49 protein-coding genes (1 of these 49 running past the window's edge) are annotated in these 57,671 nt (G+C 37.6%); 29 read left to right on the plus strand and 20 right to left on the minus strand.

Annotation, left to right across the window (positions count from 1 at the left end; translation table 11 throughout):
- The 8 genes from H4J67_RS12010 to trxC form a co-directional block, all read left to right on the plus strand.
- The coding region (locus H4J67_RS12010; protein WP_182203877.1) for a tandem-95 repeat protein at positions 1–1,700 on the plus strand (1,700 nt) is incomplete at its 5' end.
- Between the two features lie 110 nt (positions 1,701–1,810).
- Positions 1,811–3,985 carry a type I secretion system permease/ATPase gene (locus tag H4J67_RS12015; protein ID WP_182173564.1) on the plus strand — a complete coding sequence of 725 codons (2,175 nt, stop codon included), beginning with the start codon at positions 1,811–1,813 and terminating at the stop codon, positions 3,983–3,985.
- Positions 3,982–5,355: an HlyD family type I secretion periplasmic adaptor subunit gene (locus tag H4J67_RS12020; RefSeq protein ID WP_182173561.1), complete on the plus strand. Its 1,374-nt coding sequence runs from the start codon at positions 3,982–3,984 to the stop codon at positions 5,353–5,355. Before H4J67_RS12015 ends, H4J67_RS12020 begins: the two co-directional genes overlap by 4 nt.
- Before the next feature lie 53 nt (positions 5,356–5,408).
- Positions 5,409–6,803 carry a TolC family outer membrane protein gene (locus tag H4J67_RS12025; RefSeq protein ID WP_182173558.1) on the plus strand — a complete coding sequence of 465 codons (1,395 nt, stop codon included), beginning with the start codon at positions 5,409–5,411 and terminating at the stop codon, positions 6,801–6,803.
- Complete coding sequence (locus H4J67_RS12030; protein WP_182173555.1) at positions 6,796–7,434, plus strand: OmpA family protein; 639 nt, start codon at positions 6,796–6,798, stop codon at positions 7,432–7,434. Before H4J67_RS12025 ends, H4J67_RS12030 begins: the two co-directional genes overlap by 8 nt.
- Positions 7,435–7,497: 63 nt before the next feature.
- The gene (locus H4J67_RS12035) at positions 7,498–8,157 is read left to right on the plus strand and encodes a transglutaminase-like cysteine peptidase (RefSeq protein WP_259368588.1); all 660 of its coding nucleotides are present in this window, start codon (positions 7,498–7,500) and stop codon (positions 8,155–8,157) included.
- A gap of 4 nt (positions 8,158–8,161) precedes the next feature.
- Positions 8,162–10,093 carry an EAL domain-containing protein gene (locus H4J67_RS12040; RefSeq protein WP_182203879.1) on the plus strand — a complete coding sequence of 644 codons (1,932 nt, stop codon included), beginning with the start codon at positions 8,162–8,164 and terminating at the stop codon, positions 10,091–10,093.
- A gap of 308 nt (positions 10,094–10,401) precedes the next feature.
- Positions 10,402–10,857, plus strand: coding sequence for a thioredoxin TrxC (gene trxC / locus H4J67_RS12045; protein WP_182173549.1), 456 nt, complete (start codon positions 10,402–10,404; stop codon positions 10,855–10,857).
- A gap of 97 nt (positions 10,858–10,954) precedes the next feature.
- Here the strand turns inward: trxC and H4J67_RS12050 are convergent, their stop codons facing one another.
- From H4J67_RS12050 to H4J67_RS12130, 17 genes are all read right to left on the minus strand, one after another.
- Positions 10,955–13,069 carry a S9 family peptidase gene (locus H4J67_RS12050; protein WP_182173546.1) on the minus strand — a complete coding sequence of 705 codons (2,115 nt, stop codon included), beginning with the start codon at positions 13,067–13,069 and terminating at the stop codon, positions 10,955–10,957.
- 117 nt (positions 13,070–13,186) lie between these two features.
- Positions 13,187–14,176, minus strand: a complete 990-nt coding sequence (locus tag H4J67_RS12055; RefSeq protein WP_182203881.1) for an ATP-grasp domain-containing protein — start codon at positions 14,174–14,176, stop codon at positions 13,187–13,189.
- Between the two features lie 420 nt (positions 14,177–14,596).
- A complete protein-coding gene (locus H4J67_RS12060; RefSeq protein WP_182173540.1) occupies positions 14,597–14,845 on the minus strand; it encodes a DUF3297 family protein in 249 nt (82 codons plus the stop codon).
- Between the two features lie 218 nt (positions 14,846–15,063).
- Positions 15,064–15,594: a hypothetical protein gene (locus H4J67_RS12065; protein ID WP_182203882.1), complete on the minus strand. Its 531-nt coding sequence runs from the start codon at positions 15,592–15,594 to the stop codon at positions 15,064–15,066.
- Positions 15,595–15,605: 11 nt separating this feature from the next.
- Complete coding sequence (locus H4J67_RS20685; protein WP_259368589.1) at positions 15,606–18,872, minus strand: LruC domain-containing protein; 3,267 nt, start codon at positions 18,870–18,872, stop codon at positions 15,606–15,608.
- A 280-nt stretch (positions 18,873–19,152) separates the two neighbouring features.
- Positions 19,153–20,097, minus strand: a complete 945-nt coding sequence (locus tag H4J67_RS12080) for a glycosyltransferase family A protein (protein ID WP_182173531.1) — start codon at positions 20,095–20,097, stop codon at positions 19,153–19,155.
- Positions 20,057–21,199, minus strand: a complete 1,143-nt coding sequence (locus H4J67_RS12085; RefSeq protein WP_182173529.1) for a polysaccharide pyruvyl transferase family protein — start codon at positions 21,197–21,199, stop codon at positions 20,057–20,059. The genes H4J67_RS12080 and H4J67_RS12085 overlap by 41 nt, the downstream gene beginning before the upstream one ends.
- Positions 21,192–22,460: an O-antigen ligase family protein gene (locus H4J67_RS12090; RefSeq protein WP_182173526.1), complete on the minus strand. Its 1,269-nt coding sequence runs from the start codon at positions 22,458–22,460 to the stop codon at positions 21,192–21,194. Before H4J67_RS12090 ends, H4J67_RS12085 begins: the two co-directional genes overlap by 8 nt.
- Positions 22,461–22,846: 386 nt before the next feature.
- A complete protein-coding gene (locus H4J67_RS12095; protein WP_182173523.1) occupies positions 22,847–24,238 on the minus strand; it encodes a hypothetical protein in 1,392 nt (463 codons plus the stop codon).
- Positions 24,239–24,245: 7 nt separating this feature from the next.
- Positions 24,246–25,523, minus strand: coding sequence for a polysaccharide biosynthesis/export family protein (locus H4J67_RS12100; RefSeq protein ID WP_182173520.1), 1,278 nt, complete (start codon positions 25,521–25,523; stop codon positions 24,246–24,248).
- A gap of 303 nt (positions 25,524–25,826) precedes the next feature.
- Positions 25,827–26,507 carry a sugar transferase gene (locus H4J67_RS12105; RefSeq protein ID WP_182173517.1) on the minus strand — a complete coding sequence of 227 codons (681 nt, stop codon included), beginning with the start codon at positions 26,505–26,507 and terminating at the stop codon, positions 25,827–25,829.
- On the minus strand, positions 26,507–27,802 hold the full coding sequence (locus tag H4J67_RS12110; RefSeq protein WP_182203884.1) for a WecB/TagA/CpsF family glycosyltransferase: 1,296 nt from the start codon (positions 27,800–27,802) through the stop codon (positions 26,507–26,509). Before H4J67_RS12110 ends, H4J67_RS12105 begins: the two co-directional genes overlap by 1 nt.
- 183 nt (positions 27,803–27,985) lie before the next feature.
- Positions 27,986–28,717, minus strand: a complete 732-nt coding sequence (locus H4J67_RS12115; RefSeq protein WP_182203885.1) for a glycosyltransferase — start codon at positions 28,715–28,717, stop codon at positions 27,986–27,988.
- Positions 28,718–29,010: 293 nt separating this feature from the next.
- Complete coding sequence (locus H4J67_RS12120) at positions 29,011–29,961, minus strand: sensor histidine kinase (protein ID WP_182203887.1); 951 nt, start codon at positions 29,959–29,961, stop codon at positions 29,011–29,013.
- A gap of 1 nt (position 29,962) precedes the next feature.
- On the minus strand, positions 29,963–30,118 hold the full coding sequence (locus H4J67_RS21240; RefSeq protein WP_220471645.1) for a V4R domain-containing protein: 156 nt from the start codon (positions 30,116–30,118) through the stop codon (positions 29,963–29,965).
- Positions 30,119–30,120: 2 nt separating this feature from the next.
- Positions 30,121–30,507 carry a heme NO-binding domain-containing protein gene (locus H4J67_RS12125; protein WP_220471646.1) on the minus strand — a complete coding sequence of 129 codons (387 nt, stop codon included), beginning with the start codon at positions 30,505–30,507 and terminating at the stop codon, positions 30,121–30,123.
- A gap of 15 nt (positions 30,508–30,522) precedes the next feature.
- Complete coding sequence (locus H4J67_RS12130) at positions 30,523–31,809, minus strand: response regulator (RefSeq protein WP_182203889.1); 1,287 nt, start codon at positions 31,807–31,809, stop codon at positions 30,523–30,525.
- 306 nt (positions 31,810–32,115) lie between these two features.
- Between H4J67_RS12130 and H4J67_RS12135 the strand changes: the two genes are divergently transcribed.
- The 4 genes from H4J67_RS12135 to H4J67_RS12150 all read left to right on the plus strand — a co-directional run bounded on the left by H4J67_RS12135 (position 32,116) and on the right by H4J67_RS12150 (position 36,541).
- Positions 32,116–33,582, plus strand: a complete 1,467-nt coding sequence (locus H4J67_RS12135) for a sigma-54 dependent transcriptional regulator (RefSeq protein WP_182203890.1) — start codon at positions 32,116–32,118, stop codon at positions 33,580–33,582.
- Between the two features lie 191 nt (positions 33,583–33,773).
- A complete protein-coding gene (locus H4J67_RS12140) occupies positions 33,774–35,054 on the plus strand; it encodes an oligosaccharide flippase family protein (protein ID WP_259368595.1) in 1,281 nt (426 codons plus the stop codon).
- Positions 35,044–36,057: a glycosyltransferase family 2 protein gene (locus H4J67_RS12145; protein WP_182203892.1), complete on the plus strand. Its 1,014-nt coding sequence runs from the start codon at positions 35,044–35,046 to the stop codon at positions 36,055–36,057. The genes H4J67_RS12140 and H4J67_RS12145 overlap by 11 nt, the downstream gene beginning before the upstream one ends.
- Before the next feature lie 73 nt (positions 36,058–36,130).
- Positions 36,131–36,541: a hypothetical protein gene (locus H4J67_RS12150; protein ID WP_182173493.1), complete on the plus strand. Its 411-nt coding sequence runs from the start codon at positions 36,131–36,133 to the stop codon at positions 36,539–36,541.
- 121 nt (positions 36,542–36,662) lie between these two features.
- Here the strand turns inward: H4J67_RS12150 and H4J67_RS12155 are convergent, their stop codons facing one another.
- From H4J67_RS12155 to H4J67_RS12165, 3 genes are all read right to left on the minus strand, one after another.
- Positions 36,663–36,902 (minus strand): thioredoxin family protein, encoded by a 240-nt coding sequence (locus H4J67_RS12155; RefSeq protein WP_310740604.1) that lies wholly within the window; start codon positions 36,900–36,902, stop codon positions 36,663–36,665.
- A gap of 20 nt (positions 36,903–36,922) precedes the next feature.
- A complete protein-coding gene (locus H4J67_RS12160) occupies positions 36,923–37,912 on the minus strand; it encodes a permease (RefSeq protein ID WP_182173491.1) in 990 nt (329 codons plus the stop codon).
- A gap of 305 nt (positions 37,913–38,217) precedes the next feature.
- Positions 38,218–39,117 carry a LysR family transcriptional regulator gene (locus tag H4J67_RS12165; RefSeq protein ID WP_182173488.1) on the minus strand — a complete coding sequence of 300 codons (900 nt, stop codon included), beginning with the start codon at positions 39,115–39,117 and terminating at the stop codon, positions 38,218–38,220.
- A gap of 313 nt (positions 39,118–39,430) precedes the next feature.
- Here H4J67_RS12165 and H4J67_RS12170 point away from each other — a divergent pair, with 313 nt between their 5' ends.
- The 17 genes from H4J67_RS12170 to H4J67_RS12250 form a co-directional block, all read left to right on the plus strand.
- Positions 39,431–40,156 (plus strand): histidine phosphatase family protein, encoded by a 726-nt coding sequence (locus tag H4J67_RS12170; RefSeq protein WP_182173487.1) that lies wholly within the window; start codon positions 39,431–39,433, stop codon positions 40,154–40,156.
- A 36-nt stretch (positions 40,157–40,192) separates the two neighbouring features.
- Positions 40,193–40,963 (plus strand): SDR family oxidoreductase, encoded by a 771-nt coding sequence (locus tag H4J67_RS12175; RefSeq protein ID WP_182173486.1) that lies wholly within the window; start codon positions 40,193–40,195, stop codon positions 40,961–40,963.
- Between the two features lie 88 nt (positions 40,964–41,051).
- A complete protein-coding gene (locus H4J67_RS12180; protein WP_182173481.1) occupies positions 41,052–42,167 on the plus strand; it encodes an NADH:flavin oxidoreductase in 1,116 nt (371 codons plus the stop codon).
- A gap of 126 nt (positions 42,168–42,293) precedes the next feature.
- Entirely contained in the window at positions 42,294–43,502 is a 1,209-nt protein-coding gene (locus H4J67_RS12185) for an acyl-CoA dehydrogenase family protein (protein ID WP_182173479.1), read from the plus strand.
- 52 nt (positions 43,503–43,554) lie between these two features.
- Positions 43,555–44,598 (plus strand): phosphotransferase family protein, encoded by a 1,044-nt coding sequence (locus H4J67_RS12190; protein ID WP_182173476.1) that lies wholly within the window; start codon positions 43,555–43,557, stop codon positions 44,596–44,598.
- A gap of 65 nt (positions 44,599–44,663) precedes the next feature.
- Positions 44,664–45,425 (plus strand): SDR family NAD(P)-dependent oxidoreductase, encoded by a 762-nt coding sequence (locus H4J67_RS12195; RefSeq protein ID WP_182173473.1) that lies wholly within the window; start codon positions 44,664–44,666, stop codon positions 45,423–45,425.
- 49 nt (positions 45,426–45,474) lie between these two features.
- Positions 45,475–47,280, plus strand: coding sequence for an acyl-CoA dehydrogenase (locus H4J67_RS12200; RefSeq protein WP_182173470.1), 1,806 nt, complete (start codon positions 45,475–45,477; stop codon positions 47,278–47,280).
- A gap of 40 nt (positions 47,281–47,320) precedes the next feature.
- Positions 47,321–47,782 (plus strand): MaoC family dehydratase, encoded by a 462-nt coding sequence (locus tag H4J67_RS12205; protein WP_182173467.1) that lies wholly within the window; start codon positions 47,321–47,323, stop codon positions 47,780–47,782.
- Between the two features lie 41 nt (positions 47,783–47,823).
- Positions 47,824–48,747 (plus strand): SDR family NAD(P)-dependent oxidoreductase, encoded by a 924-nt coding sequence (locus H4J67_RS12210; RefSeq protein WP_070376881.1) that lies wholly within the window; start codon positions 47,824–47,826, stop codon positions 48,745–48,747.
- Between the two features lie 46 nt (positions 48,748–48,793).
- On the plus strand, positions 48,794–49,975 hold the full coding sequence (locus tag H4J67_RS12215; protein ID WP_182173464.1) for an acetyl-CoA C-acyltransferase: 1,182 nt from the start codon (positions 48,794–48,796) through the stop codon (positions 49,973–49,975).
- A gap of 82 nt (positions 49,976–50,057) precedes the next feature.
- Complete coding sequence (locus H4J67_RS12220; protein WP_182173461.1) at positions 50,058–51,725, plus strand: AMP-binding protein; 1,668 nt, start codon at positions 50,058–50,060, stop codon at positions 51,723–51,725.
- A gap of 135 nt (positions 51,726–51,860) precedes the next feature.
- Positions 51,861–52,286, plus strand: coding sequence for a DoxX family protein (locus H4J67_RS12225; protein ID WP_182173458.1), 426 nt, complete (start codon positions 51,861–51,863; stop codon positions 52,284–52,286).
- A gap of 105 nt (positions 52,287–52,391) precedes the next feature.
- Positions 52,392–53,516: a zinc-binding dehydrogenase gene (locus H4J67_RS12230; protein ID WP_182173455.1), complete on the plus strand. Its 1,125-nt coding sequence runs from the start codon at positions 52,392–52,394 to the stop codon at positions 53,514–53,516.
- 219 nt (positions 53,517–53,735) lie between these two features.
- Positions 53,736–54,794 (plus strand): patatin-like phospholipase family protein, encoded by a 1,059-nt coding sequence (locus H4J67_RS12235; RefSeq protein ID WP_182173576.1) that lies wholly within the window; start codon positions 53,736–53,738, stop codon positions 54,792–54,794.
- 54 nt (positions 54,795–54,848) lie between these two features.
- Positions 54,849–55,847 carry an NADP-dependent oxidoreductase gene (locus H4J67_RS12240; RefSeq protein ID WP_070377274.1) on the plus strand — a complete coding sequence of 333 codons (999 nt, stop codon included), beginning with the start codon at positions 54,849–54,851 and terminating at the stop codon, positions 55,845–55,847.
- 90 nt (positions 55,848–55,937) lie between these two features.
- Positions 55,938–56,615: a hypothetical protein gene (locus tag H4J67_RS12245; RefSeq protein ID WP_259368590.1), complete on the plus strand. Its 678-nt coding sequence runs from the start codon at positions 55,938–55,940 to the stop codon at positions 56,613–56,615.
- Positions 56,616–56,702: 87 nt separating this feature from the next.
- Positions 56,703–57,671: the 5' portion of a molybdopterin-dependent oxidoreductase gene (locus H4J67_RS12250; RefSeq protein WP_182203894.1), read on the plus strand. 1,134 nt of this gene lie beyond the right edge of the window; 969 of the gene's 2,103 nt are visible here — the first part of the coding sequence; it begins with the start codon at positions 56,703–56,705; its stop codon lies beyond the right edge, outside the window.

The following is a 57,671-nucleotide window of genomic DNA, read 5'->3' on the forward strand; positions in this document are numbered from 1 at the left end:
TGGTTGGTGGGAATACGTATAATGCAGGTGATACGGTTACCCTTGCTGAAGGTGAACTCATCTTAAATGCAGACGGTAGCTATACCTTCACACCAAATGATAATTTCAATGGTGCTGTGCCTGTAGTCAGCTACATCGTAACTGATGGTGCAGGTGATACCGATGTGTCGACCTTAACGATTGCGGTTACGCCGGTGAACGATCCACCAGTTGCGGCTGATGATAATTTTAGTGTTAACGAAGGCGAAATCGTCAGTGGCAATGTGATCAGCCATGATGACGGCGATGGCGTGATGGATAACGATGGTGGCGATGGTGCTAGTCTGAGCGTGACTCAAGTCAATGGCGTTGATTTAGTCTTTGATCCATTAACGGGTGAAGCCCGTGTAGATATCAAAGATGGTTTTATCTTAATCAAGGCTGATGGCAGTTTCACTTACACCCACAATGGAAACGATCTGGTAGGTGCACCACCAAGCTTTAATTATACTTTAAGTGATGGTACGGATGTTGACACTGGTAATGTGATAATCGCAGTAACACCATTGAACAATCCACCGTTTGCAGAAGATGATGGCTTTAATATTGATGAAGGGGAAAGCGTTTCAGGCAATATTATACTTCATCACGATGGTGATGGTGTTATCGATACTGATGGTGGCGACGGTTCAACATTAGTGATAACTCATATTAATGGCGTCGAACTAAGCTTTGGAACAGATGGCTTTGCTATTATTAATGTCGAAGGGGGTATTTTAAGTATTAATGCTAGTGGCGACTTTACTTATCAAAATAGTGATGGCTATATTTTAGGTGCTACTCCACCAAGTTTTGAATACACTTTAACTGATGGTATTGATAGCGATACAGCCAATGTAATTATTACTGTTAATGACTCTGCTCCAGTTGCTGTCGATGACAATAATTACATTACATATAAAGATGATAATGGCTTAAGTATTAGTAGGGGAGTTCGAGGTAGTATTATTACTCGTGGTAGCTCAGGCGATAGAATTGACAGTTCAGAAGATGGTGTAATTATATTGACTCAAGTTGAGTATGATGGCCAAGTTTATGTATTTGATATTAGTCATACCTCGCATACCATAGTAACTGATTTTGGTGTACTGGTTATTAGTAATAACGGGCGATATACATTTCAATTGGCTGCAGGAATTGATGTTAATTCCATTCCATCGTCATTACAATTTACTTACACGATCCAAGATGGCGATGAAGTGAACCCTGAAACTGATGAAGCTACTTTAACCATTAACTTAACTCACGATAATCAAAATATTAGCCCAATGAGTACTTCTTTGTCTGAAGGTGAACTTATCGACTTAGCTTATAGCGAACCAAATACTAAGCTGAACTTAAATGATGAAAGTTTAAGCCCAGCAATAATATTTGAACTAAATGATCTACTAGTGGAAAGTAATCTTGATAATATCAATGAAAGCTTCATTTTTAATGAGTTATCAGAAAGTAACTTAAATACAGATCAAGAAAGTGAAGTTACAGTTATCTATGCAGAAGAAAACTTGACCTTAGAAAATATTGATCAGGTCGACGCGCTTTCAAATACTGAAACAATAATCACCAATAATTTCTTAAATAAAGGTGTAACATTGAACAGTGATGCGTCATCAGAAATTGTGCCATTGCCCATTGAACTCGACACTTCAGACCAGATATGATTAAGTCGAGTAAATTAAGTAGCAAAACATAACAAGTACAATGAGCTAATGATGAGATGTTCTTTCCAACATCATTAGCTTATTGGCTTTTTTAAGGGATAACATACTAGGTGCAATCAACAGTGCAACAGTCAACTCAATGGACAATTAACGCTTCACAAAAGTTAAGTTCAGACCCTCTGTTAGACAGTTTAGTTCTTATAACAGAGCATTATGGTAACCCGTGTTCTCCTGAAGCGCTCGCGGCTGGTTTACCACTTACTGGTGCTAATCTTACACCAGAGCTGTTACCTCAAGCAGCATCTCGCGCAGGGTTAAGTGCAAAATTAGTGCGTAAAGGCTTGAATGAATTACCCTCAATGTTGTTACCTTGTATTTTGATGCTAAAAGATAAAAAAGCCTTAGTATTACAAGAACTCGATATTGAAAAAAATATAGCAACAGTTTCTTTACCTGAAACTGGCGGTGAAGAACAGTTAACAATAGAGGGATTAGAATCGAGTTTTGTTGGCTATTTATTTTTAATAAAGCAGCAATATCGCGGTGATAGAAATTTTGATGTTCATCTTAATAGTTCAAAAGAACATTGGTTATGGCAGAAAATTAAGAATACTTCATCGATATATCGAGATGTGATTATTGCATCAGTAATGATCAATGTTTTTGCTCTGGTATCACCACTTTTTGTGATGAATATTTATGACAAAGTGATACCTAATCTCGCTTTCGAATCACTTTGGGTACTAGCCATTGGTGCCGGTGTCGCTTATATCTTTGATTTTATTTTAAAACAACTTCGTGGTTATCTAATTGATGTTGCGGGCAAGAAAATTGACATTGAAGTTTCTTCAAAACTATTTGCTAAAGTAATTGGTATACCGCTTGAAAAACGCTCCCCAAGTGTCGGTGGAATGGCAAAGCAGCTGAGTGAATTTGACAGTGTTAGAGAGTTTTTGTCTTCTGCGACAATAAGTGCCTTAGTTGACTTACCTTTTGCTGTGCTTTTTATGTTTTGTATTTGGCTTGTTGCAGGAGACTTAGTGATGTTTCCAATTATTGCCTCAATACTTATCATTGGCTACACCTTGTTAAATCAATCTAAACTGCGTAAAGCGATAGAAGAAAGTAATAAGTTTTCGGGTTTGCGCCATGGACATCTGATCGAGTGTTTAAGCGCGTTAGAATCTATTAAAGCTAATGGCGCCGAAGGTGTTGTGCAAAGAGCTTGGCAGCAAATGGTTGGTCATACCTCGACTTGGTTACTTAAATCTAAAATGATCACTAATTCGGTCTTAAATTTTGCGAGTTTTATTGTACAAATATCAGTAGTCGCCGTTGTAGTGTTAGGTGTCTATCGAGTATCCGAAAATTTAATCTCTATGGGGGGAATTATAGCGGCTGTTATGTTAACCGGTCGTGCTATATCTCCTATTGCTAAGCTTGCTGGCCTAATGACGCGCTCTAATCAAACCTTAAGTGCTCTGAAACAACTCGATACTTTAATGGAGCAAGAAGGCGAATTTGAAGACAAAGCTCATTTGGTAAGTCGGACAAAACTCAGTGGCAACATAAATGCTGAAAATATCAGTTTTAAGTACCCTAATGCAGAAAGCGACTCTTTGCAGCCAATGTCAGTAAAAATTAATCAAGGAGAAAGAATTGCCATTGTTGGTCATAATGGTTCGGGTAAAACAACGCTGGCTAAATTACTATTAGGTCTTTATCAGCCAAGCAAGGGTAGCATTCAATTTGATGGTTTAAATCACCGGCAAATTCACCCTAGCGATTTGCGAAAAAACATTGGCTATTTACCACAAGATATTGTCTTATTTCATGGTACCATCCGCGATAACATCCTCTTCGGTACTCGTCAAGTTACTGAATATCAACTTATTAGAGCGGTTCAACTGTCTGGTGTCAGTGCTTTTACCGATCATAATAGTCAAGGCCTTGACCAACAAGTGGGGGAAAGTGGTAATGCATTATCACGTGGCCAGAGACAGTCAATTGTTTTAGCCAGAGCGATATTAAATTCACCTCAAATATTACTGTTAGATGAGCCAACCGCGAGTCTTGATGCTCGTGCTGAAAAAAAGTTTATTGAAGCAATCAATGCAACGGCAAAAGATCGCACTATGTTATTAATTACCCATAAAATGGATTTATTAAAATTGGTTGACCGCATTCTTGTTTTAGATAAAGGTAAATTGATTATTGACGGTCCAAAAGATAAAGTATTAGCGCAACTCAAAGGCGAAAATTTAAATCAAGAGACGAACTTATGAAGGTTAGCCAACAAGACCTAGAAATGGCTGACGATGTATATGGTGCAATGCTAACGGAAGTGCCAAGTTTACATCGGTTAACTATATGGGCAATGGCCGGATTACTTTTTTGTTTTCTTATTTGGTCATATTTTTCTGAACTTCAACAAGTTACTTCAGGAATGGGCAAGGTCATACCATCAACTCAAGTACAAATTATACAAAGTTTAGATGGTGGTGTATTACAAAAACTCTTTGTTCAAGAAGGTATGCAAGTAATTAAAGGGCAACCGATTGCAAGTATTGATGATACTCGCTTTAGATCTGACTTTGCAGAACAAAAACAGGAAGTGAGTAGCCTTAGAGCGAATGTCATTCGCCTTAGAGCTGAGCTTTCCAGTATATTGATTGGTGTTAGCGAAAGTTGGCAACGACAAATAGAAATAAATATAAAAGTACCCGTTTACCCAGACGATTTGCAACAAAACGCTAAGTTTATGGTTGAAAGACAACAAGAAGAGTATTCTGGAAGAATAGATAATTTAATCAATCAATTAGCAATTCAAGCCCAGCAGATACAACAAAGGGAACAAGAAGTTGCTGAATTAGTTTCGAAAATTAATACCTTAAAAATAAGTTATGAGATAGCCAGTAAAGAACTCGACTTAACACGACCGCTTGCAGAAAAAAACATTGTTTCAAAAATCGAACTCTATAAGTTAGAACGTAGCGTGAATGAGCTTAAAGGTGAATTAAGTGCGGTTCGTTTGTTAGCACCAAAATTAAAGTCTGCCATACAAGAGTCAATTTTAAATCGTAGAGAAACAGCACTTGCTTATAGAACAGAAGCGAGATCAGAGCTTAATGAATTAGAGAATAAACTATCTCGAATTAATGAATCACAGGTTGGTGCTCAAGATAAAGTAACGAAAGCATTAATTTTATCGCCGGTTATTGGTACTATTAAAACCATACACATTAATACCTTAGGTGGAGTAGTTAAGCCGGGTGAAACCATTGCTGAAATTGTGCCCACCGAAGATAAATTGATGGTTGAAGCAAAAATTAAGCCTAGAGATATTGCGTTTATTTATCCTGGGTTGCCAGCTGTTGTTAAGATAACCGCCTATGACTTTACAAGATATGGCGGGTTAACGGGTAAAGTAGAGCACATAAGTGCTGATACAACACAGGATGAAGAGGGAAACAGTTTTTATCTTATTAGAGTGCGCACTGATGCTTCAAGCATTAAGAATAAAAATGGCAAAGAAATGCCAATTATTCCAGGTATGCTAACAGATGTTGATGTTATTACGGGTAAACGAACAATTTTAGAATATATTTTAAACCCCATATTACGGGCGAATGAGGCTGCACTAAGAGAACGGTAGGCTTGTCTAATAGTAATTAATAATAAAAATATGGAGTATTTATAAATAACATTATGTTTAAATTAAATAAAATAACTATGGTTTGGTGTTTAGGCTTATCGGGATTATATTCCGCTAATAGCTATGCCCAAAGTTTAGAGGCAACCGTTGCGACTGCACTTGATACACACCCTGATATTCGTCAGACATTTGCACGATTTAAATCTAAAGAAGAAGATGTTAATCGTGCCTCAGCAGGCTATTTTCCAACTATTGATTTAACTGCTGGTTATGGTTATGAATATACTGATACTCCCGGAAACAGACGAAATGCTACCATCGGCGATAACGGTGAAACTGAATTAGCCCGAGGTGAATTTGGTGTTAGTATTAAACAAATTCTTTTTGATGGCATGTACACGAGTAATGAAATAGATAGAACTAAATTCGAAGCGAGCGCTGAGCAATGGACATTAATTGCCAATGCAGAAGATCTTGCGTTACAAGTGGCTAAAGCCTATTTAAATTTTATAAAAACAGATGAGCTTGTTAAATTATCAGCAATAAACATTGCCTCACACCAAGTCATTTATGATCAAATAAAAGAACGTACTGATTCAGGACTGGGTAATATCGCCGACTTGTCTCAAGTTACAGGGCGGCTAGCTCGCGCGCAAGCTAACATGATTTCGGCGCGTAATAATAACCTTGACGCTAGGTCACAATTTATTCGTTTAACGAATACACAACCGAGTAATCTTGTGCTACCAGTACCTGATGCCGATATGTTACCTAAAAATAAAGCAACGGGTTTAACTCTAGCAATAAAGCGTCATCCGGTAATTAAAGCTGCTCAGCAAGATATTAATGCGGCTCGTTCATTTAAAAACTCAATAAACGCTAGATATTACCCAACCTTATCTTTAGAACTCGGCGTGAATTCTGATAATGATATTGGTGGTGAAAGTGGTATTAATCGATTTGGCGCTGACGTAGGTGGTCATCGAAACGATGCAACAGCAATGCTGCGCTTGCGCTACAACTTTTACTCGGGTGGAAAAGACATAGCTACCGAACGAAGTGCCGCCTATAAAATTTCAGAAGCGCAGGAAATTAATTATAACGCTCACCGTCAAGTTACTGAAAGCTTTGGTCTGTCGTGGAATGCTTTTGAAATGTTATCTTTACAAAAAAAATATCTAAAGCAACATGTTATTACATCTAAAGATACGCAGGCAGCCTACAAACAGCAGTTCGATATTGGGCAGCGAAATCTTCTCGATCTGCTTGATACCGAAAATGAATTATTTCAAGCTCGTAAGGATTACCTTGATGCAGACTTTAATGAATTAAGCGCTCAGTATCGTTTGTTAAATGCAACAGGCCTGCTACTTGATTCATTGAGAGTAACAAGATCATCAAAATGGAAAGGTGAACACGAATACGAACAAGGAGCTTACGATGAATAAGTTATCAATTAAGCCAATAGAAGTTACTGCAAAATATTTAGTGGTCGCTTTTGCAGTATTATTTATTAGTGCATGTGCTGATACTCCTGTAGTTACATTAGAAGACTCGGTACAGCAGTTTCATGATTTAACTGATTATGACAGTGATGGTGTAGTAAAAGCGCGTGAGCAATGTGACGGGACTTCCATTGGTGCTGCGATTGACAATTATGGTTGTGGCACTCGAACGTCTAAAATAATGCCTTTTAAAATTGATGTTAAGTTTGTTAACAATTCTTATCAACTGTCAGACCAAGCAAACGAAGACATCAGTAGGTTAGCAGAACTTCTTAAAATGTATCCGCAAATCAATGTAGTGATTGAAGGGCATAGCAGTAAAGTTGGCGTGGCAAAATTAAATCAAGTGCTGTCAAATAATCGCGCTAAAGCGGTTGCTTTGGTACTAATCAATGATTTTAAAATTAATGAAGAGCGTATCTCTTCAATCGGTTATGGCTTTGAACGCTTAGAAAACTTAGCCGATACTGAACAAGCGCATGCTGAAAATCGTCGTATAATGGCCGAGATATCTCATGTAGAAAAAGTTGATGATCTCAAATGGACCATTTATACAGTGAATCAAGCTAATTAATTATTAATGAGTAGCATTAGAAGAAGTTCTTTTTTTAAATGGATGGTTATCAAGCCCATCCAAATGCTTCTCATCACCATAATATGTTTAGCGGCTATATTTGCTCAATCTACACAGCCCCTCAATGAAAAAGAAATTGTATCATCATTAGAAAAAAGTTATGGAGAAAGAGCAGGTAAAAGAGGCAAAGCCTGGTTTAAATTAATGCAACCAAAAGTTCAACATTCACCCTTAGAAACATTACAAGAAGTTAATCAATTCTTTAATATGTTTAGGTTTATTGATGATAGTAAACTTTGGGGGGTTAGCAATTATTGGGCGACACCTATCGAATTTATCGGTGTTAATGGTGGCGATTGCGAAGACTATTCAATTGCTAAATATTTTACCTTATTAGAGATGGGTATTGCGGATGAAAAAATGAGGATCACTATGGTAAAAGCTGTCAAACTTAATCAATACCATATGGTACTCGCTTACTACGAAACGCCTAGTGCCGTACCATTAATTTTAGATAATCTAGACGGTGTTATAAAACCCGCAAATCAGCGCAACGATCTGATCCCTATATATAGTTTTAATGCCAGTCAATTATGGTTGAACAAAGTAAAGGGGCAAGGAATTCTTAGTGGAAAATCATCAAAGCTTAAACTTTGGCGAGACTTAAGACAGCGTATAACTACTTCAAAACTTAAACAACCCAAAATTAAAATGGAGTTTTAAGACCATGACCCTATTTAGAGAAATAAACTCATTACTGTTCGCACTTTTTTTACTAGTTATGACCAGTTTAGTTTATTTTCAATTTACACAAACCCGCGACTTTATGAATCAGCAGATGGATTCTGATTTAAACAACACTATAACTTCGTTAGGTTTAATGCTGAGGCCTCATCTTGAAACCGGAGATGTAGCCACAGCAGAAACCTTGGTTAATGTCATTTTTGAAGGCGGCTTCTATCGCAAGGTGACCCTTAAATGGCTAGTTGATGGCAAAGAACAAATTTGGGAAAATCCAATTGTTATTGAAGGGGTTCCACAATGGTTTATAAATCTAGATTTATTTGCCATACAAAAAAAAGAAAGTTTAATTACCTCAGGTTGGTTGCAACTAGCAACAATTGAAATTGAAGGTCATCCTGCGTTGGGTTATCAAGAATTATGGCGTGTGATGAATGACACTTTGATGATTTTATCTTTGCTTTTTATTCTTTCTATTATTGTTTTAAGGTTCAAATTGAACCGAATTTTAAAACCGTTACATAATGTAGCTATACACGCGAAAAACATTTCACAACGTAAGTTTGGTCAAGACCTTGAGTTACCGAAAACTATAGAGTTACAAGATGTCGTTGGCGCGATTAATTCGATGTCAGGACAGTTAAAACAAATATTTTCGACCTTGGATGAAGAGGTTAATGAATTAAAAGAAGATAAATTTATCGATCAGGTTTCTCAATTGCCTAATCGACAATATTTGTCTGCACAAATCAATAATTGGTTAAATGAGCCTGGATTTGGCGGACTTATTTTAGCTAAGTTTGATTGGCTTGAAGATGTTCATAGTAAGTATGGCTATCAAGGCCGAGATGAAATTATTAAGGTTGTGTCAAAACGAATGCAAGCCGAGTTGCCAGAAATCAGCGAATGTATTATTGCACGAATTGCCAACACCGAATTTGCATTTTTGATCACTAAAGCAGAAAAAAGCGTCATAAAAGTCTACTTGCAGTCATTAATTAGGATCATTAATCAAGAGATAGCAAAAGCAGGTTGCACACCTAATACTCGCTTTGCCTTAGGTGTTAGTCAACGCATTGATAACATGAACTCGGCTGATTTATTATCTCAATCTGATAATGCACTACAACAAGCACAACGCGAGCATAAAATAAGTCATTGGATAGATGCGGATCAACCACAAAAATATAGCCGTGAACAATGGCGCAGTAAATTGGTTGATTCTATTAATAACAACCATTTTAGTTTTCAATGGCAGCCAATTTTAGCTATGACGACTCAACATGTAATTCAGCGTGAAATATATTGTCGTTTATACATAGACAAACAAATTGTCACCGCATCTGAGTTTATGCCATTTATAGAGTTGTTATCGTTAGGTGCTCAGCTAGACAGATGTTTATTGCAGTCAATCGAACAGCAGAATATTTTGGCCCTTGCAGATGAGGGCATCGCGATTAATTTAACGCATGATAGTTTAAAAGATCCACAATTTATTCAATGGTTAGCGCAATATCTTAAGCAGTCCGTCTATGCCGAACGTATTTCTTTTGAAATACCCGAATCAGCAGCCATAACCTCGTTTGATCAATGTTATCAGCTAGCAGAAATTGTTAGAGCAGCGGGTGCAAAGATAGGTATTGACCAGTGTGGTCGCCAAATTGGCTCTTTAGAATATTTACAAAAACTTCTACCAAATTATATTAAATTAGACTTATCTTTCGCTTATTATGAGAAGTTAAATCAAAATAAAGAACTTTGCCGTGCGCTAGTCAATGTGGCGAAGGGACTAAATATCTCGGTTATTATTACTGGAATTGAAGACCAAGCCCAATTAGCAGATTTTAATTCATTAAAAGCAGAGGGTTATCAAGGTTATATTTGTCCGGTTGAAGACGTTAATATTAATCCCAGTTAAACCTATGGGTGTTAAAGTTTGAATGCCTTAATGATTTAGCCTAACTCGAGCTAATGAAACAGTGAAAAAAGTAAATATCAAAGCATGGGTTAATAGATGATCAGGTAATGTGAAAAACAGATAAGGGTAAAGTTTAATTGATGCGGCTTTTCATTATAAATAGATATATTTCAATAAGTAACTAGTTATATTAGTCTGTAACTAACGGTCTTAATTTAGTTGTTTGAATTAAAGCCCGTTCAGAACCATTTTTATATTTTACTTTTTATATTAAACGAATTTTAAAATACTTTTTAGTGAGATTTACTATGACTGATTCACCTATTCAAATAGTTTGCGCAAGTTGCGGTACGAAAAATCGTCTAGCTAAGGCCAAGCTCAATGACCAGCCTCTATGCGGTAAGTGTGGTAAAGCTGTGCTTTCTATTAACCCTGTTATTGGTAGCGATAAAAACTTTAGCCGTTATATTACCGACAATGGTTTACCTGTTGTTGTCGACTTTTGGGCACCGTGGTGCGGGCCTTGTAAACAATTTGCACCCACTTTTGAACAGGTTGCTGCAGATATGTTTACACAGGCTTGTTTTGTGAAGTTAGACACTGAAAGTAATCAAAATACCGCAGGAGGGCATAGTATCCGTTCTATTCCTACTTTAATGATATTTCATCATGGTAAAGAAATTGCTCGAATGTCCGGAGCCTTACCCAAAGCACAGTTTAAACAATGGCTAACTGAAAATTTGCCAATGACAGACACATTATAAGTATCTTAAAGAACATTCTTTATAGGTGCTGCGGTTACTCACAAGGGACAAAGATTATCTTTGTGAGTAACAAGTTAAACGATTTTATCAGTTAACGTTATTCGTTTAATAGCGAGATGAAAAAGCTCATTTCTAAAGCTTTTTCTTTTAAACTTTTAAATCGTCCTGATGCTCCGCCATGGCCAGCGTCCATATCTGTCTTAAACAACAATAAATTATCATCTGTTTTAAGCTCTCTCATTTTTGCTACCCACTTCATTGGTTCAAAGTACTGAACCTGAGAGTCATGTAATCCGGTAGTCACCAGTATATTTGGATAGTGTTGAGCAGTGATATTATCCATTGGTGAATAAGATAAAATATCTTGGTAGGCTTTTGCTTCGTTTGGATCACCCCATTCGTCATATTCATTGGTGGTTAGCGGTATGCTTTCATCGAGCATCGTTGTTAACACATCTAAAAAGGGCACATGAGCGCCAATGCCTAAGTATAGTTCCGGTGCTTGATTGACCACCGCACCCATTAATAAGCCGCCAGCACTACCGCCAGAAGCAAATATTTTATCTTTAGCACCATATCCTTGGGCAACTAATGCCTTAGTAACATCGATAAAGTCATTAAAGGTATTTTGTTTAAGCGCCTTTTTACCGGTTTCATACCACTGCCTGCCTAACATTTCTGAGCCACGAACATGGGCAATAACATAAACAAACCCTCTATCAAGTAAACTTAACGTTTGACTCGAAAAATCAGGGTCTATGGTTAAGCCGTAAGCACCATAACCGTATTGAAGAAGTGGGTTGGTACCATCTTTTTTAAAACTATTGCGACGATAAACAATTGATACCGGTACTGCTGCACCATCACGAGCGTTAATAAATAGACGTTCTGCTTGATAATCATCTTGGTTAAAGTCTCCTAAGACTTGTTGCTGTTTCAGTAATTTTCGCTCACCTGTTGCTAAGTCAAATTCAAATAAAGAATCGGGTGTTGTTAAGCTAGAATAATATAACCTTGCGATGGTACTGTTTGGCTCCGGATTTTCGTCAAGACAAGCAAAATAACAGGGGTCATCAAAAGATAGTGGATAGTGATGACCGGCATTTTCTCCCTGAGTTGTGTGCACGATAAAACGAATTTGACCATTTTCTCTTTCGGTTATTACAATGAAACGGTGAAATAATTCAATGCCTTCAACCAGGACATTTTCTCTGTGGGGAATAATTTCTTGCCAGTTATTGATATCATCAATTTGCGCAGCCGTCGCTTTCATTAACCTGAAGTTTTTAGCTTGGTAGTTAGTCACAATATAAAAAAATTCACCCATTTTATCGGCGTGATATTCATGTTGTTCTTGATAAGGTAATAATTCGGTAAACTGCCCATTGGGCTCATCGGCACTAAGTACTAAGTAATGTGTCGATTCAGTGGCATGTAAACAAATATAAAGTTGAGAGTCATCTCTGCTCTTATCTAAGCTGATATAAAAACGGTGGTCGTCTTCTTGATAAACAAGCACATCATCAGCTTGTGGTGTTCCTAATGTATGGCGATATACTTGTGTGCCAAGCAAGGTCTCTAAATCTTTCTTTACATAGAAAAGGGTTTTATTGTCGTTCGACCAAACAACTTGTCCTTCAGTTTCAACAAGAATATCGGCTAAATAAGCATCTGGCCCATCAGAGTTCTTTGTTAAATCTTTAAAATTAATGGTATAGATACGACGGCTGTCGGTATCTTCAGATATTGACATGATTTGGTCATTTTGACTTATTGATAAGTCGCCTAAATCATAAAACTCATGATCTTGTGCGCGCTCATTAACATCTAATAAGAGTGTTTTATTTGCACCTGCGAAACTTGTTGCTCGGTAGTAGTTGGAAAACTCTTGCTCGCCATTAATTTCGCTGTGATACCAATATTTTCCATCTTTTGCTGGAACGGTATTATCGTCCTTGACAATCCTGTCTTTAAGTTCATTAAAAAGTAATGCTTGTAAAGGTTTTTGCTTGTCCAACATGGCATCAGCATAATTATTTTCATCATTAAGGTGTGCTATAACTTTTTCATCACTGCGCAGGTCATCACGCATCCAATAATAATTATCGATGCGTTGGTGATTGTGTTTTTCCATCTTGTGAGGAATTTTTTTAGCTATTGGTGCAATAATTTTATTGTCTGATGACGCTGATATAAATGATGATGTTGGCACTAAGTGCTCCTAGTTAAATAATAAATGAGATGAGAATAATTTAAGAAAAAGCGCGATAAAAGCCTATCGAGCTTTTTTATATTAAGTGAACGCTTTTAAAGAGACTATGAGAGCTCGCTATTTTTTTATCTTAATGATCAGGTTATCTTCGATAAACTTTAATTGCTCAAGTAATATCTCTTGTGAATCACCTGACATAAATACATGACCCACCTCGCTGCTGGTACTGTCGTGTGGGTAAACCTCATCTCCAGCTGCAATATTAAGTTTAAATTGGTCTATTTCTTTGAGTGCTTTGCATTGCTCTATACCGAAAATCTCATCAATAGTTCCTGGACCAGGATGGATCATGAGTACGCAAGCAAATTTATTAGCTTTGACAGGTAACGGGGTTGGAGTCGCTCCAGTTTCTAACTCTACATAGGTTTTCCATGGGTTGAAACCATAGGCATATTGAATGAGTTCCATATAGTAACCACCTGGTGGGCGAACGGCCATTTCGCCAAATACCAGCCCCGTTTTAGTCAGATAGAATTCAGCATGAGTCATACCATTTTTAACGCCAAATCCTTTGATGACTTGATCATTTATCGCGATAATTTTTTCTTGCAATGCGAGGGTTAAATTTGCCGGTAATATTGATTTTTTCCATCGGTGAAGGTAGTCGGTTATATTATGAAAAATAGGCACACCATTATGGATAAACGTTTCTACGCTAATTTCACTACCTTCAACAAAAGCTTCAGCCAGTAGCCCGGGCTTTGAATGCAATGCTACTTCCGCTAAGCTTTGTAGCACCATAACACCTCTTGCACCCGATTCGGCTAAAGGTTTAACAACAAGTGGCAGGCCTAACTTATCAACTAATTCTTGTGGCGTATCTTTGTCATTGATGAGATGGAATTTTGTAATAGGAATATTGTGCTCTAAAGCTTTGTGCTTCATCTCGTTTTTATTATGTAAGATACGGGTAATGTTAAGTGGCGTGCCTGTCAGTTTGAATTCTTGACGAACCATAGCAGCAATATCGACACTTGATTCAGTGGCTGCGATAACATATTCAATATTAAATTCACAAATTGCTGCTATTTCAGCTTTTAAAAGCATTTTTTCTGCGCTTTCAAATGATGTTTCAATACAGCCCGACAATTTTTCTTATCGACTTTCGTGAAGGGGACCATCACTCCAGAGAAAAACGTTATGGCCCAGCTTTAATGCGGCTCGATAACATCGACCTCTTCTACCCACGATTAATACATTCGCCACTCAGTACCTCTGATAATTTCTAAATCACATAATTATCTGCTGAGTCTAGTGAATATATATAAATTAATATATATAAATTAATATATAAGAATATTTAGCGCAGTAGAATAGGGTGGATGAAAATTTCAAACAGTCTAGAAATTTGGATCGTCGTTGTATTGTTAAGTAGGGTCAGGCAGCGAGGTAGATAACGCTTTGCTGACACATATTTAATATGCCTTGGAGAAGGCATATTAGCTTATTATTTTTTATTGATAAGGCTTAACGGTAAAACGCTTCAACTGTGCCTTTAGCCGTCATTAAAAGTGGCTGACCACGACGGTCTAATGCTTTGTTCATGGTGACTTTTACCCAACCTTCGCTGATGCAATACTCTTCAACATCGAAACGTTCTTTGCCATTAAGTCGAATACCTATCTCGTGTTGAAAAATTTCTTCTACATGATGTGGGCTTCGGGGATTACCTGATAGGCGATCGGGTAAAGCGGGTAGCGATGTAGTATCGTTCATGTTTGTGACCTATGATAAAAAAATTGCGCTATTGTAGGCAATATATAGATAGCGCTCAAGCGCTGTTGTGATAAATTTTTAGCCTTTGTCTAAAAGTCTAAATAAACCTCAAGTTTATAACGCCGGTAAGGGGGATAATCTTCAATACTTAAAGCCGTTATCGAGTAGAAAAACCAAAGGCTATCCAAGTCAATCTACTCATCGTTGCAATACCGTTATTAGAAGCGCCAATCCTTGATGATTGGATTCCTACTCCCATCGAGAAACCATAATGCTGCAACTAAACCCTCGGTATCATTAGTGACGGTAATTACAGTTTCAAAAACCGCTTCATTCAATGATGTTCTTAGTAAGCAGCTATCATAATTAATGTTATAGCTCCCATCGCTATTTTCTTGATAATCACTGCACAGTGATAAATAGGCAGCTTGATCATCATCATCAGACCTGATTATTGTTAAATTAAATGAACGCTCACTATTTAATGAAAAGCCATCAGGTACTAATATATCACCACTGGTTTGTGCACTACTTTCTAACACGTCTCTTGCTTCTAGGGGACTAGTTTCTGCTAAGATAAACTCAGTTACCACAGGTTGGGTTACAATTGGGTCGGGTAAAATAATCTCTGGCTGTTGTTCTTCTACTAACGGTTGTGGCGTAACTGATACTGTTTCTCCGGCCGAACCACCGCCGCCACATGCTGTTAATAAAGCACTTAATAGAACACTAATATATAGCTTATTCATATGTCACTCCTTTAATCTAAAAATGTATTTTTTATATTGGCATTATTTTCTATAAACCAGTCATCATCAATACGACCTTCATTGATAATAAAGCTAGAAAACAAGGGGTAAGCGTAAATTACATCCATGTATTCAAGAGGATATTGCCATTGTGTACCGACATTAATCGCCCAAGGCATACCATTCTCATTAACAAAATAACGCTCATTATCAGGTTCGCTCTTATCTTCACCTCTGTTAAAAAAGTCTGTTCTAAAAGCTTCAGTAGGGGCTTTATTGGGCAAATGTATTTCGTATGCTCTACCAGGAGCCTGTCCGAATACATAACCATGTTCATAGCTTTCAGTAGCGAATAAAAATGGGTCATAAGGGAATGCAGGCATTTCTTCACTAGGAATTGCATGGGTCATTGGCAGTGTCATTGAAAAATGCATTTGAATTTTAGAACCACAACCTGGTTCACTTCTGTAATACTTACAGTTTTCACCCGCACTTACATAGTCCCATATGTCGTTGGTAATTATTGCGATGGCTTTATCACGCCCCTGCTCTAAAGGTGAGCTGAGCTGAGGCACGTTGTTAATGGTATAGCGGATAGCATCTTCGTTAATTTTTTCTCTGCTAATACCAGGCAATTGAAAAGCAAATCCGTTGTGATAAGACCCACCAACAGCGGCAATTTGTCCTTCAAGTTTCACTCGAATAACTTCACCATCAAGTATATATTCACTAATACGATAGTTCATCACTAAGTCATTGAAGTCATAATCGCCTACTATTGGCCAATTATCTTCAAAGGCAATAGTAGCCCAGCCAGAAGCACTTGGGTAATACTCTATGCTAACGTTAGCTTCTGTTATATCCACAATATAATCTTCAACTTCACCATCACTAACTCCACCCGTTGGATCTAAGTCGGCAGTACTACTTATTCTAAAACGTGCCCAAGTACTGTTCACTTCAGCCCATGTCGGCACTTCATATGAAATGATATTACTACCTGCAATAACTGGTAGTGCATCAATTATTTTCTCATCGGTTCCAAAAAAACCGTTACCATCAAAATCTATCCATGCATTTACAAAGGCTGAAGATGAAGCAACAAGTTGAAGTACTGCTAGGTTACCGACTTCTATACCTGTGACAAAAGCAACACCATCATCATCATTATTACCGTCTGTTTCATCATCACTTAGTGGAAATTGATAGCTATCAAATTCGGCATCAACGCTAGTACCCATAAAGATAGAATTATTTTCAGTACTATGACGAGCACCATTATCTTCAGCAGAACTACCGTATGATGCAGGTGCATCACCAAAGTCAATGCTCGCCTTTTCTGTAGAAATAACAGGTGCTAGGGCACAGCGTGCACCATCATTATTACTCGAGCTGGGTCCATAAGCATATAAAACAGCAAGTGAGTTTGCTTCTTTAGTATCTATTTTAAAGACTTTACCGTCGTTGTTACGACTAATATAAAGGTTTTCATCTACATCAAAGTAAATAGCGCCAAACGTACCTGATTCACCAACATTATTAACTAATTCTGAGCTGCCATTATTAACATCAATACGATAAAGATTACCGGTATTATCAACACTATAGGCGAAACCATTAAAGGGATGAAAGGCCATATCAAAGATATATAAATTTAAACTACTGCCATCAATAATACGTTCTGCAACTAAATAATTATCGGCAGTTGGATCTAATGGGATAGCGTATAAACCGTTGGTGTTACCAGGGTGGTATAAATAATAGACATTGCCATCAAGGGAAATATCGCCAACATAGAATGATATTTCGGGTAAACCAGTTGTAGGTAGAGGGGTTACTTGATAATTATTATTAATACGGACAGGTCCAGCAAACTCCGTGCTCCAAGCATAAAGGTATTGGTCATGAAAATTAAAGCCCATCGCATTAAGGTTATTTGTTGTGCCCATAGTATTTGATAGTTGTTGATATTGACCGGTAGCCAATTGCACACTAAATAAAGTCGCTGAGGTATCTTGTATTAAAAAGGCATCGATTGGACAAGCAGCAAACGGTTCCCCAAAAATGGCTTGGTTTACCGATAAAGCTACGCCATTTATGCAAGCCTCTTTCCCAATGATGCTATCTGCACCAAATTCAATAAAATTAGTGGCTGAAAAAGCACCGCCACAATCATCACCTATACCTGCTATCACAGCATTAGCACCTGTCTGAACAAAGCCTTTTGCAAATATATAACCTCGAGCTTCTGCACCTGCGCCAAGTTGTGTGTAGCCAGCTGAGCCTGTTTTGTCGCCAAGTACATTCCAGATAATAGTGCTGTTATCTGTTACATCTTTTAGTATTATCTTTGAATCTGCAGCTAAGCTTAGGTAATTAGCAATGTTGAAAATCCATACACCGTCAACACCTTTACCATCCAAGGTTAGTGTCTTACCGATAGCAATCGATAAATAATCTATTGTACTGTAGATACCCGCTTCGAGTGTTTCATCATTAGTACCAAAAGACGTCGATATAAGTTCTGTTCCAGTACCTAAAGCTTTCAATGTTACTTGTAATCCTGTAATTAAATCTTCTTGATTTGTTACTAAGTTAGGGACGGGAGATGCCAGCAAAGAATTTGCCGTAAGGATACCGTCTATTTGGACACCTGCACCTATGGTTGTGGTTGTACCTGCATCTATGTTGCCATGAAAAATTGAACCAGCACCTATAGTTACTGTTGTACCTGCAAAAACATCACCAAATACTTCTACTGTTGCATCTATTGTTACTGTAGTTCCTGCTGTTAGAGCGCCAGCAATTATCGCACTCGCACCAACAGTGGCTGTGGTTCCTGCTTCAATATCGCCACTAACCAGAGACGCCACACCAAGTGTTGTCGTAGTTCCTGCTTGGATATAGCCAACAACAGCTGCGTCTGCTCCAAGGGTTGTCGAGGCTCCAGATTCAACATTTCCACCGACAATCGCATTTGCAGCAAGTGTTATGGCTGTAGCACTTTGAACATTACCGCCGACAACTGTTCGTGCGCCCATCGTTATATAACCGCTGGCATAAAGTGATTGGTTATTTAGCGCTGAATCTAATAAAGGTCCATTACTAGCCTGTGCAGTAGATAGGGCAAAAAACAGACAAGTGGATATGACCAAGCTCGCTTTTTTTGCTGCGCGTCTATAATGTATGGCGCCATTACCCATAATATTATTTATTAATACGTTAAAATCAATATTAGCCAAATTGTGATCCCAAAGGTAAGCATTATTCCTTTTCATCTTAGTGCCCTCAATTGTATTTGTTACTTAAGATAGGTGCTGCAAGTAATGAACCAAGATAAACTTTGTTATTAAGTTATTAAGTTATTGATATTGATTGGTATTATTTGATGTTGTTTTTGTTACATTAGTTTTTATATTTTTGTTTTGCGAAAATTATCATTTTGCAAAATAGAATAAAGTAAGGTTACTATTTTATTAATGGGGACTGATAAAGGATCAAACCGCGGCTCTATTGAGATGCGGCTTTTGGCGGTCATCTGGTTAACTGTTATAACTGTTATAACTGTTTATATTGAAAGCCATTGACTAGCCATTGTTTTGTTTGTTTTATCCATGACAATCCATAAAGTCCCACTAAGTGTTTAGGTTTTAGTTTACAACGAGGGTCTGATAATAAAGTCCTCGCTTGGGAAAAATGCCCATCACCAATATTGAGTTTTGCCAAGTGACACAAATGTGTTGCACTATACTTAAGCATATTGGTTGAGCTTTTATTCCCTTTAAATTGAGATGCTTGCTCAGTTATCCGAAGACTAAAACCACACTCTGCAGTAGGAATATTATTTTTACTTGCTTGGTTTTGCGCATCTTTATGATAAAGAGAGTGAATATTTGGTGAATAAGCAATATCTGTATTTAACGCAACCCGACAGAATAAATCTTGGTCCTCACCTATAGGTTCATTCAGAGTAAAACCACCAATGTCGTTAAATAATGACCGTTGAATGACCATAGAAGACATAGTGAAAGGTAGGTCTCCTTGTGAGGCAATATCAAAATAATCAGCTAATATCACGCCCTCTGGGTCGATGTTTTTTAGTTTTATTTTTGCATCTATATAGTTATGCTCAGATTCGACAATTTGGTAGCGTGTTCCAAAAAACTTTGCTTGAGGGAATTTAACAATTAAGCGAGCTATCTCATCTAAAAATAAGGGTAACCATTGGTCGTCCGCATCTAAAAATGCAATGTATTCATTGCTTGCCAACTCAACACCATTATTACGAGCGGCAGACACGCCCTGATTTTGTTGTTGTATGAGTTTTATATTTTCCATTTCGGCATTTTTTACAATTAAGGCGCCATTATCGGTAGAGCCATCATCAATAACAATAATTTCAGTAGCGGGGTATTTCTGCCATGCGACACTGTTAAGTGTTCTTAAGATATGTTCGGCTTTGTTAAACAGCGGAATAATTACAGTAAATTTTATATTTTTCATTTTGATCACTCCAGTTAGATAAAGAATTTTTTAAAGCGCTATCAACTGATAACGTTGGCGGTATAAAATTTGTTGATAAACCCTTTACGATTTGATTAACAATTGATTTAATATTGAGATTAAATAAATCTATTTGATAGTCTTGTGCTAGGCCAATCTCTTCACACCAACCTTTACATTTACTGTGATAATTAACTGACAGCACGGGTGTGTTAGCTAAATAACTTAAAATAGAACCATGTAAACGCATACTAACAATAGCTTTATAAGTGCCCAGTTTTTCGAGTAATTTAATGGGATCTGCTTGATATTTTTCTATCGTTACGGGCACCGTTTTGTTTAAACGAGCAATAATATTATTGTTGATTTTCCAATCGCCTAATGAGCTATGTCCGTTAAACTCAATTAAGGTAATAAGTTCACCTGTTTGAGCGTATAACTGTGTTATTAACTGAGTAAATTGGTGAAACCTTTGCTGTTCAGCACCTTTATTTGTTTTGCCCATCGCATTAATAGCAACAGAGCATAACGACAGTGCAATGCCTTTACGTTCGACTTGTTCAGGTTTATATTTATCTGAACACAGCAGTAATGGTGCTAAATCAAACGTTTTATTAACGTTAGCATTAGGGGCGATAATTTGAGCAATGTCTAAACTTTCACTGTCTCTGACGCCAATATAACCACATTCATTTAAAAATTTTGCACATGCTTTTTCTGCGGCAGTTGAATTGAACGGACCAATTCCAACGCCTACTGCTAAGCTATTCTTAGGGCTTGATAAAGACATTAATTGTCTTTTAAGGTTTATATCTGTTTCACTGTGTAAAACCGAGCCACCACCAAAAATAATACGCTTACTTTGAAGTGCAGCTTTATAATGCAGTAACCTATTTTGCCCCGGAAATTGCTGGTTAAACTTGAGCGGTAGTTGATGATCCGTTTGTGTTTCTCTGCGGTAATCGCCGTACAAACCTACTAAGGTATTTTCACAACCAATAATGTGTCGAGCCGCCCAGGCCGTTACATACATCAGCGCATCATCGCCGCTGTTTTGCATGCCGTAATAGCCTACTAAATAAGCATCGTATTTCTTAAGCATGTCTTTCTCCTGATTTTAGTGGATTAAGGGCAATGCCTATCCATAAAAGTGCTGGCCAATAAATAAAACTTAATATTTCTAGATTTTCAAAAAATGAGTAACAGATAAAAACGATTGTCATCAGCGCAGCGGTATAACAAATCTCGCTTTTAAGGCTATGCCAAAATAAATAGATAGAGGTAAACGTTAAAGGTATAGCTAATGCTAAAAGTCCTACTATGCCTTTGACAAATAACAGTCCATACCAGTTGTGATGTGAACCTATATACATTCCTTCAACGATTTTTGGTCCTTTCTCAACAATGCCATGTCCCCAAATTGGCGCTTCTGACTCCCAACGTTGCAATGCAAGTACTTCTAGCGTATTACGTACTCGTGTTGAATCAGGGCGCGAAGCTTTAATGTCTTCGTAGCTGTTAGTGATTAAATTAAATAACGGCTCGCCTAATAATAAAATGGCTGGAATGAACAAGCCAAAAAGTATAATAAGCAGTGGATTTTTAAAATGTTTACTGAAAAAGCATAGTGGCGCTAATGCGATATAAATAACCCAACCAGCACGTGATTGTGAGAGTAAACACATGATGAAACTACCGGCTAAACCAGAGTTTCTCCAAAAAGGTTCTTTCTCTTGGCTAATAAAAATTAAAAATATACATGCCATAAATCCTGCAGCAGGTGCCCAAGGAGTAAAAAACCTCCAACGACCACCACCAGTTTCAGGGTTTAAACCAAATAAACTCACTGTAAAGAAGCTTTCACCGGGTCCGCCAATCACTTGTAGCGGTGATATAAATAAATCACCCGGGGCGCCAACCATATAAAGAACAACAGTAACACTGGCAAAAATTAACGAATGAAACGAAACAACGCATACGGCTCTAACCACTAACTGCGGTTTAATATCAACAAAGGCACCAATAAATAAAAATAGCGGCATCAGTGCCCATCCTTTTGCCCAACCAATCGAAGACTTAATGGTTTTCGCTAGTCCCAGGTCCCAATTTGAATGACCAATGAGTAGCGCGACTAACATAAAAAAACCACCGAGGATCCATAACCAAACAATGGCCGGTATAACTGCATTTTTATCTTTTCCGTTTACATACCAACGTAATAAAACCACAATAAAGATCATCCAACCTATCACTGAACCCATAACATAAAGACCACCGAATGCGAAGAATGGATAGGTAAGTGTTAACCCAAACCAAACTAGCCTTTCTTCGGTAGAACTTGCAGTGGGGTGGTGTGAAATCATAAGTTAAGTTGTCCAAATGGATGAATAAAGGCTTAATATAAAAGTATTATTATCTTTAGCCAGCATTGCATTAATCATTAATAAATTGATGCTAACCTACTTGTAGCTTAAACTGTGCCAACTCCATCTTGCTGATTAAGTTGTTGATTTTATATGGCTTATTATCTCTGGTTGAGGTGGGTGTTGTCTTTTGATTGCAAAATAAAAATAGGGTTTTCATTTTGCAATTCATTATGTCTTTATAAAATATCTTTATTATTTATAGATTTAACCTTCACAATTTGGGGAATAGGGTTGATAAAATAAGGAGCAGCCTAAGACAAGGCTAAAACTAACGCTATATCAAGGCGACTAAGAATTGATAGGATTAACTTCTATTAGCCAAATTAGTTTTTCTTGAGTAAAACTTGAATTAACTTTTTGCGTTGTGATAAAACCAATAAGCCAAAGGTAATGAATAAAAACCCAGCTACAGCAACAACAAAGGCAATGATATTTTTAGGACTACCTTGTTTCATTGGGTAAGAGGGGGTTGTCAGCATTTGCAATACCGGATACGAGGCAAAAATGTCTGCTTTACTTGCTTCTAATCTTGCTGCTGCTGAGGTAAAAATAGCTTCTGCCATGTTAAATTCTCTCTGTAACCGCTCTAATTCGACTATTTCTCTTGAGTACACCTTTAATTGGTCACCGAGATGTTCAATAGAACGTCCTAAATCAGCAAACATTGAATCTTGGCCTTTTTGTTTTGCATAAGCTGCAATTAAGTCAGCGAATAACTCAGCCCGTTTTGGGTTCAAATCCAAATTTAAGGAATTGAATATCTCACTTGAATTAACACCGTACATTTCCCTGCTTCTCTGGTTTATCGCAATTCGGGTAAAGTTTAATCTTTTTTGTTGTGCTTTCACTTTAGGGTGATTAACACCCCATCGAGAGCTATATTCGGTGAGTTGAGTGATACTTTCTTTTAATTCGGTAATATAAGCTTTGAATTCAACGTCTGATTGCAGGGCGAATGCTTGTCCTGCTAATTTGGGTGAAACCCCAAGCTCTTCACTTAATTGATAAATATATTCTTGTAATTGCCTTGTTTCAGCTTTCACATAAAGTCGTTTTTCTTTAACACCGGATAAGGTTTTAACCAATTGATTCATTTGAACGGTTGAAACAACAATGGATCGCTGTTGAAAATCAACAATAGCATTACGGGTTATATTCATTCTTTCCCGGTATTGGTCAAGAACATGGTTGATACTCCGGTCTCGTCGTAACACTTCATCGGCGCGAAGATTACTCAACTCGTCTTGTAAAGATTCATAGATAGCAAAGGTTTTTTCTTGTGCTAATTTTGAGCTGCCAGCATTCATCTCCAATGAAATAATAGAGGTTTGCTCGGTGAGCTTAATTTTTGGCTTACCAAGTTCATCAAGCGAAATATTTAGTTTTTCAGCAGCACGCCCCCTAACACCTCGACTTGATAGCATCTCTTTATAATTAACACGTGGGTTAAAGCCACCACCAGAAAAAGGGGTGTTAGTTTGTGAAACAACTTGGCCGACATTATCCAGTGATACACTGTTACTGCTACCTGTTCCAGGTAATACCATTTCCATATCACTGGTAAATGACGGAGCCTTATTCAAATAAAGCATAATAAGCAATGCAACAACTAAATAACAAGCTAAACCAATCACTAAATAAGGGCGCTTTAACACTGAGTATATTCTTGCTCTGAATAGGCCAAATGACGTTAACGTTACGATAGGATATTTCATAATTCACTTATAACAATTTAATAGGAAGCAGGATGTCGACAACTGTTTTGGCGATATCACGAAAGTTAGTAATATCTGAGTCGTAACAGGCAACGGCGTCATTAGGCATTAAGTAAGGGTTAATATTGCCTTGATTTGGTGTCGTCATTAACGCTTCTACAGAGCGCTCAATAACTTGTGTTTCACCGGTAATTGGATTTTTACTCGCAAGAACTACTCGACGTGGCGCATTGGTCCAATCTTTACCACCGACACAATTAGCAGAAACCGCTGCTTGTAATAAGCGTGTACCATAGGGCAGGCTGGTTGAATATCTATCTACGGCTGCACTTGCATTATCTCCGGCTGAATCAATGAGGTTAGACATAAAAACGCGAAATCCCTTAGGTGTAATTAAGCTAGGTCTGACTAAGTGTGCTTGAAAGCAACCGGTACTGGGTACGATAATGCGGTCACCTGCTACTAATGGGTAATCCTTAACTAATTCTCCAGAGAACATCCCTGTCATATCTATTTGAACCTGCCAGCCTTTCCGCAGTAAAATTATTTGATCTAATTTTGCATCAGGTCGAATACCCGAAGCTGCTCTGATCGCTTCAGACAATAATCGCGTCGTTGAATAATCACCAAAAGCATCTAAATGTTCGGCATTTTGAATACCATTTGGTTTCTTATTAATTAATACCGTACCAGGTTGAAAAACCGCACCTGCCACAGAAACCTCAATTGATGACCAATTTAATACGTATATGGTAACGCTAGCACTGGAGGGTTGAAATATTTCTGCTCTAATTAAGGCTAATTCAATTTTGGTTTCTAATTTATTGGTTGTCGCACCGCCTGCTGAAACAACACCTATAATAGGTAGTTTTACATATCCCGCGTTATCAACAATATAACGGCCATTAAAACCTTCACCATCTTCAATAAGCACTTCAACTAAATCCCCTGGACTTAATAATGAACCTTGCGCAAGAATAGGGTCATTCTCTGCTGAAGCTTTCATGTTTGACGAATGTAAATTTAATGGCTTGTCTGTTCTATAATTTAGGGCTGCGCCCATGTCTTGAAACTGACTGCAATTTAATCCATCTGAAAATAGCGTTTTAGGTGCTTGCTGATGAATAAAGTCATCACCATTGTCAGCTGGCGTACCATAAAATCTAAGTGCAGACTTATCAATATCTACGGAAGAGTGCTTAGCACAACCCTGTAAAACTAAAATTCCAATGAGCGCGATAAGCGCTGGCATTATTTTGTAATTTTTAGGTGGGTGAAACGACATTGAATTCTCCATAACGATTTTAACTCTCTACACCGTTATTGCACTTAACGTACCAACTGATTATTTTTATTTTACTTGTTGTATTTTATAGGTTTTTTTGTAATCGATAGGTATTTGTAAATATGAATTTGCAATTTGCAATGGGCTATATCTATTTTGCAAAAGCCTTTTTATCCGAATATATGGCTACTTTGCTTTTATAAAAAATAACAGTAAGGTGAATTGATTATGCGTTAATCAATTCAACTTACTGTTATTTTTAAGTCATTTTAGACTTTAGCTAAATGTTATAGGTTGTTCCAACTAATAAGCACCTTTGGCCATTAATACAGCTGGAATGGTCAAGGCTATTATTTTACAGTCCATTAAAAAACTTTGTTGCTTAATGTAACATTTGTCTAACTGTAATTGTTCTTCAAAATTAGTGTCTGCACGACCAGATACTTGCCATAAACCGGTTAATCCAGGCTTAGTAAATAATCTTGGTTGGATAAAATTATCATATTCATAAGTTTCAATTGATAATGCGGGTCTTGGGCCTACTAAGCACATATCCCCTCTAACAATATTAAATAATTGTGGTAACTCATCAATAGAATATTTTCTAATAAATTGGCCAATCTTGGTAATTCTAGGGTCATTAATGTACTTCTTACAAACACCTTTACGAGAACTTTGAGAAGGGTCTGGTTCTTTAAAAAGTGGGTCAGATTTTAAATACATTGATCTAAATTTATACATTTTAAAATGTCGACCATTTTCACCCACTCTAGTTTGATAAAATAACGCACCACCCAGACTTTCTGTTTTAATTAAAATAATCACGATTAGCAGTACTGGGCTAATGAGTATTAACGCAAGTAGGGCAATGCTTTGCTGTAAAATAACTGGAATGCCTTTGTGTTGGTAATTTATAACAATAGCTTTGTGTGTTTTAGTAAATAGCGCCTGATTTTTAATTTTATTTAATATTTGAATAGTCATTATTTTACTCCAGTATTTACTGAGCCAAGTAAAAAGGTTCTATATAAAAAAAGTGGGTTACCAATAACATAACGATTAAATTTTTCACGAGGTTCTTGCATTAAGCGCCAAATCCACTCCATCCCAATTTCTCTTAACCACATCGGCGAACGTGAAATACTGCCAGAATAAAAATCAAATAATCCACCTACGGCTAATGCTGTTTTGCATCGTAATTGGTCTCTGTGCTCAAGTAACCATTGTTCTTGTATAGGTGAGCCCATAGCAATTAATAAAATGTCGCAATCACTTTTATTTATTGTGGTGATAATTTTTTGGGTACTCTCAGTGCCTCTATAACCATGCTCGGTACCTGCAATATTGAGTCCTGGAAATTGAGCGCTTAATTCATTTGCTGCTTGATCTGCAATCCCTGGCTTAGCACCGAAGAAAAATAAAGATTGACTACTTTCAACACATTTTTTACAAAGGTGAGGTAACATATCTGTTCCGTTATTGTTGCCATTAAGCAAGAAACCTGCTTTTTTTGCTGCTAATCTCATACCAGAGCCATCAGCGAACAATGCATCAGCTTTTGTTAATTGGTTAAAGAAGGTTGGATTGCTAATCGACAAATTAATGGAATGCGCATTAATAAAAAAACCTATTTTCGTTTTACTTTTAGGTATATCACTACATGTTATCCATTCAACAGCTTCCGCCATTGAAGTATTTTTAACGTCTAAACCAAACAAAGATAAGTACTTAGATTCTTTAAGTCTTTTAATTTTTTGGCCATAAATAATAATCGAGATAAAACTTTTACTCATAAGCGCTAGATAATTAGCTAAGTTACCATTGAGTTGTTGTTCAAGTAGTTGCTCGGGCGTCATCACCGTTATCCCTGTTTTAAGGTGCAAGTCATAAAGACTAAAAATTCCTGTTTTACACTTAATTTGGTTAAGGACATAAAACTGCATGTCGGGTGAAAGTCGATGAGTTAAGGGAATACCGCAAAAGGAAATCTTACCTAAGCAAATATCAAACAAAACCGCAGTTTTTACCCAAAGGCCACAACTAAAACGGTGTAATGTTACCTTTCTGCTTAATGCATCAGTCTTGTATTTTTTTGAAAATAAGTTTCTTCTTGTCGTTATCGCCAAGGTTATATTTAACAGGAAACAGGGAAGCAGTATTAATATAAGGATCAGTGCTATGGGCTTATCGATAATGTTGCCACGGTATTGATGCTTAATGGCATCGTAGTGTGTAAACGATTGAGTTTTTGTTTGTAGTGAAATTTTAGTTTTTATCATTTCAGCTAACCTAAATTATTATCAGTTAACGTGTACATTGCTTAAGTTGTGCCAACTTGATTTTTGTTTTATGTGTCTGTTTTATAATTATTTTATTTTTTGTGGCTGATTTTTTAAAAAAAATAAAGTACTGAATTGCAAAATAAAAATTTAAATTATCATTTTGCAATTTATTTTAAGATGCTAACAACGGACTAATTTTGGATAAAGCGATAAGATGATATTTGTTTCTCGCGACAGGTCGTCTTCGTCTCTTGCTGGAACTGACGTTGGATGTTTTCTATTAACAAAGGCTAGTATGTGGGCAGAGAGAGCGAAAACAATTTTATGAAATAAATTATTGATAATGCTGGTGCGCATAGGGCCACAATTGCTGTGTCGAATATAGTCACTTAAGTCATAGTCAAAAGTATTATTCCATTTTTGTTCGATCTCTTTTATAAAACTCACCCCTTTACTTAATTCTATGACATGACCGTTTTCACCCCAGCCAACCTTGTTTATTTTTTGTATGCTAGCAAGTCTGGAATCAATAATACTGGTCAGCCATGCAATGGTTTTTTTATTATTCAGCGCAATAAGTACACCAGAATTAAAGCGATTAGAATAACCTTTGGCCATATAAATATATTTTTCATCTTCTACTATTGTTTTTAAAGCGGGGCAATTATCATTTACCACTGTATCAGCATCTAAAAATATAACAGTGTCATATCCCGAGAGTAAAGCTGTTCGCATTAGCGTTAACTTAAGCCAACAGCACTCTACACCTAATTTAGAAATATAAGGCCGAGTTACCGCTTGATGGCAGTATCCTTGCTTTTTAGCATAGTTTTTGTGTGTTGCTAGTTCTTTGTTATACATCAACTGGTAACCATTTAAGGCAATGCTGAGTACTAATGTTGTATTGGTCATAAATGTCACCTTTACTGCAAATGGGTTAATAACTTCTCTATCTGTGAAAAGTGCTCAACTAAGTATTGCAATAACTACTCCATTATTGATAAACCGCTCTTCTAATGGGCTAACAGCGAGTAAGAAAGTATTATATAGATAAAGATGGTGAATTTTTTTTGGGCTGTTGCAAAATGCGAACTTCCGTTGATAAATATTATAAGTTACAAGATTTATGCTAGTGCTAGCGAATAAAGGCATATAAACCAATACTTTATAGTTAAAAGGTTAGTTTAGGAAAAAAGTGTCGCGTGTTAGTTTATCGGTGGACTTGCAAGCGGTAGGCTTATTTTAAAACATGTACCAACACCTACTTCACTCGTGACTGTAATTGTACCGTGATGCTTTTCAATGATGCCATGTGATATCGGCAAACCTAAACCAGTACCTTCGCCAACAGGTTTACTGGTATAAAAAGGATCAAATATTTTTAATATGTTTTCTTCACTTATTCCTCTACCATTATCTTGCACGTAAATAATGACGTTGTCTTGCTCTTGGGTTGTTGTAATGGTCAATATCCCATGGGCTGAGCAGGCATGTGAAGCATTCATAAATAAGTTAATAAAGACCTGATTTAAATCATATGGTTGCCCCATAACGTCACCACAATCAGAAAGTTCTAGATTAATGGACATAGAGTATTTTATTTCATTAGCAGATACTTTAATGCATTCTTTAATGCAGTCATTAATACTAAAAGCGGTAAAGGCTTCATCTCCTTTATAAGAAATTTTCTTTAAATTGTTAACTATGTTTTTAACGCGCTCTACTCCTTCAATGGTATCGGCTAACAGAGAAGGAATGTCAGTTATTAAATAGTCAGCATCAATTTCTTTACGCATACTTTGATATTGTTGCAACATTGAGTCAACGTTATCTTTGAGAGGTAAATTATCTTGTATAATTTTGTCGAGTTTAAAAAATTCAGTAATATTTTCAGATAAATAAAAGAGGTTACTGTACGAGTAAGCAATAGGATTATTAATTTCATGCGCTATACCAGCCGTAAGTTGTCCCAGTGAAGACATCTTTTCCGATTGGATAAGTTGTGCTTGGGTTGTTTTTAATTCTGCAACAACCCCTTCAAGGTTTAAAACATTTTCGTATAATTGTCGTGATTTATCCTCAAGTAGCTTTTCCGCCAACTGTCGTGCCTTTTTTTCGCGGATATAGGCAGTTTTATACGCGTCTTCTTTAGTCATGTTAATCCTTGAAAGATATTACTAATTTACATTTATTGGCTCCATCATGCATGCATTCAGACTGTTCAATTACAATAGCTTGTTTAAAGTGTCGAGCAGCACCCGAAATTAATCCTTCACAAAGATGGCATAACTTGCGCTTAGATTGATAAAACATAATTAAATCACCATTAGGTTTTCATCGAATTTAAAACTTGGTAAGTAAGAATCTGGATAAACACGCTTTACTTCCTTGTGAATAACACCTTCAATACAAATGAGAAAATCTTTTAAATTATCAATATGTGATAAGTTAGCAGGGCTACGATTAAGTAAATGGATAAATAAATATTCACCAAAGGTGCGAACTAACGTCGGCGGATCTATTTGGGTTAATGTCGATAGTTCAGCAACAAAAGACATTATTTCGGAGTCTTCATACTGCATACTGTTAGTATAAATACCTTCAGAATTTGGTTTTACTTTATCTAACAACTCATTCCATGCAGACATGCCTAATTTTTCAATGACCATTTCGGAAAATATGGTGTATATATAACCTTGCATGGTCATTTCCTTAAATTATGATAATGATTCAATAACAATCTTAAATTGGTGTTTTTGATTAATCTCGTATTCAATTAGCTTATTAATTGTGTGTTCGGTAAACTCATGTCCTTCAGCTAAAATAAGCAAGTTATTTGCAGAAAACAAACCATATTTTAATATCATGTTGGGTAAAAGTTGTCGTGTCGTTAAGCCTTTTTCAGAAATATTATTAATAACTAATTCGGGGTCGGCCATTAATATATCTAAAACTTCTTTGGAATATTTAATACCTTTCGATTTATTTAACGCGACCAGTACTTGCTTATGATCTAGCCTTTTAACATCAATCTTACCGCAAGAAAATCGCCAATAATCTCTTGCAACACTTATTATTTTACAGGCAAGCAATGTTTTACTATTAACTTTATTTTTTAGTTCTTCTAGTGAATGAAATTGATAGGTTAGTATTGCTTTTACAGCATTTAAACGTTGCGCTGGCGAGAGAATTTGTTGAGCAATATCTCCCTGAGTCAAAAAAATCTTTTTTTGTTCGAAATTGAGTAAATTAAAGGGGGTACAAACAATGGTCGAATCAAACCCTAACAATCCAATTTCGTTGAGAAAACCTGATAAGCAAATATCATGCAATGCTTCTTTATCTAGACAGAGCTTTTCTCCTAATCGACCGGCTAATTGTGCTACATTTTTCGCAAAATCAGCATTAAGATCAGGACTGATCGCAATGAAGTTAAATAACATTTTCTCACAGGCTTTATTGTCTTGTTCATTTCTTGTTAATGACGTTCTAATTTGTTTGGTGCGTAAATTTACTTTTCCCTCTAAGTCATGATTTAGGCTTTTAAGTAATTTATTTTTCTTTTCAATTTTACGTTTTAGATTATGGTTTTCCTCTTTTAAATGGGTGATCTCCAAACCTTCTTCAACAGCATTAATTAGGTCATTATTATTCCACGGTTTATTGATAAAACGATTGATTTTACCTAAATTAATTGCTGCCACGGTTGATTCAAAATTAGCATAACCACTTAATACTATTCGGTAAGTGTCTGGGTGTGAATTAGCAACTATTGCTAATAACGCTGCGCCGTCCATTTCAGGCATTCTCATATCAGAAATAATGATATCTACGTGCGTTTTCTCTAAAATTTCTAGTGCGTTTTGAGCACTATTAGCAATAATGACATTATATGACTTGCGGTGAAATAAACGTTGCAAAGTCCTGAGTATAATTCGTTCATCATCAACACATAAAACAGTCATATCTGAATACAAAGCATTTTGGGTACTACTATCTGACATAATCTCTCCCTATAAACTTTACAACTGAAATAAATAGTTTTAATGATGTTAATTATAACGACCACTATATTATCTATTTTTTACTTTATAGTGATAAATAATATACATATATTATAGCTATAACGGTTATTTATTCAAAAATTATTGATATTATTATAATTAATAAGTCAATTTACCTTAACAATATTTGTAATTGTTGAGGCGATACCTTAAGTTTTAAATATGGAATAAAAAATAGTTATAGCTAAATGTAACACTGTTTTATAGAAAAGTTATTGGGCATTAGTGTTGATTTTAAGGAAAAAAATGCAAAATTTGAATAAATCGGTCATTTTATTTGTTGACGATGAACCCGCTATTTTAAGATCGCTACAACGTATTGCGGGTAAAGTGGATGCGACTATTTTAACAGCTGCTAGCGGCGGTGAAGCACTTGAAGTGATTAAAAAATGTCATGTTGATGTCATTGTTTCTGATATCAATATGCCCAATATGGACGGCAATCAATTACTTGAACAAGTTGCTCAAATTTCACCTGAAACTGTTCGTATTGTTTTAACGGCCTGTGACAACATGGATATGGTACTTGATGCGATTAATTCAGGGCACATTTGGGGTTTTTTACATAAACCTTGGGATAATTTCGAACTTATTGTTAAGTTAAAGCAAGCATTACACCTTCAGCATATACTTGCTGAGCGTACCTTAATGCGAAGAACGATTGATCAATACCAAAAATATCATAAAGCAAAATTTGAAGGCTTTATTGGTGATTCAATTCCGATGCAATTTGTTTATTCTTGTATCGAACAAAGCGCCCCCAGCAGTGCCTCTGTATTTATTACTGGGCCTAGTGGCTCAGGAAAAGAAGTTGCTGCACAGGCAATTCATCGCTTAAGTAAAAGAAAAAACGGACCTTTTATTGCGCTCAACTGTGCCGCTATACCCTCAGAACTGATGGAATCAGAAATTTTTGGTCACATCAAAGGAGCATTTTCTGGTGCTGTTTCAAATCGTGACGGTGCAGCGTCATTGGCCAACGGCGGCAGCTTATTTCTTGATGAAATTGGTGAAATGGATATCAGTTTACAGGCTAAATTATTACGTTTTATTCAAACTGGTTGTTTTCAAAAGGTCGGTAGCGGTAAAGAAGAAAAAGTAGACATTCGTTTTATCAGTGCAACCAATCGAGCCCCTCAAGTTGCCATTGATGAAAAGAAACTACGTGAAGATCTCTTTTATCGGCTCAATGTCATTTCTATCGTGTTACCCGCTTTAAATGAACGTGGTAGTGATATTGTGAAGTTAGCTGAATATTTCTTAAGTCACTTTAGTAAAATTGAAGAAAAAGTTTTTGTGGGTTTCTCAACTAAGGCTGAGGCATTAATTACATCGTACTCTTGGCCAGGTAATGTTAGACAACTGCAAAATATTATTCATAGCGCAACAATTATGTCTGAAGGACCCTTAATTTCTGAACAAGTGATTGTTCAGCAACTTGGTCAGCAGTTTAAGCAGCCTGCTCTTGCAACACCTCCCCCGCAAAAAGCGGTTGCCTCGGCACAAGATGATATAAATATGCAGACACCGATGCTCAATACAGCTAATTTAACACCTTCAATAATTACCTTAGCTGATGTCGAAAAGTATGCCATTGAACAAGCGATTGCCTTGTGTGAAGATAACATCGTCAAAGCGGCCAGTGAGCTAGGTGTGAGTCCATCAACGCTTTATCGAAAAATTCAGCAATGGCAAGTACCAACGCTAGATTAATACCATTTTTAATTTGCAAAAAGCGCTGGTAAATTTTTCAAAGTGCAAATTATTATCAGCACATCACCTAGGTACAAAATAAAACACATAATAATCAGTGCATTAAAATAATTTAAACATTGGAACGAAACTTGATTGTATCATTGTTAACGATTTAGCAATGATAATTTAGGAGTGTTCTAGTGCAGTTAATGTCTTTATTTAGGACGCAAGTTAAAGCGGTAATTGAGCTGTTATCAAATACTATTTGGTTACTTAGTGCAGAGTTTGTTGCTAAAGTCTCTAGAATTTTCACTATCGTTGTACTTGCCGCACAATTATCGCCAATCTCTTATGGTACAGCTATGTTAGCGCTGGCCTTTCACGATGTCTTTGCATTAATATTACGAGCCGGTGTAGGTAGTCAAATTATTAACTGCAAACAAGCGCAAGTGGCTAGTTTTGCAAAAAGTGGTATAGTCATCCAATGGGCTATCTGTCTTACTATCGCCATAGGTCAGTGGAGCTCTGCAGACTTTCTATCATCACTTTATGACAATGATAATATTGCCTCATTACTAAAAATAATGGCTGTAATTTATCTGCTCTACCCTTGGGTGAGTGTAAAAATATTTTTGTTGCAGCGCGCTAATAAAATGCGTTGGTTTAGTATCAGAAATGGTGTTTGTGTCATCATCGAAAATGTATCTATAGCGGTAGCAGCTTTACTTGGGGCTGATATCTTTGCTGTTGCTTTGGGTAAAATTGCCTTTTCACTGTTTTGGTTGTTGCTATTTTCATTCGCACCGGTTCAATCATATGGGGTTGGTTTTGATAAAACTGTAATCAAGCACATGTTAAGAACATCAGGAAAGCTTTTTAATACGGAATTTTTACGTGGAATTCGAGTTCATGCCGATACTTTTATTGCCGGTAAGTTACTAACCCCTGAGTTGTTTGGTTTTTATAGTTTTGCAAAAAATGCTGGGGTAGGTTTAAGTCAGTCAATTAACCAAGTTTATATGGCTGCTTTATATCCTTATATTTGCAAGTTAGCTCGGCAAGGGCAGTTATTAGCACAACAAAAGAAAATATTTGCTTTTACATTATTCATTGGTTTTTTATTCGTTCTTCAGGCCTTAATTGCTCCTATTTATGTACCAATTTTGTTCGACGATAAATGGTCGTCAGCTGTACCTATCATCACAATATTATGCTTAGTGGCACTACCTAATTTAATTATTGATATTGTTTGTTGTTTTCAGCGAGCAACAGAGCAATACCACCTTGAAACCTTTACTCGTTTAGTTTGCCTGTCAGTTTCTTTACTCACGCTCATTATTATGATGCCAAAAGAGCCAATGGAATTTGCCGTTGTTATCTTTTTTAGCAATCTATTTTGCTTAATCCCCATTTACTTAATTAATGTTCTAAAACCCTTAAATTATAATCTACGCACTTTATTTAATAGGAATAAATCACATGAAATCTAATGCTGTTCCAATAGTCTCAGTTATTATTCCAATGTATAACGTTGGAAAATATATTGAACAAAGTATTGATAGCGTTCTTAAACAAACCTATCATAATTTTGAAATTATTTTAGTCGATGATGGTTGTACTGATGATACCTTAAATAAAGTGAATAAATTTACAGACCCTAGAATTAGACTTATTCACCAAACTAATCGAGGTTTGTCTGGTGCAAGAAATACCGGTATAGATTCGGCTCGTGGTTTATATGTTGCTTTACTTGATGCTGACGATTATTGGGCTAAAGATAAATTAGCTAAACATATTCAACATTTATCAGCGAACCCTAAGGTAGGGGTAAGTTACTGTCCGTCATTGTTTATTAATAAAGAAGGCGCACTTTTAGGTGTTGGTCAATTTCCTAAGCTGAGCAATATAACTAAACAACATATTTTTTGTCGTAATCCAGTAGGTAATGGCTCATCGCCAGTGATTAGAAGAGCGTTATTAGCAGAAATTGGCTATTTTGGTGTTAAAAGAGATAAATATCGAAAAATATATTTTGATGAAAGTTTGAGACAATCTGAAGATATCGAATTATGGACTCGCATAGCATTAACCACTGCATGGAAATTTGCTGGTATTGCCAAACCTTTAACTTATTATCGAGTTAACGATACTGGCCTTTCAGCAGATGTTGATAAGCAGTATTCAAGTTGGCAACATGCCGTTATGCTAAACCAAGCTTCTGATCCAACCTTTTTCAAACAGTTTTATAGCTTAGCAAGGGCATATCAGCTTCGTTATTTAGCTAGACGGGCGATACAGTCTGAAAGTAAACTGACAGCTTTTAAGCTTATTCATCAAGCAATTTTTTGTAATTACAGGATTCTTTTTCAAGAGCCTAGTCGCACGATAATGACGTTAGGCTGTGCTTGGTTAAAGTTTTTACCGAGCAAGCTATATCGGCGAATAGAGAAGTTTGCCATGTTAAATTTTGGCAATAGTTCAATTAAACAATAAGGTTAAAAGTGTAATGAAGACCTATAATCTATATCAGTTCTTGTACTACTTATAATAGTTAATTAGAGGCACTATGGCGCGTAATAATAAATCAGATGATAGCTCAAAAGTTAATCAGCTATTAAGTGGCATGGATAAATCTGTTGCAGAAAGTTTCACTTATAAACAACGCAAAGCATTACAAAAAAGCATTAGTTCGCAAGACTGGCGAAGTCACAATGTAGATTTTAGACCTACATTAGCATTGCCTTTTCTCCCTTGGAGTTTCTATATTGTTTTTCTAGTGGGTATTAATAGAAGGGGGCTTACACACACTGAACGTTTTATTGCTTTTGCTATGTTTTTATTATTTATATTCGTCTTTGGTTTAGCCATAATTGGTTGTGTGTTTTTGTTAATTTATTTATTAAAATCATGGTTAGGAATAGATTTTTTTCCAAATGAATCTTTAGGTATTTGGGATGCATTCAAAAATCTTTTTTAGCGATTTTACGTAAAGTAAATGCTTTAACAGGCATAATGATAGATTTTTATATAACATTGCTTACAGCTTGATAATGCTATCTGTTAGTTATTAAGCCGTATGTATCACTTGCCAGATACACTTAGTTGATTAACCATGACCGAATAGCATCTCTGTCTGGGATAGAACCGCTATGGACATTAACATTATTAATTAAAACTGCGGGGGTAGTCATTACGACATATTCCATAATAATTTCGAGGTCTGTTTCTTTTATTACCAGAACGTTAATATTGAGTTCTTTAGCTATTTTAGAAATTTTTTCAACAGTCTTTATATATTTAGTACAGCCAGTACCCAGTACTTTTATTTCTTTTATAATATTTTCTCTTTAGTTAGGTGTTAAATAAAGGAGCTTAAAAAATTAAATGTCCAACCAATTAAAGTAAATGCACTAAGCAATAGGATAAAAAGAATCGCCAATAACCGCCATTGTATGACTTGCTTTAATAAGATAAATTCAGGAAAACTTGCAGCTACAGTACTCATACAAAAAGCCATTGTGGTACCTACAGGAAGACCTTGTTTAAGTAAACTTTCCATGACAGGAATAACACCGGTCGCATTAGAATATAAAGGTATGCCAAGTAAAACTGCAGAAGGAACTGACCACCATTGCCCATCGCCTAAATGCGCATGAATCCAACCGTCGGGAACAAAACCATGTAAAGCTGAGCCTAACCCTACACCTACGATGACCCATTTCCATACTCGTCCAAAAATTTCGCTGAGCTCTTCCTTTGCAAAAGTATGTCTTTGTTTCAACGATAATATTGCAGATTGTTTAGCTTTAACTCTTACCGTGTTTTGACCGCGTTCTAACGCTTTGGCGGCAAAAGATTGCAACCAACGTTCAGCGTTGATGGCATCAAGAAAAATACCGCCTAATATGCCAACAGACATCCCAACCACAATGTAAAGCAGGGTAAACTTCCATCCCAATAAACTAAGTAACAGCAATACTGCTACTTCATTTATCAGTGGTGATGTAATGAGAAATGACATCGTTATACCCACAGGGATCCCTGCTGATGTAAAACCCAAAAATACTGGAATACTCGAGCAAGAACAAAACGGCGTTATTGCGCCAAAACTTGAGCCAAGTAAATAACCAACCCTTGAATGTTTACCGGCTAAATAATCACGAATACCTTCAACATTCATTGACGCTCTTAATAAAGCAATAGCGTAGATCATTATCAATAACAAAAAGAATATCTTAGTGGTGTCTTCGATAAAAAAATGAAGGGCATCGCCTAGTTTTGTTGTTCTAGATAAGCCAAATATATCAACAACTAACCATGTGGCTAAATCGGTAAATATCTCAAACATAAGCTGCCCTATCGAGGTGGATAATAAGTAATAAAATAAGTTCGCTAAGGTAGTATGGATTTTGTAACACGGTTTTAAACAGCCTTAACGGTAAAATTTAAACCGATAAAAGACAATAATAAGCGATTGATATACTCATTATTATAATAGAACAGCGTTGTTATACTTTGACTTAAGTCAGGTTGTCGCTAATTACTGCCGATAAAAAGACGGTAGTATTAGTAGGTGAGTTCGTTGAGTATCGATATTTTCCCTTTGCGCTATTTTTGGCGTTAGGCAAAGGGTATATCTAGCAATAAGGGCCTTTAAACGCCGGGTGTTGCTTGAATGACTTTATTTCTAAGCCATTTGTTAGCGGGTTCAAAGTCTAGGTTTGTATGCCAATAAAGATGCATATCAATATCAGGTAGTGTTACAGGTAATGGGTATATAACCAAATCGAGTAATTGTGCGTACATTTTAGCGGTTGTTTCTGTTGCCGTGAGTAACATATCGTTACCTGCTATAACCCGACATGCTGAAAATGTATGCTGACAACGCAAACCTATTTTACGTTGTAATCCAAGACGAGCTAATTCGAAATCCTCAATGCTTGGTCCTGTAGAACGCGACGACACTAAAATATGGTCCATCGCCAAGTAGCTTTCTAAATCGAGTATTGCGTTAATTTGTGGATTATTTTTACGTGCAATAACGACTAATTTATCTTTTTCTAATTGGGTGTGTAATATATTGTCGCTAACGGGTAATAAAGTATCTATGGCTAAGTCAATGTCGCCACTGGCGAGTTTGTTTTCCAGTTCATGGCGATTAACTCGGCGGCTACTTTGTATATTTACCCAGGGCGCTTCTTTATGAATTCTCTGTATCAAAGGCGGCAAGTAAGAAGCTTCTAAGGCAACATGCAAGGATATGGTAAAACTTTTACGCGAGGTCATCGGTTGAAATTGTTTTGACTGTGCTAAACATATTTGTAATTGACGTAAAGCTTCACGAACATCTGCAACTACATTATTAGCCACTACAGTAGGACGCATTTCATTGCCTTGTCTCACAAAAAGTGGATCGTCAAAATGTGCGCGTAGTTTACTCAAAGAGTGACTCACTGCTGGCTGTGATAAATTCAGTGCTGATGCTGCTTTGGTAATATTGCCTTCGCAGTAAATGGCTTCGAAGACCACAAATAAATTTAAGTCGACTTTCATCGTTATTTTTCAACCTAATTCGTAAAATAATAAATTAATATTGCCATTGTATTCATAAAATGAATAGTTAACCATTAAGTTTATTATTTAATTTAATTAGGGTCATATATTTAATCAATCGTTATTATATATCGGCTTCTTTATTTATAAGATGAATAGTAGGTCATAATAACTATTCATTTGTTTAATTGTTTACTGGCAATTAATATCAATATATCGAAAAAACAGATATTTAAAGAATCTCAATTAATGATGAAGATGATAATAAGCGCGCTATTAAAACCGCAACCTATTTTTGTGAAAGGGTAAACGCATGACGGCCATCTATCTTATACGTCACGGGCAAGCCTCTTTTGGTAAAGCCGACTACGACCTCTTGTCTGAAAAAGGCAGTGAACAATCGCGCTTATTGGGTAAGTATTGGCAAGCCATGTCTGCACCAGAAAAAATTTACTCGGGTGATTTGCTGCGACACGGACAAACCCTAGAACACTTCTTACTGGGTTATGAAAGTGAACCATCACACGTGATACTGCATTCAGGGTTTAATGAGTTTAATCATCAAGAATTGTTAACTTGTTATGATGCACAATGGAAAGATTTTTCAAAAATGGCTACGATAATGAGTAAACATCCGAGCGCAAATAAAGCTTTTCAAAAAGAGTTTGCCAATGCACTGCTCCGGTGGACAAGTGGCAAGCACGACAATGAGTATAAAGAAAGTTGGAGTCAATTTAAAAAACGTTGTATTAGCGCATTGCAAGATGTCATTAAGCAAGAACTAACGGCAAGAAAAACAACGACACAAGCGCATCAACATACAAACAATATTTGTATCTTTACTTCAAGTGGCACCATAGCTGTCATTATTCAGCATGTTTTAGGCTTATCTGATGAAAAAACATTAATCATCAATCAACAGTCACGCAATACTGGTGTTACTAAATTACTCTTTTCAGAGAAGAATTTAAGCATTGATTATTTTAACAATTATAGTCATTTGACCCTTGCAGGTGAAGACTGGGTGACGTTTAGATAATCGATAAAATATTAGCAACTAAGAAGGAGACTTAACATGAACAAGATTAACTTATTCGATCTAACAGGAAAAATCGCTTTGGTTACTGGCGCAAGTCGTGGCATTGGTGAGCAAATAGCTAAATTATTGGCGCAAAGTGGCGCACATGTCATTGTTTCTAGCCGTAAAGTTGAAGGTTGCCAAACTGTTGTTGACGATATTATTGCCGCAGGTGGCAGCGCTCAAGCTATACCTTGTCATATTGGAGAAATGGACCAAATAGAAAACATTTTTTCTTTGATTAAAGAACAACATGGCAAGCTTGATATTTTAATTAATAACGCTGCGGCAAATCCCTATTTTGGCCATGTGTTAGATACTGATTTAAGTGCTTTTCAAAAAACAGTCGACGTGAATATTCGCGGATATTTTTTCATGTCTGTTATTGGGGCAAAGCTAATGAAAGAAAATAATGGTGGCGCTATTGTCAATGTAGCTTCTATTAACGGTGTTATTCCTGGTGACTTTCAGGGGATTTATTCCATTACCAAGGCCGCGGTTATCTCTATGACTAAGACCTTTGCCAAAGAGTGTGCTCAATTTAATATTCGAGTTAATGCTTTATTACCCGGCGGCACTGATACAAAATTTGCGTCAACATTAGTCAATAATCCCAAGATACTTGAACAAATGCTGCATCACGTGCCGATGAAGCGTATTGCGCAGCCTGAAGAAATGGCTGGCACTGTACTTTACTTAGTTTCAAATGCATCAAGTTACACGACAGGCACTGCGATTAACGTTGATGGTGGTTATTTAATTGGTTAGGTAATAAAGTTATGAACAAGGCTTTGGCAACCGTTGGCATTAATTTGTCTGCTGCAATATTTAATATTAATAAATTTCAGGAAACACAATGAGTAATAATAATTCAGCCAAACTTTTTGAATCATTTTCATCAGGTGCACTTACGTTAAAAAATCGTACGGTTATGGCTCCAATGACTCGGACCTTTTCGCCTAACTATATTGCCAATACCGATGTAGCAAAATATTATCGACGAAGAGCAGAAGGTAATGTCGGTTTAATTATTACCGAAGGTACTTTTATTTCGCATAAAGCGGCTAATGGCTATGAGCGAGTTCCGGCTATTTTTGGTGAAGAAGCTTTAGCTGGTTGGAAACATGTTGTCGATGAGGTACATGCGGCTGGAGGTAAAATCGTGCCACAAATTTGGCATGTTGGCTCAGTGAGAAAAGAAGGTATTGGCCCCGATAAATCAGTACCTGCCTATAGTCCATCTGGCCTATATAAACCTGGTACCCCCAATGGCATTGAAATGAGCCAAGCTGATATTGAAGAAGTTGTTGCTTCTTTTGCACAAGCTGCTCTCGACGCTAAAAATATCGGCTTTGATGGCGTTGAAGTTCATGGTGCTCATGGTTACTTGGTTGATCAGTTCTTCTGGGAAGGCACAAATAAACGTAATGATGGCTATGGAGGTTCATTAGAAAATCGTACCCGTTTTGGTGTTGAAATTGTTCAAGCAATTCGCGCCGCTGTTGGTGAAGATTTTCCTATTATCTTTAGATTTTCTCAATGGAAGCAACAAGACTACAATGCAAAACTTTGCCAAACACCCGCAGAGTTAACGACTTTTTTAACACTATTAAGTGATGCTGGGGTCGATATATTTCATGCGAGCACCCGCCGTTTTTGGTTAGCAGAATTTGAAGGTTCGACGCTGAATTTAGCCGGATGGACGAAAAAAATAACCCATAAACCGGTAATAACCGTGGGCAGTGTTGGGCTCGACAGTGACTTCACCGGTGAAGGTAGTATGGACCTGGGCGGTGCTTCTAACCCAACCGGAATTGATGGTTTATTAACGCGCCTAAATAATGATGAATTTGATTTGGTTGCTATTGGCCGAGCGTTATTAGTTGATCCAGAGTGGGTCAACAAAATACGAGATAAAAAAGAAGACCAAATAGCCCCATTTAATAAAGAAGCGTTAATGAAGTTAAGTTAAATAAATTAAGTCAATTGTCGGTTGATTAATCAACTTTGAACCGACAATGATTTTTGAATATCGTGACAAAAAAATTCTCACTGCACTCGTTAGTAAACGGGCGCTATTAAATTAAAGGGATCTCTCATGGATTTTGAATACAGTGACAAAGTTAACGCATTAATAAATCGTGTAAATTTATTTATGGATAAATATGTTTATCCTGCTGAACAGAAAATGCATGAACAAGTTGCACAAGAGCCTTGGTCAACACCGCCGTTAATGGAAGAGCTAAAAGCGAAAGCAAAAGCAGAAGGGCTATGGAATTTATTTTTACCTTTGAGTTATGGCAAATATAGTGCTGGTTTAACTAACTTAGAATATGCACCTTTAGCTGAAATTATGGGTAAAGTGATGTGGGCGCCAGAAGTGTTTAATTGTGCGGCTCCTGACACAGGAAATATGGAAGTTCTCGCTAAATATGGCAGTGAAGCCCAGAAAAAACAGTGGCTAGAGCCGCTACTTGAAGGGAAAATCCGTTCCGCTTTTGCCATGACAGAGCCTGAAGTTGCTTCAAGTGATGCGACCAATATTGAATTACGTATCGAACGTGACGGTGATGAATATGTCATCAACGGTAAAAAGTTTTATATCAGTGGCGCGTGCCGTAAACAATGTGAAATTATGATCGTTATGGGCAAAACCGACCCCGACAATGAAAATCGTTATATTCAACAATCGCAAGTGCTAGTGCCAATGAGAACACCCGGTGTCACTATGGTTCGCCCAATGAAGGTGTTTGGCTATGATGATTCGCCAGAAGGGCATGCCGAAATTATTTTTGAAAATGTTCGAGTGCCTATCGACAATATTATTGTTGCTGAAGGTAAAGGATTTGAAATCGCGCAAGGGCGTTTAGGTCCTGGTCGTATTCATCATTGTATGCGTTCGATTGGTATTGCTCAACGCGCGTTAGATTTAATGTGTAAGCGTGTTAATGAACGTATTGTCTTTGGTCGTCCGATGATAAAACAACAATCAATACGCGAAGATATTGCTATTTCAGCTTGTCAAATTGAACAAGCGCGTTTGATGACGTTAAAAGCGGCGCAAAAAATGGACCTTGAAGGTAATAAAGCGGCGAAAGATATTATTGCCATGATAAAAATAGTTGCACCGAATATGTCGCTTGATGTTATTGATCGAGCTATTCAATGTCACGGCGCGGTAGGGGTTAGTCAGGATACTTTTTTAGCGCATGCATATGCGGCTCAAAGAACCTTGCGTTTAGCAGATGGTCCTGATCAAGTTCACATGATGCAACTTGGACGAGATTTAGTAAAGAAATCGACATAACATTAAATGATTATTGAAATTAATTGTCTTAAATCTGAAAGAGAATAAATACATGGCAGCAAACGTACCTTTTGATGTTGAAAAACTCACCGCTTATTTAGCGCTTCATCTTGATGGTTTTATCGGTCCCATTACGCTCGATAAATTTTCAGGTGGACAATCTAATCCAACTTATAAAGTGATAGCGCAGTCAGGAATATTTGTCTTGCGCAGCCAACCACCAGGAAAACTCCTAAAATCAGCACATGCGGTTGACCGTGAATATAAAGTGCTAGCCGCGTTAAAATCTTCAGACGTTCCTGTCGCTGAGGTTTATCACCTTTGCGAAGACACTAGCATTATTGGCTCGATGTTTTATCTGATGGAATATTGTGATGGTAGCGTTTATTGGAGTGCCTCATTAGCAGAAGTCAAAACTAATGAATATCGCAGTAAAATGTATGACGCAATGAATAATGCTTTGGTTGCTTTACATCGCATCAATGTTGAAAGTGTTGGCTTAAGTGAGTACGGAAAAGCAGGTAATTATTTTCAACGTCAATATGATCGTTGGTGCGCGCAATACCGTGCCTCAGAACTCAAAAAAATAATAGCGATGGACAAGTTAAACCAATGGCTTGAAGTTAATTTACCCGCAGATGATGGCAAAGTTTGTTTAGTCCACGGCGACTTTCGCTTAGATAACATGATGTTTGCCAAAGACAAACCAGAAATTATAGCCATTCTTGACTGGGAGCTATCAACCTTAGGACATCCGTTTTCTGATTTAGCCTATCAATGTATGGGATTACGTATGCCTCAAGGTATTGGTAGTATCGATGGCTTAAAAGGGGTAGATAGAGCCAGTCTGGGCATTCCAACAGAAGAAGAATATGTGGCTACCTATTGTCAGCGTATGGGTATTGAAAAGATAGATAACTGGACATTTTATCTCGCCTTTAGTTTTTTCAGGTTAGCCGCCATTGTTCAAGGTGTTGCCAAAAGAGCGTCACAGGGCAATGCGTCGAATGAAAATGCCAGTAAAATTGGTCAGTTTGTCGAACCTCTAGCACTGATGGCTCTTGAGATAATAGCGCAAGAAAAGGTCAGAAAATAGCTGCTAGCTATTCAATTTAGCACCATGACAATAAACACGTTCAAATAATATTTTAAGGAAAAAAAATGGATCCATTATTAGATTTTACCGGAAAAGTTGCTGTTATTACGGGTGCTGCTCAGGGATTTGGTATGTTATTAGCCCAAGAATTAGCTCAGCGTGGTGCTAAGTTAGTGATCAGTGATATTAACGAAGCAGGTGTTAACAAGGTAGCCAACGATATTGCAGCTTCAGGCGCTGAGGTGTTCGCACTTCAATGCGATGTTGCTAACAATGCAGATTGTAAAGCTATGGTCGACTTAGCTATTGAAAAATTTGGCCGTGTTGACATTGGTGTTAATAATGCAGGTGTTGCTCATGATTTTCATGCCTTACACGAAATTGACGAAGCCCTGATGGATAGACAATTTGCCATTAATGTTAAAGGGGTGCAGTTTGGCATGAGTCATCAAATTAAGCAGATGCTAACGCAACAAGGTGGCGCCATTTTAAACGTTAGCTCAATGGCAGGTCTTGGTGGTGCAGCAAAAGTTGCAGCTTATTCTATGGCAAAGCATGCGGTTATTGGTTTAACAAAAACAGGCGCAGTTGAATATGGTCGTCATAATATTCGTATCAATGCGATATGTCCCTTTTTTACCTTAACTAAAATGGTCACTGACATGGCTGATGAAAGTATGCAAAGTAAAATGAGTTTAGGTGCGCCAATGAAACGTTTAGCCGAGCCTAAAGAGGTTGTTGCCGTAATGCTAATGATGCTGTCACCCGCTAACACTTATATGACCGGGCAATGTATCGCGATTGATGGCGGTGTATCAGCGCAGTAAACAATGATTTTGTGTTACTTTTTTAAATAGTTAATAAGAAGAGACCCCTATGGCCAGTGAATTAATGAATCAACGAGATATTGAATTTATGCTGTATGAATTCTTTGATAGTGAGTCTCTTTTAAAAAGAGAGCGTTATCAAGATCATGACCGTCATACATTTAACGAAGTAATTGCTACGGCTAAAACTATAGCAGAAAAACACTTTTTACCTATTCGTCAAAAACTTGATACTCACCAACCGACGTTTGATGGTAAAAAGGTACATTTAATTCCTGAGCTCAAACCCGCTATTGATGCTGTTATTGCCTCGGGTTTATCTTCAGCGACCGCAGACTATGAAACCAGTGGTATGCAACTGCCGCCAATCATTGCCAGCATCGCTACTTCATATTTAACTGTCGCTGGAGGTGTCGGCTTAGGTTACAACATGTTAACCACCGCGAATGCTAACTTACTTAGCGCGCATGGCAGTGGAGAGCTCATTGAAAAGTGGGTAAAACCGATGCGTGCGGGTCGTTTTATGGGCACAATGGCGATGACAGAGCCGGGCAGTGGTTCAGGCTTAGGTGATTTAATCACTAAAGCGACTAAGGCCGAAGACGGTAGCTATCGCATTAGTGGTAATAAAATTTATATATCGGGTGGTGATCATGATCTTAGTGAAAATATTGTTCACTTAGTGCTTGCGAGATTAACGGGCGCGCCAAAAGGTATAAGAGGTATTTCACTTTTTGTTGTGCCCAAATTTTTGCTTAATGACGATGGCTCCATTGGCGATGACAATGAAGTCGCCTTATCTGGACTATTTCATAAAATGGGCGGGCGGGCTCAAACGTCCACTTCGTTGAGTTTTGGAGAAAAGAACGGTTCTGTTGGTTACTTAGTGGGGGAAGAAAACCAAGGGCTTAAATATATGTTTCATATGATGAATGAAGCACGCATTATGGTTGGAACCAGTGCGGCGGTTATCGGTATAGCAGGTTACTTGTACTCATTAGATTATGCTAAAAATCGGCCACAAGGTCGTTTGCCCTCGAGTAAAGATCCACTATCACCTATGGTTAATATTATCGAACATGCCGATGTACGAAGAATGCTTCTCGCACAAAAAGCTTACGCAGAGGGCGCATTTTCATTAGTACTTTATGGCACACAATTGAGTGATGATGAGAAAACAGCAGCTAGTGCTGAAGAAAAAGAGCACGCACATCTCTTACTAGACTTTCTTACCCCTATTATTAAAACATGGCCCTCTGAGTACGGCACTAAAGCCAATGACCTGGCCATTCAAGTACTCGGTGGTCATGGCTATATTAATGAACACCCCGTGGAATTATTTTATCGTGATAATCGTTTAAACGCGATTCATGAAGGTACAACGGGTATTCAGTCGTTGGACTTGTTAACGCGAAAGGTGCCAATGAATAAGATGGCAGGATACTTAGCGACATTAACTGAAATAAATATAACGATAGAACAAGCCAAACATTATCAACGTTTAACTGAATTTAGCCAACAACTATCAACAGCGGTAAAAAGTTTACAGCTAACTACTGAAGCGCTATTAAGGGCAATGACCACTACAAACATTGATTTAGCTTTAGCTAACTCGGTTAAATACCTCGAGTTGTTTGGACATGTGATCGTCGCTTGGTTATGGCTCAAACAAGGCCTTGTTGCCACGAAAGCGCTTGAAAATAAACCACACCAAAGTGATGAAAATTTCTATCAAGGAAAACTGCAAACCTTACAGTATTTCTACAGATTTGAATTACCGCAAATAGCGTTATGGTCAGCGTTGTTGATACAAAGTGATGACAGCACTTATCAGATGAAAGCTGAATGGTTTTAAAAGAGTCATTAAAATAACAGTTAAATAATAGAGACACCTTATGCCAACTATAATTAACAAAGAAGAATTAGCAAATTACATAGGTTTTCAAGCTAAACCAACGCCTTGGCACTTAGTTACTCAGCAACAAATTGATCAATTCGCTGATTGTACACTCGATCATCAGTTTATCCATGTTGATGAAAAAAAGGCAAAAGCGACACCCTTTGGCACTACTATTGCCCATGGTTTCTTATCGCTATCAATGCTCTCTCATTTTGCTAAAGACTTTAGCGTTATTATTGACGGATTTTACATGGGCTTAAATGCGGGTTTTGACAAAGTGAGATTTTTGCAACCCGTTGCGGTCAATAGCCGTATACGAGCACATGCAACAACCTTGGCGATTGAAGAAAAAAAACCAGGACAATATCGATTGTCTACCCAAGTGAGTATTGAAATTGAAGGCAGTGAAACACCAGCGCTAGTTGCACAGTGGATTTCAGTACAAATGGTAAAATAATAAGAGTAAAAAGTAATTTTAAAGTATTTTAAGGAAATATCATGACAATCAGTTTTACAGGAAAAGTCGCTATAGTTACCGGCGCAGGTAATGGTTTAGGTCGCTCGCATGCTTTAGCGCTTGCTGCTCGTGGCGCAAAAGTCGTTGTTAATGACTTAGGAGGCGCGCGCGATGGTAGCGGAGCGTCTTCACAAGCATCACAAGATGTCGTGCGTTTAATTGAAGAAAATGGTGGAGAAGCCATCAGCCATGGCGCAAATGTTGCGAACTTTGATGAGGTACAAGACATGGTTAATCAAGCCATGGAAAAATGGGGCCGTGTTGATATATTAATCAACAATGCCGGTATTTTAAGAGATAAATCCTTTACTAAAATGACCTTAGCAGACTTTTCCTTGGTGATGGATGTTCATGTGATGGGCAGCGTTAATTGTACTAAAGCTGTTTGGGATATCATGCGTGAACAAAACTATGGCCGTATTGTGATGACAACGTCATCCAGTGGCATGTACGGTAATTTTGGCCAAGCTAACTACGGCGCGGCTAAAATGGCAGTTTTAGGGTTAATGAATACGCTATCGATTGAAGGATTTAAAAATAACATTAGGATTAATGCGCTTGCCCCAACCGCTGGCACTCGTATGACTGAGGACCTAATGCCTGAAGAAATTGTAAAAGCATTTGCTCCTGAAGCGGTAACGGCTGGTTTGCTAACCCTTTGCGATGACGATGCGCCGACCCGTTTTATTTTATGTGCAGGTGCGGGCGGTTACTCAAGTGCAAGCATGTTTGAAACTCAAGGTTGTTTTATCCCACAATCGTCACAAACACCAGAATCCGTGCGCGGACAGTGGTCACAGTTAACCGATGAAGCAGGCCAAGCAGCTTTATCTTCTGGATCAAAACAAGGTGAGAAATTTGTCAGCAAAGCTATGGCTTATATGAAGTCACAGCAGCAAGAGTAAATAGACGACTTGTTTGTCGTTTACATAATAATTAAAAGGAATAATGATGAGAGAAGCCGTAATAGTATCTGCCGCACGTACCCCGATAGGTAAAGCATACCGAGGTGCCTTTAATGATTTATCGGCGCCAACTTTAGCGGCTGTTGCGGTTAAAGCCGCCGTTGAAAGAGCAGGAATCGATGCTAATGAAATTGAAGACTGTATTTTTGGTGCCGCTCTAACGCAAGGCAATCAAGGGATGAATTTTGGTCGGCAAGTGGCAATGGCGGCTGAGTTGCCGGTTTCTGTGCCAGGCATGACTATCGACCGTCAATGTTCGTCAGGCTTAATGTCTATTGCTATTGCGGCAAATCATATTGTTTGTGATGGCGCACAAGTGGTCCTTGCAGGCGGTTGCGATTCCATTAGTTTGGTACAAAACGATAAAATGAATATGTATAGAGCTGTTGACCCGAGTGTTAAAGCCTATCGACCAGAAACTTATATGCCGATGCTTGATACGGCCGAAATCGTTGCCAATCGCTATAGTATTTCTCGAGCAGAGCAAGATGCCTATGCACTTAAATCTCAACAACGTACCGCCGCAGCACAACAAGCGGGTAGGTTTGATGATGAAATCGTGCCAGTGACCTGTACTAAGCTGGTTATGGACAAAGCTACCGGCGATATCAGCAAAGAAGCAGTCACCTTAACTAAAGATGAAGGTAATCGTCCATCAACAACGTTAGCGGGACTGTCGGCTTTAAAGGCGGTCAAAGATAATGGCGCTATTACGGGCGGCAATGCTTCGCAGTTATCTGATGGCGCTGCAGCCGTTGTTCTAATGGAACGAGGTTTAGCTGAGCAGAGAGGTCTTAAGCCTTTGGGTGTGTATCGTGGAATGGTCGTTGCCGGTTGTGAACCCGATGAAATGGGTATTGGGCCTATTTATGCGATACCTAAATTGTTAGCGCGTAATAACTTAACGATTGACGATATCGGTTTATGGGAAATCAATGAAGCTTTTGCGGTACAAGTTTTATATTGTGCGACAAAATTAGGCATTCCTGAAGATCGTCTGAATGTAAATGGTGGTGCAATTTCTATTGGCCATCCTTATGGTATGAGTGGCACACGTATGGTGATGCACGCACTGATTGAGGGAAAACGTCGTGGAATTAAATATGTTGTGATCAGCATGTGTATTGGTGGTGGACAGGGCGCAGCGGGTCTGTTTGAAGTACTTTAACCGTTTTAATTAAAACATTTACCGTGGCGTAACTATAATAATAATGCCACGTAAACAATTTGTGATTGGGGAGATAAATATAATGGAAAAAATTTGGCTTGAAAAGAGTTACCCACCTGGTGTTGATTTCGAAATAGACCCAGATAAATATAACTCATTAGCAGATTTATTTACTAAATATACTAAGTTATATCAAGATAACACCGCTTTTATTAATATGGGAGCAAGCATTAGTTATCAAGAACTTGGTCAACAAGCTCATGACTTTGCGGCTTATTTACAACAAGATTTAGGATTAGTTAAAGGCGATAGATTCGCGATTATGATCCCCAATCTTCTTCAATACCCGATTGCATTATTTGGTGCCTTATTAGCTGGACTTACCGTGGTGAATGTTAACCCGCTATACACAGCACGCGAATTAGAGCATCAGTTAAAAGACTCAGGCACTAAAGCTATTCTCATCCTCGAGAATTTCGCCCATGTCCTTGAAAAAGTTATTGATAAAACCGATGTTAAACATATTGTTCTTACGGCTGTAGGCGACAGGTTAGGGGCAGTTAAAGGGTTACTTATTAACAGTGTCCTTAGGCATGTTAAAAAGCAGGTGCCTGCTTTTAATTTTCCTGGAGCAGTCAGGTTTAATCAAGCGATGACAAAAGGAGCTAAATTAACCTTTAAGCCTGTCAAAGTGGTTGGTTCAGATCTAGCTTTCTTACAATATACCGGTGGTACGACGGGTCCATCAAAAGGAGCCATGCTTACCCATCGCAATATGGTGGCTAACCTTGAACAATCAAATGCAGCGACTAAAAATATATATGAAGTTGGCAAAGAAATTATGGTGACAGCCTTACCGCTTTATCATGTCTATGCGCTAACGTCTAATTGCTTATGTTTTATGCCTTTTGGCGGTACTAATATTTTAATTACCAATCCAAGAGATATGAAAGGCTTTGTTAAAGAGCTCGCTAAATACCCTTTTACTATTATCACGGGTGTAAATACTTTGTTTAATGCTTTATTACATACCCCAGGGTTTGACCAACTTGATTTTAGCCCATTAAAACTTGGTTTTGGTGGCGGTATGTCAGTACAACGTCCGGTAGCCGAACTTTGGGAAAAAGTCACTAAAACAAGATTGTTAGAAGGCTATGGTTTAACAGAGTGTGCGCCATTAGTGACGATGAGCCCTTTTAATCAACAAAGCTATAATGGCTCTATTGGTTTACCTGTTTCTTCGACCGATATTCGCTTAATTGGCGATGATGGTCAGGAAGTTACGCTAGGTGAGCCCGGTGAAATGTGGGTTAAAGGTCCTCAGGTGATGAAAGGTTATCACAACCGACCCGATGCAACAGATGAAGTGCTAAAAGATGGTTGGCTAGCTACTGGCGATATTGCCACCATGGATGAATATGGCTTTTTTAAAATTGTTGACCGAAAAAAAGACATGATCAACGTCTCAGGTTTTAATGTTTTTCCTAATGAAATTGAAGAAGTTCTCGTTATGCATGATGGTGTACTTGAAGCCGCTGCTATTGGTATTCCACACGATACAACAGGAGAAGCGGTTAAGGTTTTTATTGTCAGGAAAAATCCTAATTTAGCAGAGCAAGATATATTTGATCATTGTCATGAAATGCTAACAAACTATAAACGTCCTAAGTTGATAGAGTTCATCGATGAGTTGCCAAAAAGTAATGTCGGTAAAGTGTTACGAAAAGAGTTACGTAAAGACGTTGCATAAGTAGACAAAGTTGACTTTTTTCAACTAATAAATCGACTGGGTATTTACGCCTACGACTAGTGTTATGCTAGTTCTTAGGCGTTTTTTATTCTGCTAGAAAGCTAAGAAACTCATTAACACGATAAGGATTTACCCTTGAATATATTAGAAAATAGCTGTCTTTTTTTGGGACGTGTACTGATGGGCCTTTATTTTATTATCCCTGCGATAAGTAAAATTAACAAATTTGAGGGCACCAGTGCCTACATGGAGCAGCACAATGTCCCTATGGTATCGTTATTATTAGTGTTAACCATTATTATTCAATTGGTTGGTGGAGTGGCCATCATTATTGGTTTCAAAGGTAAAGTGTCCGCTTTTATATTAGCGGGTCTAACCTTGTTGATAAGCTTATTTATGCATGATTTTTGGGGAATGACAGAAGGTGTGGCGCGCAGTCATGAATTACAAAACTTCCTTAAAAACATGGGTATAATTGCCGGTTTATTAATTATCACTGGCCTAGGAACCGGCAAGTTTAGTCTTGAGGGTCGTAAAGTGACTGAGCCTGAAAGACGCTAATAGAAGTAACCGTTATTGTAGCCAACACAACACGAACCTAGCACCTAACGCTATAAAAATTACCACGTCATAAAACGACGACAAACAGCTGGAGAATATCTTATCATGACAAACTCAAAACAATTATTTACTCATATTTCTGCAAGCGGAACACTTGAACTATCTTTAAAAGAGGTCGAGGTAGCGACACCTAAATCCCATGAAGTGATCGTTCGTATTGAAGCCGCTCCCATCAACCCATCTGATATGTGGCCGATGTTTGGACCTGCTAATTTAGCCGAGGCGGTATTAAGTGCAGATAAATTAACGCTCAGTGCACCTGTGCATAGCAGTATACTACCTCGAATTAAATCTCGTTTAGATCAAGTATTACCTATTGGTAATGAAGGCGCTGGTACTGTGGTTGCTGCCGGTGATAGTGAAGCTGCTCAGTCGTTAATGGGGAAAACAGTCGCGGTTTTAACCGGAGGCGCCTATGCCCAATATTGTTGCGTACCCGCACAAGCTTGTATTGTTCACCATGAAGGGACTACAGCTAAGCATGCTGCTTCTTCTTTTGTAAATCCTTTAACTGCTTTAGGTATGGTAGAAACCATGCGTATGGAGGGGCACAGTGCATTAGTGCATACCGCTGCAGCGTCAAGTCTAGGACAAATGCTAAATAAAATATGTTTGGCACAAGACATTCCTTTGGTCAATATTGTTAGAAGTCAGCAACAAGCTGAGATACTTAAAGCAATTGGCGCTCAATATATTTGTGATTCATCGAGTAAAACCTTTAAGGCTGATTTGTATAAAGCGATTGATAAAACAGGGGCAACTTTAGCCTTTGACGCAATTGGTGGTGGCGAAATTGTCAGTGATATCCTGAACGCAATGGAGCAGTCTGGCAGTAAAGACGCTGTTGGCTTTAATACTTATGGTTCAGAGACTAATAAACAAGTTTATATTTATGGGGGGTTAGACTTCACCCCAAGTATCTTAAATCGCGCTTACGGAATGACATGGGGCATAGGCGGTTGGTTATTAATGAGCTTTTTAGGTAAGTTGCAACCACAACAAATCGCAAAATTACAAAAGCAAGTGGCCGATGAGATAAAAACCACTTTTGCTTGTGCGTTTACTGAAGAATTAAGTTTTGAACAAGCGATGACCCCAGCGATTGTTTTACAATACAATGCTAAGAAAACAGGCGAAAAATATCTGATTAATCCCAACAAAAATAGTTAACCTCTGTTTGGAGACTGAACGCTTTGGGTTTGGTCTCCCCATTTGTGCTTTTCACTATCTTAAGCTTGGTGATATTTCTCGTTTTCGTTAACTCGAATTCATTTGGTGAATAATGAACCATAAGTACTATTCATTTGTTTAATTTATTTCTAACGTTTACCATGGCTTGGAGATTATAATGATTTATTATTGTCACCAAAAAGTGAACAACAAGATAATATGTTAGAAATATATGCTGGCGATTCAGCCATGAAGACGATTAAAGAAAATGGAATTTCACCTGACTTATTTAGCTCTTTTTTAGCGGCGAGTGGTGGACCTAAATGGTTTACTTTATATGGTTTAGATAAATACCTCTTTAGTGAATTTTTTAAAAATAGAGAACAAGCATTAAACCTTATTGGCTCAAGTGTTGGTGCTTTTAGAAATGCATGTTTTGCTCAAAAAGATCCCCTCGCTGCAATAGAACGTCTCGCAAAAAATTATCATGAAACTACTTACACGGCTAAAGCCAAGCCTGCAGAGGTTAGCGAAAAAGCATTAGAAATGATGGATGCTATTTTTGGAGTTTCAGGCGAGCAAGAAATTGTTGATAACCTTCATTTTAAAGCACATATCATCGTAGCTAAATGTAACGGTTTTGTTGCTTATGAAAATAAATTTATTCAAGGACTTGGCCTGGCAAAAAGCTATGTTAATAATCGCATCAGTCGCCCACGCTTAAATAGCCAATATGAGCGTTATATTTTTCAATCGAGCCATAGTAACCTTGAGCTTAGCGACCCTGATAACATACCCACATCACGCCTATCTTTTTCAACAGGCAATATTCGTAACGCGTTACTCGCATCAGGTTCAATACCCTTGGTGATGCGGGGTATTAGTGATATTGAAAATAGTCCAAAAGGTATGTACCGAGATGGTGGTATTGTTGATTATCATTTTGATTTTAAGATTAAAAATCCAGGATTAACACTTTACCCCCATTTTAGCTCATCACTTAAGGCGGGTTGGTTTGATAAAAGTTTAACAAGAAAAGTAAGATTAAAAAACTACGACAATACGGTATTGATTTGTCCTTCTGCTAAGTTTATTGACGCATTACCTCACCATAAAATTCCTGACAGAAACGACTTCATTGCCATGAACCGCAAACAGCGAATGTGGTATTGGCAAAAAGTGATGAATGACAGCGAAAAATTAGCGGAGTCATTTGATCAGATTTATAAAAATCAACAGTTAAACCAGATAAAGAGTATAAATCAGTTATTGGCATAGTCTCTTAATAAAGAGACGCCAATTACATACTATAAACGCATAGAGATAATAATGATTACAACGTATAAAGCGATAAATTTAATTGCACGTCCTTCTGGTGGTCCAATAGGACCTGATTTGTTTGACGTTGTAGAAAAGAATATTCCTGAAGTGGCTAAAAACCAATTTCTAGTTAAACAATCACATATGTCACTAGACCCGGCAATGTTCGGTTGGATGAGTGCAGATACAGAAAGTTATATTCCACCCGTTGCCCTTGGCGATGTTATGCGCAGTTCAGGTATTGGTGAAATCGTTGAAAGTAATCATGCTAACTTCAACGTTGGTGATCGCGTTATGGGCATGATGGGCTGGCAAGAATACTACTTAAGTGATGGTACGGGTTTAAATAAAGTAACAGCACCCTTACCAGATGAAGCTATCTTATCGGTTTTTGCTTTACCGGGGTTAACCGCAACACAAGGATTATACAGCATAGGTAAGCCTCAAAAAGGGGAAACACTTGTTGTTTCTGGAGCGGCTGGTTCAGTTGGCTCAATTGTCGGGCAACTTGCTAAAGCCGACGGACTTACTGTCATTGGTGTTGTAGGTAGTGATGAAAAAGCTGATTGGGTGGTAAATGAATTAGGCTTTGATGGCGCGATAAATTATAAAACTGATGATATCGCGACTACATTAGCGCAATTAACGCCAAAGGGTATTGACGTCTACTTTGAAAATACCGGTGGACCAATCCAACACCATGTTATTGCTCGGATGAATGCTCATGGTCGAATTGTTGTCTGTGGGATGATTGCTGATTACCCAAAAGCAGAACCCGACTTAGCACCTAGTTGGATCCCTATCATTAAGAAACGCTTAACAATACAGGGCTTTACTATGCCAGATCATTTTGGCGAAGTCCCAGCCCTATTAGAAAAGCTAACACCCTATGTAATGCAAGGTAAAATTAAGTATCGTGCTCATATCTTAGATGGCTTTGATGAAGCTATGACTGGCTTGAATTTATTTTTTACCGGTGAAAATAAAGGCAAACTTATTGTGAAACTCTGATGGTCAGCTTAATGCTGCGCGGTTATAGGTGTTTTTTTATCAATAAAACTCAAATTTACTTTACGATACTTAATTAAAATGGAAATGAATATGTCCCCAAAACTTGTTAATAACCTGATGTGCACCTTAGTGTTTGCATGTTTAACATCTTTGTCTGTTAGCGCAGAAACATCCGTTAAGACGCCAGATACTGATCAAAGTGTTGCTGTCGTTAACGCTGTTGCAGCGATAACAGAGGTTAATGTCGATGAGAACAGCTTTAGCTGCATAAGAGATATGACACCGGTCAGGCATTTTTATGTTGATAATCTTTTAGGAGATATAAAAAGCACTTTAGCCGCAGCCAATGCACCAGAGGGCGCTAAGTACCCCGTGGGGTCAGTTGTGCAGCTTGTGCCAACAGAAGCCATGGTTAAACGCGAATCGGGTACTTTTCCCGCTACGGGTGACTGGGAGTTTTTTGAACTAGAAGTTAATGAACAAGGGTCAAAAATAGGTAGGCGTGGTTTTGTCGATGTTGTTAATCGTTTTGGTGGCAACTGTTTTGCTTGTCATGCGCCGGCTCGAGAGCCTTGGGATTTCATTTGTGAATCAGATCATGGCTGTGAAACTATACCTATAGATCATAAAATGACGGGTGCGCTACAACGTTCAGATCCCCGTTGCGGCGATGCTGTTCCTCAAGATGGTGATTGGATGGCATTGTTTAAGCTTAAAAGTATGGTCAGTATTGGCCTGACAAAACAGTGGTTTGAAGAAAAATTTTAACGTCAATAATTAATATGTTTTAAGCCGCAAAGAAGCCGCTGACCAAGAAGGTTTTCATTTTTTAATGGGTCCAATTAGGAGATAACTATGAGTGATATCAAAACGCACTACCGTAACTGTAATATTTGTGAAGCGATGTGCGGCTTAGAAATTAAGTATCAAGATAAGCATATTTTATCGATTAAAGGCGACCCAAAAGACCCTTTTAGTAAAGGTTATAATTGCCCTAAAGCAACGGCGTTAGAAGATTTTTATAATGACGAAGACCGTTTAAAAACACCCATTAGACGGACAGCTAATGGGTGGGAAGATATTTCATGGGATCAAGCTTTTACCGAGATAGTCGCAAAACTTAAAGGCACTCAAAAAGAACATGGCCGTAACGCTTTGGCGGTTTACTTAGGTAACCCTAACGCGCACAACTTAGGTAATGCGCTTTTTCTAAAACCATTTATGAAATCGTTAGGGACGATAAACCGTTTTAGTTCTGCTTCAACCGATCAAATGCCACATCATGTTGCCGCTAATTTTATGTTTGGTGCGGGTATGTTAATCCCCGTGCCTGATATAGACCGCACTGATTTTATGATGATTATTGGCGGAAATCCTGTGGTCTCTAATGGTAGTATGATGACGGCACCCAATGTTATCGGCCGAATGAAAGCCATTCAAAAACGAGGAGGTAAAATTGTTGTTGTTGACCCTCGCCGTACCCGAACCGCTAAAATTGCCGATCAACATTTGTTTATCAGACCAGAAAAAGACGCACTCTTGTTATTGGCGATGATCCACTGTGTTTTTACAACCAATAGCGTTAATCTTCGCCACCTAGCAGATAGGGTTGATGGACTAAATGTGTTGGAAAATATCGCTAATGATTATTCACCCGAATCAGTGGCTAAGCATGTCGGTATACCGGCAAGTGATATTAGAACGTTAACCAATGATATGACAACTGCAAACTCAGCGGTGTGTTACAGTCGTATGGGCGCATCTACTCAAACGTTTGGTGGTCTATGCCAATGGCTAACCAATGTGCTTAATATTATAACCGGC

Source organism: Colwellia sp. BRX10-4 (assembly GCF_014077465.1).
GTDB lineage: Bacteria > Pseudomonadota > Gammaproteobacteria > Enterobacterales > Alteromonadaceae > Colwellia_A.

What these genes read in the sequence shown, in the direction of transcription:
- H4J67_RS12100 (WP_182173520.1), bottom strand. Translation starts at nt 25,523, where the DNA reads ATGTCGTTTCACCCACCTAAAAATTACAAAATAATGCCAGCGCTTATC.
- H4J67_RS12230 (WP_182173455.1), top strand. Translation starts at nt 52,392, where the DNA reads ATGACAAACTCAAAACAATTATTTACTCATATTTCTGCAAGCGGAACA.
- H4J67_RS12125 (WP_220471646.1), bottom strand. Translation starts at nt 30,507, where the DNA reads ATGCAAGGTTATATATACACCATATTTTCCGAAATGGTCATTGAAAAA.
- H4J67_RS12160 (WP_182173491.1), bottom strand. Translation starts at nt 37,912, where the DNA reads ATGTTTGAGATATTTACCGATTTAGCCACATGGTTAGTTGTTGATATA.
- trxC (WP_182173549.1), top strand. Translation starts at nt 10,402, where the DNA reads ATGACTGATTCACCTATTCAAATAGTTTGCGCAAGTTGCGGTACGAAA.
- H4J67_RS12085 (WP_182173529.1), bottom strand. Translation starts at nt 21,199, where the DNA reads ATGCTTAAGAAATACGATGCTTATTTAGTAGGCTATTACGGCATGCAA.
- H4J67_RS12165 (WP_182173488.1), bottom strand. Translation starts at nt 39,117, where the DNA reads ATGAAAGTCGACTTAAATTTATTTGTGGTCTTCGAAGCCATTTACTGC.
- H4J67_RS12145 (WP_182203892.1), top strand. Translation starts at nt 35,044, where the DNA reads ATGAAATCTAATGCTGTTCCAATAGTCTCAGTTATTATTCCAATGTAT.
- H4J67_RS12105 (WP_182173517.1), bottom strand. Translation starts at nt 26,507, where the DNA reads ATGACTATTCAAATATTAAATAAAATTAAAAATCAGGCGCTATTTACT.
- H4J67_RS12055 (WP_182203881.1), bottom strand. Translation starts at nt 14,176, where the DNA reads ATGCTTTTAAAAGCTGAAATAGCAGCAATTTGTGAATTTAATATTGAA.
- H4J67_RS12220 (WP_182173461.1), top strand. Translation starts at nt 50,058, where the DNA reads ATGGAAAAAATTTGGCTTGAAAAGAGTTACCCACCTGGTGTTGATTTC.
- H4J67_RS12040 (WP_182203879.1), top strand. Translation starts at nt 8,162, where the DNA reads ATGACCCTATTTAGAGAAATAAACTCATTACTGTTCGCACTTTTTTTA.
- H4J67_RS12215 (WP_182173464.1), top strand. Translation starts at nt 48,794, where the DNA reads ATGAGAGAAGCCGTAATAGTATCTGCCGCACGTACCCCGATAGGTAAA.
- H4J67_RS21240 (WP_220471645.1), bottom strand. Translation starts at nt 30,118, where the DNA reads ATGTTTTATCAATCTAAGCGCAAGTTATGCCATCTTTGTGAAGGATTA.
- H4J67_RS12175 (WP_182173486.1), top strand. Translation starts at nt 40,193, where the DNA reads ATGAACAAGATTAACTTATTCGATCTAACAGGAAAAATCGCTTTGGTT.
- H4J67_RS12120 (WP_182203887.1), bottom strand. Translation starts at nt 29,961, where the DNA reads ATGACTAAAGAAGACGCGTATAAAACTGCCTATATCCGCGAAAAAAAG.
- H4J67_RS12210 (WP_070376881.1), top strand. Translation starts at nt 47,824, where the DNA reads ATGACAATCAGTTTTACAGGAAAAGTCGCTATAGTTACCGGCGCAGGT.
- H4J67_RS12030 (WP_182173555.1), top strand. Translation starts at nt 6,796, where the DNA reads ATGAATAAGTTATCAATTAAGCCAATAGAAGTTACTGCAAAATATTTA.
- H4J67_RS12190 (WP_182173476.1), top strand. Translation starts at nt 43,555, where the DNA reads ATGGCAGCAAACGTACCTTTTGATGTTGAAAAACTCACCGCTTATTTA.
- H4J67_RS12025 (WP_182173558.1), top strand. Translation starts at nt 5,409, where the DNA reads ATGTTTAAATTAAATAAAATAACTATGGTTTGGTGTTTAGGCTTATCG.
- H4J67_RS20685 (WP_259368589.1), bottom strand. Translation starts at nt 18,872, where the DNA reads ATGAAAAGGAATAATGCTTACCTTTGGGATCACAATTTGGCTAATATT.
- H4J67_RS12035 (WP_259368588.1), top strand. Translation starts at nt 7,498, where the DNA reads ATGCTTCTCATCACCATAATATGTTTAGCGGCTATATTTGCTCAATCT.
- H4J67_RS12065 (WP_182203882.1), bottom strand. Translation starts at nt 15,594, where the DNA reads ATGAATAAGCTATATATTAGTGTTCTATTAAGTGCTTTATTAACAGCA.
- H4J67_RS12110 (WP_182203884.1), bottom strand. Translation starts at nt 27,802, where the DNA reads ATGATAAAAACTAAAATTTCACTACAAACAAAAACTCAATCGTTTACA.
- H4J67_RS12200 (WP_182173470.1), top strand. Translation starts at nt 45,475, where the DNA reads ATGGCCAGTGAATTAATGAATCAACGAGATATTGAATTTATGCTGTAT.
- H4J67_RS12060 (WP_182173540.1), bottom strand. Translation starts at nt 14,845, where the DNA reads ATGAACGATACTACATCGCTACCCGCTTTACCCGATCGCCTATCAGGT.
- H4J67_RS12115 (WP_182203885.1), bottom strand. Translation starts at nt 28,717, where the DNA reads ATGACCAATACAACATTAGTACTCAGCATTGCCTTAAATGGTTACCAG.
- H4J67_RS12140 (WP_259368595.1), top strand. Translation starts at nt 33,774, where the DNA reads ATGTCTTTATTTAGGACGCAAGTTAAAGCGGTAATTGAGCTGTTATCA.
- H4J67_RS12020 (WP_182173561.1), top strand. Translation starts at nt 3,982, where the DNA reads ATGAAGGTTAGCCAACAAGACCTAGAAATGGCTGACGATGTATATGGT.
- H4J67_RS12170 (WP_182173487.1), top strand. Translation starts at nt 39,431, where the DNA reads ATGACGGCCATCTATCTTATACGTCACGGGCAAGCCTCTTTTGGTAAA.
- H4J67_RS12080 (WP_182173531.1), bottom strand. Translation starts at nt 20,097, where the DNA reads ATGAAAAATATAAAATTTACTGTAATTATTCCGCTGTTTAACAAAGCC.
- H4J67_RS12195 (WP_182173473.1), top strand. Translation starts at nt 44,664, where the DNA reads ATGGATCCATTATTAGATTTTACCGGAAAAGTTGCTGTTATTACGGGT.
- H4J67_RS12095 (WP_182173523.1), bottom strand. Translation starts at nt 24,238, where the DNA reads ATGAAATATCCTATCGTAACGTTAACGTCATTTGGCCTATTCAGAGCA.
- H4J67_RS12150 (WP_182173493.1), top strand. Translation starts at nt 36,131, where the DNA reads ATGGCGCGTAATAATAAATCAGATGATAGCTCAAAAGTTAATCAGCTA.
- H4J67_RS12090 (WP_182173526.1), bottom strand. Translation starts at nt 22,460, where the DNA reads ATGATTTCACACCACCCCACTGCAAGTTCTACCGAAGAAAGGCTAGTT.
- H4J67_RS12245 (WP_259368590.1), top strand. Translation starts at nt 55,938, where the DNA reads ATGTCCCCAAAACTTGTTAATAACCTGATGTGCACCTTAGTGTTTGCA.
- H4J67_RS12130 (WP_182203889.1), bottom strand. Translation starts at nt 31,809, where the DNA reads ATGTCAGATAGTAGTACCCAAAATGCTTTGTATTCAGATATGACTGTT.
- H4J67_RS12185 (WP_182173479.1), top strand. Translation starts at nt 42,294, where the DNA reads ATGGATTTTGAATACAGTGACAAAGTTAACGCATTAATAAATCGTGTA.
- H4J67_RS12235 (WP_182173576.1), top strand. Translation starts at nt 53,736, where the DNA reads ATGTTAGAAATATATGCTGGCGATTCAGCCATGAAGACGATTAAAGAA.
- H4J67_RS12205 (WP_182173467.1), top strand. Translation starts at nt 47,321, where the DNA reads ATGCCAACTATAATTAACAAAGAAGAATTAGCAAATTACATAGGTTTT.
- H4J67_RS12135 (WP_182203890.1), top strand. Translation starts at nt 32,116, where the DNA reads ATGCAAAATTTGAATAAATCGGTCATTTTATTTGTTGACGATGAACCC.
- H4J67_RS12180 (WP_182173481.1), top strand. Translation starts at nt 41,052, where the DNA reads ATGAGTAATAATAATTCAGCCAAACTTTTTGAATCATTTTCATCAGGT.